Annotated in this window: 52 protein-coding genes and 1 pseudogene (2 of these 53 only partly in view); 29 read left to right on the top strand and 24 right to left on the bottom strand. The window is 45.8% G+C overall.

Translation table 11 applies throughout. The features are described from left to right. From PRUB_RS26150 to PRUB_RS26135, 4 genes are all read right to left on the bottom strand, one after another. Positions 1-982: the 5' portion of a lytic polysaccharide monooxygenase gene (locus tag PRUB_RS26150; RefSeq protein WP_010381259.1), read on the bottom strand. It extends 455 nt beyond the left edge of the window; 982 of the gene's 1,437 nt are visible here — the first part of the coding sequence; the start codon lies at positions 980-982; its stop codon lies beyond the left edge, outside the window. 52 nt (positions 983-1,034) lie between these two features. Then, a complete protein-coding gene (locus PRUB_RS26145) occupies positions 1,035-4,160 on the bottom strand; it encodes a glycosyl hydrolase family 18 protein (RefSeq protein WP_010381257.1) in 3,126 nt (1,041 codons plus the stop codon). Between the two features lie 511 nt (positions 4,161-4,671). Next, positions 4,672-5,640, bottom strand: a complete 969-nt coding sequence (locus tag PRUB_RS26140; protein WP_010381255.1) for a sensor histidine kinase — start codon at positions 5,638-5,640, stop codon at positions 4,672-4,674. A gap of 96 nt (positions 5,641-5,736) precedes the next feature. Further along, positions 5,737-6,279: a heme NO-binding domain-containing protein gene (locus PRUB_RS26135; RefSeq protein WP_010381253.1), complete on the bottom strand. Its 543-nt coding sequence runs from the start codon at positions 6,277-6,279 to the stop codon at positions 5,737-5,739. 109 nt (positions 6,280-6,388) lie between these two features. On the opposite strand from PRUB_RS26135, the gene nosR reads away from it, so the two are divergent. After that, positions 6,389-7,723, top strand: a complete 1,335-nt coding sequence (gene nosR, locus PRUB_RS26130) for a response regulator c-di-GMP phosphodiesterase, NosR family (RefSeq protein ID WP_081694325.1) — start codon at positions 6,389-6,391, stop codon at positions 7,721-7,723. Here nosR and PRUB_RS26125 read toward each other — a convergent pair. After that, positions 7,720-9,270: a methyl-accepting chemotaxis protein gene (locus tag PRUB_RS26125; RefSeq protein WP_010381248.1), complete on the bottom strand. Its 1,551-nt coding sequence runs from the start codon at positions 9,268-9,270 to the stop codon at positions 7,720-7,722. The genes nosR and PRUB_RS26125 overlap by 4 nt on opposite strands. A 219-nt stretch (positions 9,271-9,489) precedes the next feature. On the opposite strand from PRUB_RS26125, the gene hemH reads away from it, so the two are divergent. Beyond that, the gene (gene hemH, locus PRUB_RS26120; RefSeq protein ID WP_010381246.1) at positions 9,490-10,512 is read left to right on the top strand and encodes a ferrochelatase; all 1,023 of its coding nucleotides are present in this window, start codon (positions 9,490-9,492) and stop codon (positions 10,510-10,512) included. Between the two features lie 41 nt (positions 10,513-10,553). Here hemH and PRUB_RS26115 read toward each other — a convergent pair whose 3' ends face one another. The 3 genes from PRUB_RS26115 to PRUB_RS26105 all read right to left on the bottom strand — a co-directional run bounded on the left by PRUB_RS26115 (position 10,554) and on the right by PRUB_RS26105 (position 15,001). Then, positions 10,554-13,124: a putative bifunctional diguanylate cyclase/phosphodiesterase gene (locus tag PRUB_RS26115; protein WP_010381244.1), complete on the bottom strand. Its 2,571-nt coding sequence runs from the start codon at positions 13,122-13,124 to the stop codon at positions 10,554-10,556. 273 nt (positions 13,125-13,397) lie between these two features. After that, positions 13,398-13,907 carry a GGDEF domain-containing protein gene (locus PRUB_RS26110; protein ID WP_010381242.1) on the bottom strand — a complete coding sequence of 170 codons (510 nt, stop codon included), beginning with the start codon at positions 13,905-13,907 and terminating at the stop codon, positions 13,398-13,400. 131 nt (positions 13,908-14,038) lie between these two features. Beyond that, a complete protein-coding gene (locus PRUB_RS26105; RefSeq protein WP_010381241.1) occupies positions 14,039-15,001 on the bottom strand; it encodes a cache domain-containing protein in 963 nt (320 codons plus the stop codon). Positions 15,002-15,306: 305 nt separating this feature from the next. On the opposite strand from PRUB_RS26105, the gene PRUB_RS26100 reads away from it, so the two are divergent. Both PRUB_RS26100 and PRUB_RS26095 read left to right on the top strand, forming a co-directional pair. Beyond that, a complete protein-coding gene (locus tag PRUB_RS26100) occupies positions 15,307-15,504 on the top strand; it encodes a hypothetical protein (RefSeq protein WP_010381240.1) in 198 nt (65 codons plus the stop codon). A gap of 80 nt (positions 15,505-15,584) precedes the next feature. Next, positions 15,585-16,043, top strand: a complete 459-nt coding sequence (locus PRUB_RS26095) for a nuclear transport factor 2 family protein (RefSeq protein ID WP_010381239.1) — start codon at positions 15,585-15,587, stop codon at positions 16,041-16,043. A gap of 7 nt (positions 16,044-16,050) precedes the next feature. Here the strand turns inward: PRUB_RS26095 and PRUB_RS26090 are convergent, their stop codons facing one another. Next, complete coding sequence (locus PRUB_RS26090) at positions 16,051-16,593, bottom strand: MarR family winged helix-turn-helix transcriptional regulator (RefSeq protein ID WP_242065338.1); 543 nt, start codon at positions 16,591-16,593, stop codon at positions 16,051-16,053. 120 nt (positions 16,594-16,713) lie between these two features. Here PRUB_RS26090 and PRUB_RS26085 point away from each other — a divergent pair, with 120 nt between their 5' ends. The 4 genes and pseudogenes from PRUB_RS26085 to PRUB_RS26070 all read left to right on the top strand — a co-directional run bounded on the left by PRUB_RS26085 (position 16,714) and on the right by PRUB_RS26070 (position 20,480). Next, positions 16,714-17,304: a carboxymuconolactone decarboxylase family protein gene (locus PRUB_RS26085; protein WP_010381235.1), complete on the top strand. Its 591-nt coding sequence runs from the start codon at positions 16,714-16,716 to the stop codon at positions 17,302-17,304. A gap of 170 nt (positions 17,305-17,474) precedes the next feature. Continuing rightward, a pseudogene (locus PRUB_RS26080) lies at positions 17,475-18,019 on the top strand (GbsR/MarR family transcriptional regulator). Between the two features lie 126 nt (positions 18,020-18,145). Continuing rightward, a complete protein-coding gene (locus PRUB_RS26075; RefSeq protein WP_010381233.1) occupies positions 18,146-19,489 on the top strand; it encodes a cytochrome ubiquinol oxidase subunit I in 1,344 nt (447 codons plus the stop codon). Beyond that, positions 19,482-20,480: a cytochrome d ubiquinol oxidase subunit II gene (locus PRUB_RS26070; RefSeq protein ID WP_010381231.1), complete on the top strand. Its 999-nt coding sequence runs from the start codon at positions 19,482-19,484 to the stop codon at positions 20,478-20,480. Before PRUB_RS26075 ends, PRUB_RS26070 begins: the two co-directional genes overlap by 8 nt. 74 nt (positions 20,481-20,554) lie before the next feature. Here PRUB_RS26070 and PRUB_RS26065 read toward each other — a convergent pair whose 3' ends face one another. Together PRUB_RS26065 and PRUB_RS26060 are read right to left on the bottom strand one after the other, a co-directional pair. Beyond that, on the bottom strand, positions 20,555-21,574 hold the full coding sequence (locus PRUB_RS26065; protein WP_010381226.1) for a lytic murein transglycosylase: 1,020 nt from the start codon (positions 21,572-21,574) through the stop codon (positions 20,555-20,557). Continuing rightward, a complete protein-coding gene (locus PRUB_RS26060; protein ID WP_010381223.1) occupies positions 21,567-21,848 on the bottom strand; it encodes a YcgL domain-containing protein in 282 nt (93 codons plus the stop codon). The genes PRUB_RS26065 and PRUB_RS26060 overlap by 8 nt, the downstream gene beginning before the upstream one ends. A gap of 143 nt (positions 21,849-21,991) precedes the next feature. Between PRUB_RS26060 and minC the strand changes: the two genes are divergently transcribed. From minC to minE, 3 genes are read left to right on the top strand one after another with little or no spacing between them, the layout of a single operon-like run. Continuing rightward, complete coding sequence (gene minC, locus PRUB_RS26055) at positions 21,992-22,693, top strand: septum site-determining protein MinC (protein WP_010381220.1); 702 nt, start codon at positions 21,992-21,994, stop codon at positions 22,691-22,693. A 5-nt stretch (positions 22,694-22,698) separates the two neighbouring features. Continuing rightward, on the top strand, positions 22,699-23,508 hold the full coding sequence (gene minD, locus PRUB_RS26050) for a septum site-determining protein MinD (protein WP_010381217.1): 810 nt from the start codon (positions 22,699-22,701) through the stop codon (positions 23,506-23,508). 1 nt (position 23,509) lies between these two features. Further along, entirely contained in the window at positions 23,510-23,773 is a 264-nt protein-coding gene (minE, locus tag PRUB_RS26045; RefSeq protein ID WP_010381216.1) for a cell division topological specificity factor MinE, read from the top strand. 51 nt (positions 23,774-23,824) lie between these two features. Here minE and rnd read toward each other — a convergent pair whose 3' ends face one another. The 3 genes from rnd to PRUB_RS26030 form a co-directional block, all read right to left on the bottom strand. Further along, positions 23,825-24,958, bottom strand: coding sequence for a ribonuclease D (gene rnd / locus PRUB_RS26040; RefSeq protein ID WP_010381214.1), 1,134 nt, complete (start codon positions 24,956-24,958; stop codon positions 23,825-23,827). Between the two features lie 40 nt (positions 24,959-24,998). Continuing rightward, positions 24,999-26,648, bottom strand: a complete 1,650-nt coding sequence (gene fadD, locus PRUB_RS26035; RefSeq protein ID WP_010381213.1) for a long-chain-fatty-acid--CoA ligase FadD — start codon at positions 26,646-26,648, stop codon at positions 24,999-25,001. Positions 26,649-26,770: 122 nt separating this feature from the next. Then, the gene (locus PRUB_RS26030) at positions 26,771-27,655 is read right to left on the bottom strand and encodes an alpha/beta fold hydrolase (RefSeq protein ID WP_010381208.1); all 885 of its coding nucleotides are present in this window, start codon (positions 27,653-27,655) and stop codon (positions 26,771-26,773) included. Positions 27,656-27,792: 137 nt separating this feature from the next. On the opposite strand from PRUB_RS26030, the gene PRUB_RS26025 reads away from it, so the two are divergent. After that, positions 27,793-29,094 carry an alkaline phosphatase gene (locus PRUB_RS26025; protein ID WP_010381205.1) on the top strand — a complete coding sequence of 434 codons (1,302 nt, stop codon included), beginning with the start codon at positions 27,793-27,795 and terminating at the stop codon, positions 29,092-29,094. A 42-nt stretch (positions 29,095-29,136) separates the two neighbouring features. On the opposite strand, the gene PRUB_RS26020 is transcribed toward PRUB_RS26025, so the two are convergent. The 7 genes from PRUB_RS26020 to PRUB_RS25990 all read right to left on the bottom strand — a co-directional run bounded on the left by PRUB_RS26020 (position 29,137) and on the right by PRUB_RS25990 (position 35,801). Next, positions 29,137-31,182, bottom strand: coding sequence for an EAL domain-containing protein (locus PRUB_RS26020; RefSeq protein ID WP_242065336.1), 2,046 nt, complete (start codon positions 31,180-31,182; stop codon positions 29,137-29,139). A gap of 162 nt (positions 31,183-31,344) precedes the next feature. Next, entirely contained in the window at positions 31,345-31,632 is a 288-nt protein-coding gene (locus tag PRUB_RS26015; RefSeq protein ID WP_010381201.1) for a hypothetical protein, read from the bottom strand. Between the two features lie 47 nt (positions 31,633-31,679). Beyond that, positions 31,680-32,366 carry a tRNA (adenosine(37)-N6)-threonylcarbamoyltransferase complex dimerization subunit type 1 TsaB gene (gene tsaB, locus PRUB_RS26010; protein ID WP_010381198.1) on the bottom strand — a complete coding sequence of 229 codons (687 nt, stop codon included), beginning with the start codon at positions 32,364-32,366 and terminating at the stop codon, positions 31,680-31,682. After that, on the bottom strand, positions 32,356-34,278 hold the full coding sequence (locus PRUB_RS26005) for a DNA repair helicase YoaA (protein ID WP_010381197.1): 1,923 nt from the start codon (positions 34,276-34,278) through the stop codon (positions 32,356-32,358). The genes tsaB and PRUB_RS26005 overlap by 11 nt, the downstream gene beginning before the upstream one ends. A 473-nt stretch (positions 34,279-34,751) precedes the next feature. Beyond that, complete coding sequence (locus PRUB_RS26000) at positions 34,752-35,177, bottom strand: hypothetical protein (protein WP_010381196.1); 426 nt, start codon at positions 35,175-35,177, stop codon at positions 34,752-34,754. A gap of 55 nt (positions 35,178-35,232) precedes the next feature. Beyond that, positions 35,233-35,526: a hypothetical protein gene (locus PRUB_RS25995; RefSeq protein ID WP_010381194.1), complete on the bottom strand. Its 294-nt coding sequence runs from the start codon at positions 35,524-35,526 to the stop codon at positions 35,233-35,235. 71 nt (positions 35,527-35,597) lie between these two features. Next, positions 35,598-35,801: a DUF1289 domain-containing protein gene (locus PRUB_RS25990; RefSeq protein ID WP_010381193.1), complete on the bottom strand. Its 204-nt coding sequence runs from the start codon at positions 35,799-35,801 to the stop codon at positions 35,598-35,600. A 207-nt stretch (positions 35,802-36,008) separates the two neighbouring features. Between PRUB_RS25990 and PRUB_RS25985 the strand changes: the two genes are divergently transcribed. Beyond that, positions 36,009-36,683, top strand: a complete 675-nt coding sequence (locus tag PRUB_RS25985; protein WP_010381192.1) for a 2OG-Fe(II) oxygenase — start codon at positions 36,009-36,011, stop codon at positions 36,681-36,683. A gap of 50 nt (positions 36,684-36,733) precedes the next feature. Here the strand turns inward: PRUB_RS25985 and PRUB_RS25980 are convergent, their stop codons facing one another. Beyond that, positions 36,734-36,961: a hypothetical protein gene (locus PRUB_RS25980; RefSeq protein ID WP_010381190.1), complete on the bottom strand. Its 228-nt coding sequence runs from the start codon at positions 36,959-36,961 to the stop codon at positions 36,734-36,736. Between the two features lie 348 nt (positions 36,962-37,309). Here PRUB_RS25980 and hisG point away from each other — a divergent pair, with 348 nt between their 5' ends. The 10 genes from hisG (at position 37,310) to PRUB_RS25930 (ending at position 45,678) form a co-directional block, all read left to right on the top strand. Then, positions 37,310-38,209 (top strand): ATP phosphoribosyltransferase, encoded by a 900-nt coding sequence (gene hisG / locus PRUB_RS25975; RefSeq protein WP_010381188.1) that lies wholly within the window; start codon positions 37,310-37,312, stop codon positions 38,207-38,209. Between the two features lie 6 nt (positions 38,210-38,215). Next, a complete protein-coding gene (gene hisD, locus PRUB_RS25970) occupies positions 38,216-39,508 on the top strand; it encodes a histidinol dehydrogenase (protein WP_010381186.1) in 1,293 nt (430 codons plus the stop codon). Next, positions 39,505-40,563: a histidinol-phosphate transaminase gene (gene hisC, locus PRUB_RS25965; RefSeq protein ID WP_010381182.1), complete on the top strand. Its 1,059-nt coding sequence runs from the start codon at positions 39,505-39,507 to the stop codon at positions 40,561-40,563. The genes hisD and hisC overlap by 4 nt, the downstream gene beginning before the upstream one ends. Positions 40,564-40,565: 2 nt before the next feature. Next, the gene (gene hisB, locus PRUB_RS25960; protein WP_010381180.1) at positions 40,566-41,627 is read left to right on the top strand and encodes a bifunctional histidinol-phosphatase/imidazoleglycerol-phosphate dehydratase HisB; all 1,062 of its coding nucleotides are present in this window, start codon (positions 40,566-40,568) and stop codon (positions 41,625-41,627) included. Beyond that, positions 41,624-42,214, top strand: a complete 591-nt coding sequence (gene hisH, locus PRUB_RS25955) for an imidazole glycerol phosphate synthase subunit HisH (protein ID WP_010381179.1) — start codon at positions 41,624-41,626, stop codon at positions 42,212-42,214. The genes hisB and hisH overlap by 4 nt, the downstream gene beginning before the upstream one ends. Before the next feature lie 10 nt (positions 42,215-42,224). Next, positions 42,225-42,959, top strand: a complete 735-nt coding sequence (gene hisA / locus PRUB_RS25950) for a 1-(5-phosphoribosyl)-5-[(5-phosphoribosylamino)methylideneamino]imidazole-4-carboxamide isomerase (RefSeq protein ID WP_010381178.1) — start codon at positions 42,225-42,227, stop codon at positions 42,957-42,959. Continuing rightward, the gene (gene hisF, locus PRUB_RS25945) at positions 42,941-43,714 is read left to right on the top strand and encodes an imidazole glycerol phosphate synthase subunit HisF (protein WP_010381176.1); all 774 of its coding nucleotides are present in this window, start codon (positions 42,941-42,943) and stop codon (positions 43,712-43,714) included. The genes hisA and hisF overlap by 19 nt, the downstream gene beginning before the upstream one ends. Continuing rightward, positions 43,711-44,322, top strand: coding sequence for a bifunctional phosphoribosyl-AMP cyclohydrolase/phosphoribosyl-ATP diphosphatase HisIE (hisIE, locus tag PRUB_RS25940; RefSeq protein ID WP_010381175.1), 612 nt, complete (start codon positions 43,711-43,713; stop codon positions 44,320-44,322). Before hisF ends, hisIE begins: the two co-directional genes overlap by 4 nt. Before the next feature lie 103 nt (positions 44,323-44,425). Then, positions 44,426-44,914 (top strand): hypothetical protein, encoded by a 489-nt coding sequence (locus tag PRUB_RS25935; protein ID WP_010381174.1) that lies wholly within the window; start codon positions 44,426-44,428, stop codon positions 44,912-44,914. 212 nt (positions 44,915-45,126) lie between these two features. After that, on the top strand, positions 45,127-45,678 hold the full coding sequence (locus PRUB_RS25930; protein WP_010381172.1) for a YkvA family protein: 552 nt from the start codon (positions 45,127-45,129) through the stop codon (positions 45,676-45,678). Positions 45,679-45,740: 62 nt separating this feature from the next. Here PRUB_RS25930 and PRUB_RS25925 read toward each other — a convergent pair whose 3' ends face one another. Beyond that, entirely contained in the window at positions 45,741-47,516 is a 1,776-nt protein-coding gene (locus tag PRUB_RS25925; protein WP_010381171.1) for a M61 family metallopeptidase, read from the bottom strand. Between the two features lie 182 nt (positions 47,517-47,698). On the opposite strand from PRUB_RS25925, the gene PRUB_RS25920 reads away from it, so the two are divergent. The 6 genes from PRUB_RS25920 (at position 47,699) to PRUB_RS25895 (ending at position 54,772) form a co-directional block, all read left to right on the top strand. After that, positions 47,699-49,231 carry a GGDEF domain-containing protein gene (locus PRUB_RS25920; RefSeq protein WP_010381169.1) on the top strand — a complete coding sequence of 511 codons (1,533 nt, stop codon included), beginning with the start codon at positions 47,699-47,701 and terminating at the stop codon, positions 49,229-49,231. A 14-nt stretch (positions 49,232-49,245) separates the two neighbouring features. Then, positions 49,246-50,589 carry a nucleotide 5'-monophosphate nucleosidase PpnN gene (ppnN, locus tag PRUB_RS25915; protein ID WP_010381167.1) on the top strand — a complete coding sequence of 448 codons (1,344 nt, stop codon included), beginning with the start codon at positions 49,246-49,248 and terminating at the stop codon, positions 50,587-50,589. A 69-nt stretch (positions 50,590-50,658) separates the two neighbouring features. Beyond that, complete coding sequence (gene xni / locus PRUB_RS25910; protein ID WP_010381165.1) at positions 50,659-51,438, top strand: flap endonuclease Xni; 780 nt, start codon at positions 50,659-50,661, stop codon at positions 51,436-51,438. Between the two features lie 57 nt (positions 51,439-51,495). Then, positions 51,496-51,882: a DUF3192 domain-containing protein gene (locus PRUB_RS25905; RefSeq protein ID WP_021032825.1), complete on the top strand. Its 387-nt coding sequence runs from the start codon at positions 51,496-51,498 to the stop codon at positions 51,880-51,882. Continuing rightward, on the top strand, positions 51,879-53,564 hold the full coding sequence (locus PRUB_RS25900) for a hypothetical protein (protein ID WP_010381162.1): 1,686 nt from the start codon (positions 51,879-51,881) through the stop codon (positions 53,562-53,564). The genes PRUB_RS25905 and PRUB_RS25900 overlap by 4 nt, the downstream gene beginning before the upstream one ends. Positions 53,565-53,764: 200 nt before the next feature. Further along, positions 53,765-54,772: an isocitrate dehydrogenase gene (locus PRUB_RS25895; protein ID WP_010381161.1), complete on the top strand. Its 1,008-nt coding sequence runs from the start codon at positions 53,765-53,767 to the stop codon at positions 54,770-54,772. 32 nt (positions 54,773-54,804) lie between these two features. Here PRUB_RS25895 and PRUB_RS25890 read toward each other — a convergent pair whose 3' ends face one another. Continuing rightward, positions 54,805-57,671, bottom strand: partial view of an immune inhibitor A domain-containing protein gene (locus PRUB_RS25890; protein WP_010381160.1) — the 3' portion only. 82 nt of this gene lie beyond the right edge of the window; the window shows 2,867 of its 2,949 coding nt (coding positions 83-2,949); its start codon lies beyond the right edge, outside the window — the gene reads right to left on this strand; the stop codon is at positions 54,805-54,807.

The following is a 57,671-nucleotide window of genomic DNA, read 5'->3' as shown; positions in this document are numbered from 1 at the left end:
CATCTGTTACGAACACTTGGTTACTGAGCAAATTCGCGTCATCAAACACCACGTCGCCATTGGTTTGTTTGACTCCCACCTGAACATCATTGGCATAGGTTGCATTCAGCTGCCCTGCCAGCACACTCGCCCAGTTGGCCTGGTTTTGTGCCGTTACCGCTAAGGAATGTTTGACAATTTCCTGGCCGTTTTGGTCAAAAACGCGCGCCCAGACAAGGTCGCCAGCGTTAGCCGTCTGACCCCGGCTGACAAAATAGCCAGCTGCGTACCAATCGGTAGGCTGCGAATCAGAAACTATATTGATGTCGCTACAGTTGTAAAAGCCTTCTCCAACTACATCATTGCGCTGCCAGCGCGTATACAAAATTGCGTCACCACTGCGGCCTTGAGGAATCTGAATGGTCATTTCGTAAATACGTTTACCATCCGGATCTTTTACGAAATCCACGTTGCCGATCTCTGTGATCAGGTCAATACTGCCCCAGGTCATGACATCTGTCGCCGGGTTAAACCCTGGCTTGGTCAGATAGAACTTCCAGAAGCTGGGGTTGTGCGGCGTTGTCGCATGAAAGCGAATTGCCAGCTCACCATTTGCATTTGGACGAACATCTGTCTTTTGCCAATCGGCTGACGGTAAGTTCATACCGCGCTTTTCATGCGAACCTGCCGCACAGAGCGTGCCGTCTGGTATGTTCTTCTCTACAGCCTGTTGGTTGTTGTAATCAGGCGTATTGACGGCGAATTCGTGTTCCTGAATAAACTGTACATAGCCAGATTCCAGGTAAGCAGCCCGACAGGCAGCATTGGGGATATTGGAACCATCTTCTGGCCACCAGTACCCGCCCTGGTCTTCACAAATAGCCTGCCTTGCCAGCGGAAAATCCATGTAACCATGGCTTGCGGCCAGGTCGCTGTAGCACAGAGCTGACAATACCAATGCACTGATTGCGCTCTGTTGTGTTAATAATTTTAACATTTTCATAGTTTGCCTCTATCATAGGGGCCGAAGCCCCTGTCCTTTGAAATTCGGTCGGTTACAAACTACAAACCTTGGTGTAATCCGAACTTACTGATGGCTGTTTGTTGCTCCACCACTTCGCTTTGTAAACACCATTTCCATCGATGATTAAGTCGCCCTGAGCAGCATGAGTTCCCTTTGGAAACTCTGGGTATACTTTAATCTGAGAGATAGGCACACCTTCACAGCTTGTGATTGGACCACCGTTACCATCACCTGGTTTTGCATCTGGTAATTTCGGATACTCGAACTTAAATGCGTAACGTTTACCGTCTTTCTCGGCAACAAAGTTAACCGGACCTGTGATAGGCATGTAGTACATTACCTGTGCATTGACCGTTTCACCCGGCGCGAACGACTTCGGAATGTTGCCCCACTCGTCTACCAGGGTGATTGAGAAACGGTGGAACTCATTCTCAAATCCGCCAATGTTGTTGCCAGCAGCGTTAGAGGCATTCGCTTCAACCGCCATACCCAGTTTCTCTTGCGCATTCCAGTTCGACTTAAAGATTGCCGATGTTGCGACTGGAACATCAAAGGTGATCTTCGCACCTGACAAGTCAATTGCTGAGTTATTGGTAAACGCAAACGTTGGTGCAATTGGATAGTTATCATCACCCAGTGGGAAATCTTTGGCAGTAAAGGTAACATCAACGGATTCCGCAGGAACCTGGAAGTTCACATTCCCCGGATGAATATCGTAAGGCGCACCAGACTGGTTAAACTTGTTGTATGCAAGCGTTGTCAGGCTCGACCCCATGAAGTACTCACCTTTAGCGGCATCGTAGTCAAAGTCACCAGCAAGTTCCCAGAACATAATGCCGCCCAGGCCATTGTTGATAACATAGTCAACTTTGGTGCCCATCGACTCCTCGTCTTCAATAGACAAGAACACTTTTTTCTCTGCGTTCCACAACCAAGGCGCCACAGCAACAGAGTCATAATGACGTGCATATGTACCAGTCAATGCATCTTCTGGGTCTGTAACCGGGTTCAGACCATAGTCAGCAAGGTAGCTTCCTAAAACGCCAGACTGCAGGTTCTTAACATGCCACAACGGGTTAGAACCGGCGGGTACTTCCAGGCCTACGTCATTCTTGTCATGCCAAAGGTTATCAATACCCACAGCGCCATTACCGCACTTATTCTTCTCGCCTTTACCGGTGCCCGGAGGACAGTTTGCCTGATCAGGGAAGGCTGCCTGACCCCACAGTCCATTAGTACCACCCTGAACATCCTTGAAACCACGCGTGTAGTAAGGAATACCAATGTTAATACGACCGCCCGATAGTGCACCACGGAAGTACTTAACAGCCCAGTCTGTATTCAGGTAACCGATGCCTTCAAACTCAGCAGTGCCGTATACGTTCCATGCTTTAAGTTCTGAATCTTCACCGGTATCAAACAAAGAAGCATTGTGGCCTACGTGTTGGTTCCAAGCACCATGCAGGTCATAAGACATAATGTTCACGTAATCCAGATATTTAGTAACCTGGAAGGTCTCCATACCACGCAGCAGATAACCAGAAGAAGGTGACGCAATGGTTAACATATAGTGTTTGCCATCCTGCTGACCGGCTTTGTCTAACTCTTCACGTAAACGCTTCATCAATACCTGATAAGAAGCATTCAGCCCTGCACGTAGGGCATTAGAAATTGGGAAGTCATCTGGGTGACCTGCGTCGTTCATTGAAGTCGGGTATTCATAGTCAATGTCGACACCATCGAAGCCATAGGTGCGAATGAACTCGACCGCACTTGCCGCGAACGCATCGATACCAGCCTGATTAACACTGCCATCAGAATTAGTCGTCATAGTGTAGAAGCCACCACTGTTAACGCGCTTACCATCGCTGCCAAAGTAGCCACCGGTTTCTGCCCAACCACCTACAGAGATGAGTGTTTTAACATCCGGATGTTGTTTCTTATATTTGTTAAGTAAGTTGAAGTGACCTTTATAAGGTAAGGCAGGGTCCATCTCAGCACCCGCTTCGCCTGGCCATTCCATATTTGTAGCTGGGTTGCCTGGTGCGGCTGGGTCACCAATTGAAACCTTGTTGTTCGCGTCGACATGAGCGAAGGCGTAATTGATATGGGTAATTTTGTCCCATGGAATATCATTCACCAGGTAAGAAGGCTGGCCATTGGCACCGTTTCTCCAGCTCGTGAAGTAACCGATAACCCGACGAGGGTGATCTGTACCCATTTTTTCACGACCATCGACATCATAGATAGTACAGTAAGGTGTGTTCACACCAGGTGTTTGAAACAAGCCTTCAGGTTTACAGTCGTCGCGTCCCCCCTGGCCCTGCTCAACAACGGTCAGAGATTGAGAAACACTTGCCGTAGCCCCTTTATCGTCTGTCACAGTCAAAGTAAATGAAACCGGACCCAGTTGCTGCGCTGTCCATGTGTGGTCCGTTGCACTGCCATTGGTAGTTACAACATCAACACCATCTACCGTAAACGTCAACTTGGTCACCTGACCGTCTATATCGCTGCCAGACAAGCCAAATACGACCTGAGAACCCACTGTCAATTCCGCTGGCTGACTCTTAATAACAAGCTGTGCTTCCGGTGCTTTGTTACCAGTATCTGCTGGTTTTACAACCACCTGACTGGTCAGTACGTTAGATGCTGCACCTTTGTCATCATAAGCTGTTGCGCTGATATCATGCGTACCCACACTAGCGTTCCATTGCGCGTCAAACATATCTGCGGTGCCGCTTACGTCAGTGGCAATCAGACTGCCGTCTACGAAAAACTCAACCTTGCTCACAGTACCATCCGAATCTACCGCTTTAACGCTGATGGCAACGCTGTCATTTGCAACGAACTCAGTGCCGGAAACTGGCTGTAAGTTACTGGCCACTGGCGGTTTATTTTCGACAGCGCTGTCACACAAACCCAGCCAAGTCCATTCCTGCCAGTCACCAGAGTTGGTTGCAGGCTCAGAGCGTGTCCACCAGTTAGCTTCATAAGCATTGTTATTTTGCTCGACCTGCTGACCACCGGTATAGGCATTACCAGATTGCCATGGATTTAGACCAGTACAGTCATACGCATTTGCATGTGTTGAGCCTATAGCAATAGCGATTGCGCTGAGCTGCAGTGCCATCTTGAATTTGTTTCTCGTTTTCATACTTTCTTCAACCTTTACTGTTTTAGTGATTAACATTTTTAAAGTAAAGCTAACATAGAAATGAAGTACGTCAACGTAAGCGTGACTACTTTTTAATCAACAAAACCACTTAAACCATCCTTTTTACCTATCAATTATTCAAATGAATGGACTTTTTCTCATTTTGACCCTACCTCCATTAAATGAGTTAAATTCATATATTACAGTTCGTATATTCGATGCTATTGCATAAAGAACAATCAGTTAGAAATAAATTAGAAACATTAAAAAGAAAAACTTATGTGTTCGGATAAGTTTTTCTTATCTTTGGGGTGCAAATATGAAGATCACGTTTAAACATAACTTATAACCAATAGTTATATAAGAAACTACCCAGGTCAGACCAATAACATCACGTTAACGTTAACGTTAACGCAGTAACAAAGACATGATTTAGCCCTTAATAAGGTACATAGAAGTGTTCAGAACGCATTTGAGGGGATAGAAATCGTATTTAAGACTATGTGTGTGATTAACTGGCGATGATGACTGGCAGTGTTAGCGTGACTTTGGCGCCTTCATTACGCTTACTCTCAATCTTAATGGTGCCTTTGTGCTCTGAAATAATCCCATACGCAACAGCCAGACCCATACCAGTTCCCTGTCCGACAGGCTTAGTAGTAAAGAAGGGTTCGAAGATATGCGGTAATTTGTCATCTTCTATACCGGTACCGTTATCAATAATTTCGATCAGGATCTGATCTGTCGCAGGCCTGACGACCAATTTGATTTGAGGGCTGGGACAGTTACCCTGCGCTTTCCCTTGCTCACACGCGTATTTGGCATTCATCAATAAATTGATGATCGCCTGATTTAACGCGGCAAGATTGCAATAGCTAAGTGGAATATCCACTTTTTCTACAATAAGTTCGATATGCTTAAGCTGATTGGCAAGCAGGCCCAGCGCACTGTCAATCGCTTCTGTCATATCAGCCATCACAAATTCGTTGTTTTTGGGCCGGGCGAAATCTAATAAACTTGCGACGATAGTCGCGATACGCCGACAACCGTCCTGGCAATCTTCAATGAGATCCTCTGCATCTTCAGCAAAGAAACCCAGCTGATATTGTGCTTCCAGGTTCTTAAACGCCTCTTTGAACGCCTCCTGGTCAATGGCATTGTCTGAAAATTGCTGGCTTGTATTAATCAATTCCGCAACGCCTTTAGCAACCTGCCCCAGTGTAGCCACATTACTGTTAACATAAGCCAGAGGGTTATTTATTTCATGTGCCACGCCCGCAGACATCACACCGAGCGTCGCCATCTTCTCACTCTGCAAAATAGCGGCATGCTGTCGTTTTAGCTGCGTCAGGTTAGCCTCGAGCTCTTGGTTGGCAAGATATAGAGAACGCGTTTTGTCCTCTAATAGCGTTTCAAGCTCATCACGAGCCTGCTTTTCTCTGCAGTACGCCTTGTAATATTCATTGTCACCCTGCGACATATTCACCTCTTGCACTCAACCTTGGGAGCTCCCGGCATCACTTTTAGTGATGGATAAGACACATCAGCCCCATAAACCGCACCATACCGTTAGCACTCACGCCAAAATTTTCACCTTAAACTGGGTATGTTCACCGCTTTGTGTAACAGAGCGATTATGCGATATTTCTATTTGCTTGTTAAAGTAATCGGCTGCACCATAAATCAGCCCTTCGGCACAGAATCCGAGCTTTCGGGGTGAACGGTAATCAACTAATATCTCTGTATCGTTGACAATCGTCGCTTCAATCTTTGGCAAATTCGGCTCATCATATAGCTTAGCCACCTCAACATGGATCACGCTGTCTATTGCCATGATCAGTTTCTCAAATGTATCTAATTCGGCAAGCACCGAGGTATGTTTAGCTGCCAATGAGCCAAACAAAAAGCGCCCGAATACACTTAATACATCAGGTAACGGTAAGGCCATTTTTTCTGCAACACCATTTGCCAGCGCATACAGTTCTTCATCCGGATAAGAGACAGCAGAAACATAACTGCGATGTGCCGGACTATGCTCATCCAATAGTGCATTCCATGCACTCATGCCCAGGTTTTCGATGACCAGTTCTTCTAAACTACGGAATATTATGCCTTTCATTGTTCACTCCTTACACCACATAAATTAGCACCAAACTCGCTGCGGTAATTGTTATAAAACAAAGTTTAGACTAATTTTTATATTACCTATTGCTTTACGTCATTGATTTATGATGGAACACAGCCAAAAACCTGAAATTGCTACGCCTCCGTCCGGTCCTATTCGAGTATTGTGCCTGGATGATGAACCGGGCGTACTTAAAGTACTCAGAAGAACACTGGGTATGGCAGGTATGCAGGTGGCCATATATGAATGTGGAGAACTTGCGCTTAAAGCGCTTGATGATAATGATTTTGAAGTGATCATCTCAGATATGAGAATGCCAGAAATGGATGGTGTTGAGTTCCTGACCAAAGCGAGGCAAGTCTCACCCGAATCACAACGCATCTTGCTGTCTGGCTACGCTGATATGGATTCGACGATTGCAGCCATTAATGAAGGCGGGATCCATAACTTTCTTCAAAAGCCCTGGCAGAATGAAGCCCTTATCCACGTCATTAAAGATGCCGCCGAAAAATACCGCCTTAAACAATACAATCAGGCACTTCAGGAAGAGGTTAGCAAACAAAATGACCAGCTGAAGGTGCTCAATGGCAATCTCGAAGAGTTGGTGGAAAAGCGTACTGCACAGATCAGAACAGTACTTCGCCAACTTGAAACGGCGAACAAACGAGAACAAGATGAGCATAAAGCAACCGTAGAACTGCTGTACAATTTTATTAATGCTAACCCCTACATCAATGCGGATCTGGCAAAACACATTGCACACCTTTGTGGTCTGGTGGCCCATAAACTTGGGCTCAGTGAAAAAGTCATACAACTGACTAAGATGGCTGGTTACTTGGCGCAGGTAGGCCTGCTGGCAATGGATCCAGCCCTTTATAATCAGCCTGTCGAACAGTTAAGTCCCCAGCAACGAAAATTATTCTTTACACACCCAGCGACCGCGCAGCTGATGCTCATGCCGGCACAGCATCTAAGTGATGTTGGCGAAGCTATCTATCATCAATATGAAAAGTATAACGGGCAAGGCATCCCGAAAGGCTTAAAGGGCAAGGAAATCCCCATCGGCGCGCACATTCTTGCGGCAGTCAGGGATTACGTAGAACACCTGCTAAAAACCAGGAACCCGGAAAAAGAACAGCGCGCTCATGCATTGGAAATGATAAAAATGTACAGCGGCTCCTTTTACCACCCTAAGGTAGTCGCTGCATTAGAGCAATCTGTTCAAACTGACGCAGCAGGCACAGAGCAGGTAGGGTCAATGAATATCATTGATGCACAAAAACTCAAGCCAGGCATGGAGCTGGGCCTGGCTATCCATAGCCACAAAGGCATAATGCTGTTACCTAAGGGGCATGTTTTTACCGCTGCAACGGTCGCTAAACTACAACAGCTTGAATCACAAAAACCAACCCCATTTAGAATTCTGATTAAAACCTAGCGTTTAAATCTGACAACGAGTTCATACATATCATTTGCCACTGTGGTCAGCTCTTCGCTGATCACATGCATTTCATTTGAACTATTCGCGCTTGTGTTCGCGAGTGTTGCAATGCTCACTACCTGCTGATTAATATCTTCAGATACGGTTGCTTGCTCTTCCACCGCAGTGGCAATTTGCATACTGCTGGCGCTGATTTTTTCAATCAGTTGATAAATCCCCTCTAATTTTTGAGAAGAGTGTGAAAGCTGCTCAATGCCCTGGCGGGATTCATCTTCTCCCCGCTTTGCAATGAATTCGGCGTTTTGTGTGCTTTGTGTCAACTGTTCTATGATTGCATGGATTTCTTTAGTCGACTCCTGCGTTCTCTGTGCTAAATGACGCACTTCATCGGCAACTACAGCAAAGCCTCTACCTTGCTCCCCGGCTCTTGCCGCCTCGATTGCAGCGTTCAGAGCAAGCAGATTAGTTTGTTCAGCGATTTGCTCAATGATCTGTGCCGCTTCTGCAATTTTAGATGTTTGTTTTGCTACACCTAACACTGAGTCCTTGATATCAACAACGGTTGCTCCCAAACTTTCTATTGAGGCGCGGGTCTCCTCAGAGCTACGTGCACTTTCCTGGGCTAATACGAGTACCCCTTTAGCATCTTCTGAACTTGCCTGGACACTATGCGAGACTTCATTGATGGTGGTTGCCATTTCATTCATCGCAGTTGCTACCAGCTCAGTTTCGAGTTGTTGCTTTGTCAGGCATTGAGAGGTTTCAATACTTTTACTGTTACTCTCTTTGGCACCACCAGCGACTCCCTTAGCTGCAAACTCAATTCGCGTAATGATAGTATCCAGATGCGCACGCTCGCTAAGCAGCTTGACGTGTAGTTGAGCCATCTTACCACTCCAGGGAGAATAAACCTGCGTGGCAATATCATCACAGAAACTGTGCGACATCACTTTATCTATCCTGCCCAGCTGCTCGTTATCGCGATACGTGTTATAGGCAAACAAAGCCAGGGTGTTGGCTACCAACCAACCAAATCCAAGCATTTCATTCACTGATAAATATAAAAAGAGTGCAGTGAGCACAGCCAGTGATGGCCAAATTGCACGCAGCTTCGGTAGTTTTACTTTATCGCGTTGACCTGATTTAACTCGTTTGTAGAGCGCTTCTGCTCTCGTGACAGATTCACGATCCGGGCAGCTACGGACAGATTCGTAGCCGATAATTTTTCCACCTTCCGTCATTGGCGTGACATACGCATTCACCCAGTAATGGTCGCCATTCTTACAGCGGTTCTTAACTAATCCCATCCAGGGTTTACCCGCCTTTAATTGATCCCACATGGTCTTAAATGCGATTTCAGGCATATCCGGGTGGCGGACCAAGTTATGTGGCTGGCCAATTAGTTCATCTTTGGCATACCCACTGACTTCAACAAAATGTTCGTTGCAGTCTAGTATTGTGCCTTTCAGATCGGTTACTGAAATTAGTCGGGTGTCAGCGGAAAAGCGTTTTTCCTGATTGGTGACGGGGTGATTTAATCGCATCTTTAAACTCGAATTCTATGCTATTAATTGCTTCTGCGAAGCGAGAAAATACGACTAATGCGCTGTTTTTGCAACAACAAATCTATATTTCGCCGTTTTTTTAAGACAAAATAACTAGATCCAATACAACGCCAAGTACGTACAACCGAAAATCGTTTTTTCACTCTAGCCTTTTATGTAGAATAGCAAGGCTAACAGAACACACCAAAGGAGCCGTGAGTGCCAAAGCTTTCTGCCATTACTGATAATCCACACGAGAACAGATTTAATGAAAAAATCGGCGTTCTGGTAACCAATTTGGGCAGCCCGGATGCCCCAAATGCACCTGCTCTAAGAAATTATCTTCGTGAGTTTTTGTCTGATCCTCGTATCGTCGAGCTGCCCAGAGCACTTTGGTGGTTAATACTGCACGGCGTTATCTTAAGAGTCAGACCCAGCAGATCCGCCAAGGCCTATGCCAGTATCTGGACTGAAGAGGGATCACCTCTGGTACAAATTACGCAAGATCAGTGTAATAAACTGAGCGCACTACTAAAAGAGCAAAACTACGAAAACGTCGAGGTGGTCATGGCAATGCGCTATGGTAACCCGTCTATTCAGAGCGGTCTTGAAGCACTGCGTTCAAAAGGGATCACTAACATCGTGGTATTCCCACTTTACCCACAGTACAGCAGTGCAACAACAGGCTCAACGTTTGACGCGGTTGCAAACGTACTGAAAACCTGGCGCTGGGTGCCAAGTCTGAGCTTTATCAATGGCTATCACAAACAACCAAGTTATATCACCGCCCTGGCGAACTCAGTACAAGAACATATAGACAAACATGGTCTGCCAGAAAAGCTACTTTTTTCTTATCACGGTACACCGAAACGTTTCCTCGATAATGGCGACCCTTACCATTGCTTTTGTCAACAAACCACCCGACTTGTGTGCGAGCAGCTCAAGTTAGACAAAGACAAAGTAATGACGACTTTCCAAAGCCGGTTTGGCCGAGAGGAATGGCTACAACCCTATACAGACGTGACACTGAAAGAGCTGGCTTCTCAGGGGATCAAAGAAATTGCTATTCTCAGTCCTGCATTTAGCGCGGACTGCCTGGAAACACTTGAAGAACTTGAAGAAGAAAACCGCGAGTACTTCATCGAAGCAGGTGGTGAAACTTACCACTATATTCCAGCACTGAATGACAGAGACGATCACTTAGCGGCTTTGTTCGATATCCTGAAACCGTATATCAGATAGTGTGATACATAAAATAAGGGGCCGATATGGCCCCTTATTTTTTAGTGTTGTTGTGATGATTTGCTTATATAAATAAGCTCGTCATTGAATACCTGACCTGAGTTGAATTCCTGTAACAGGCGCAAACACGCAGATAATGGCTGAGCTGGACTGTAATAAAAGCCCTGGATGTGGTTACACCCTAACTGTTCCAGCATTGCAAGCTGGCTCTGAGACTCAACGCCCTCCGCAATAACTTTGATGCCTAACTCCTGCGCCAAATTCAGCAAACAACTGATCATCACTTTCTTGTTTCTATCTGCCATCAGGCTGTCGACAAAAGACTTGTCGATTTTCAGATAATCAACCTGATTCTCTACCAGATGGCTCAGCGACGAGTAGCCGGTACAAAAATCATCTAACGCGATTTTGACGCCTTGCGCTCTCAGTTTCGATAACAGTTCCCAGGTATAACGATTCGTCGCCATAGACTCTGTCACTTCCAGTGTCACTTTGTCATAGGGTACTTGCGCTTTTTCAATCGCTTCTGTCACCAACTTAAACTGATCGTTACTGGTTTTGAACTCATTGACAGAGCGGTTAATAGAAATGCTTACTTCGTCGTAGCCATGCGAATGTATTGCTTTCAAATCCTGGCAGGCTTGATCTAGCACAAACTGGCCTATCAGGTGTATCAAACCGAACTCTTCAGCAATCGGAATAAAGGTCCCCGGTGAAACCATACCCTGCTCGTCATCAAACCACCTGACAAGCGCTTCAAATTTGACAATTTTACCTCGTTGCACATCAACAATGGGTTGGTAATACACAGTTAGCAAATTGGCTTTAAGCGCCGCTTTCAGTTTGTCTTTGAGTTTAATTTTATTCAGATAAGCATTTTGAATTGCAGCATTGTGAAGTGCTACGTGCCCGCGATGTGTTTTCTTGGCACTTTCCAGTGCATGAGCAGCATTGCGAATAAACTTAGCTGCCGTGATCCGACCACGGTTTTCCAACTGCGCTATGCCTGTGCTCGCACTAAGCTCTACCGTCAAGTCATTGAAGACATAAGGCTGTTTTATTTTATCGCTGAGCTTTTTGGCAACCTGTAATGCACTTTTAACGTCAGTGTTATCGAGCAAAATAGCAAACTCGTCTCCGCCGTAGCGAGAAATCGTGTCATTTTCTCTGATCCCATTTCGTAGCCTTTTTGCTACCGACACCAGCACTTTATCGCCAATTTCCGGGCCATAGATATCATTCACTTCTTTAAAATGATCCAGACCGATAAACAACAAAGAACAGGGGGTGTGCAAGCTACGACTGGCGGAAATTTTCTCTTCAACAATATCAATAAAACAGCGACGATTGAGCAGCGCTGTTAAAGGCTCGTGATTTGCGTAAAACATGAGTTGTGCTTCGTTGCGCTTCCACTCGGTAATATCGCGGAAAATCGCAACATAATTGACTATCTCTCCTTGCTCATCTTTCACCAGGCTAAGTGTCAACTCTTCAGGAAAAATCTGACCGTTTTTGCGGCGGTTAAATATCTCGCCCTTCCAGCAGCCCGCACTCATCAGGCTATTCCACATCTGATGATAGAAGTCGTCACCATGTTGGCCGGAGGACAGTACTGAAGGATCACGTCCCATCAACTCATGACCGGTATATCCGGTCAGACGCTCAAAGGCACGGTTAACCATTATAATTTTGTTTTCGCCGTCAGTGATCATGATGGCTTCAGTGGCGTGTTCAAATACCACGTTGGTCAGTTCAAGCTGCTTATTCAGTGAATAGATATAGGAAACGTCCTGAACCGTTGCGCTAAATACACGCTCATCGCGTTGCTCATCACACTGCTCAACACGACCGATAATGCGATACAGCCCACGTAAATTAGTGCGCTTCTTGTGCGCTACATTAACGTCTATGTAATCGAGATGCCCGGTCCTGAGCTTTTGTATAATGACTCTCAGTCGCTTTTGATCGGCCTCTGTTAAGCAGTTCGTAAAGTCATCAAGGGTTAGTGTTTCTTCCCGATGCTGCAAAAGGCGACGCATTTCATGGCTGAATATGTGCTTATCCCGGCTAATATTCCAGCTCCATGAGCTGAGCTTAGCGATCCGCTCGCCCTTTGCCAGTTGTTTAACGAGTATTTGTTGGGCCGCAATTTCAAGGTTGTGATTTAACTCAGCCCCGACCAGCAAGCTGAGCTCACGAAACCAATGCTTATCTTCGTCGCAGACGGTCACTTTTTCGTCGAAAAGACAAACCATAATACCTATCGGCTTATGATCCAGTGCCCGCAATGTGACGCCGAGATAGCCATCAATATTAAAAATCTTAAGGATTTCGTCTTCTGCGTACATTTGCTGCAGGTTGCAGCTGATAGAACAAACCCCCTGACTGGTTTTTGCGTCATTACAGGGCGTTCCTTCGAGGTCATAGATAATATCGTTTGAGCGATTACCATCAACAGAATAGGCAACCGTTTTGACCCGAGTATCGGCATCAATGAATTTGCCAATCAAACAATGAGCCGGCTTGAACTTCTCATAGATCAAATCGAGCGCCAATTCATAGCGCGCCTCACTACTACACAAATTGTAAAATGTACTAAATGAAAAAGTCATTGTTCGGCTAAGTTCTTATATTTTATTGTTTTCAATATCAACAGGTATTTTAACAAATTGCAATGATAGAATTAAAAGCAAGACTTGTTCTCGATACAGATCAATAAATCGAACTTATTTCTTAGCATCGTCAATCCCTGTGCTCTACAAAGTCAAATAAGGATTAGTGGTAAACCTAGTCTGACCAGCTGTATGATATTATTCATACCACAACACGAGATCAGGTTCAAACACTCCTTTGTAAAACCGAATAATGTTTACAAAAATTAAGCGCTAAACGGCGTGGCGCGCCACATCATGATTCGCGGCATGTGGTGTGAGCTTGGCCTGACAAGTTTGATTTCGGCCTTTGTGTTTAGCCTGATAAAGTGCTTGATCTGCCATTTTAAGTGTTTCATCTATGCTTTTACTGTGCGCTGGCCAACAGGCAATGCCAATCGACACCGTCACTGGTCTGGACAAAGGCATGGCGTGTTCGCTTATCGCAATGCGTAACCGTTCTGCTATGCTAAATGCGCGATTCGCATCAACAAATGGCATGAAAATCAGAAACTCTTCCCCCCCACTTCGACACACAAAATCATGACTACGCGCGTTTTTTTTCATAACACCCGCCAAAGCACGCAAAACCTCGTCTCCAACAGCATGGCCAAACTCATCATTAATTAACTTAAAATGATCAACGTCCAGTGCCATAACTGAGAACTGATAATGCATGCTTTTGACATTATCCAACCATAATTGCATTGCCAGTCGGTTATTGAGTTTAGTGAGCGGGTCCATTTTCCTGTCTTCTTCCAACTCCCTGATCTCCTGCCCCAGCAGCTCAGAGCTATTCAGGATTGCTGATTTTAGATTTTCTGCCTCAAAGTACCAGGCTGGTGTTTCATCGATACAACGCAGATTTCCGGGACTCAGTAGCTAACATTTTGTGCAAGTTGCGCCAAAGGCCTGGCTATCAGGAACCCGGCACACAAAGTCGCCACAAAAATAGCCAGCGCAAATGGCAAAGTAGAATACAATACGTTGGTATGCGTCAAATCTAACTCAGCGACGATACTGGTAAGGGCACGTTGGCTTATTATTCCCCACCCAGTGGTGGATACGGGTGCAAACCCAGCGAGCATGTCGACACCTTGACTATTAAGTACCTCAACAGCGCCTGATTGACCACTTAATACCGCATTAATCGCGACATTACCCGGAATATGCTCCCCCACTCGATGATTATCTTTGTGATAGATCAGCCTTTTACTTTTATCTACCACATAAACATAGGAGTGTTCAGAAGCATGATGAGTACCCAATAATTGATTTAAAATGGTATCACCTTGCAGATAGATCCCACCTGCGATAAAACCAAGATAGGTACCGTCAGGGGTAAAAATCGGAAATGTCGGGCTCACCAACAAATTACCAGCAGGCGAGACGAATGGGTCAAGGATATGGGGTTGCTGTAGCTCAATCGGCAAAGACAGCGAAGGGTCTAATGTTAACCCTTTGAGCGCCAGGCTCGATGGCTGAGCCGAAATGATCTTACGCTGAGCATCAATGACAACCAGGGAATCAAAACTGTTAGTTTGGGTAAGCAAGCGTGCCAGCTCTACATCGATAGCTTGACTATCGTCAAAATGATTAGCAATGTGGCCAGCACTAACGCGCAACTGACTATTCAGTGACTGCAAAAACAACTCTGTAACGGCAGCCAGCTTTTGCGCATATGCCTGATTCGCAGCAAGCGTGTCTTTAATAAATGCTCGTTCGTGCACTCGATAGCTAGCCATTAAGGCACTATATACAGCTAACACGATACCGGCACTGACCAGCAATAATATGAGCTGCTTCAGGTCCAACTTCCAGCGACGGATGATTTTCACTATTCCCTCCTACATCAGCACGAACACGGCTACTTATGCCATTGTAAAATATTGCCAGAGCAAGAACTTATTCTGGGTCAAACTCTCTGTGCCTAAACCACTTACACATGCTTTTGATCGCAACAAACACACAGGGTACATAAACAGAGATCGCTCAAAGGATGAGAAACAAACTAACAAACAGCACTTTTTAACTACAACAGGAAATAAAAAACGTAAATTACTATCATGTTTAAGCGCTGTGTTTTATAATATGTTCGATATTTAACCAAGCTAGTTTTACCGTAATGAAAAAGAAAACCCGAATGAACCCACTCGTCACACACTTTACTTTCGCAAGTATTGCGTTAGCTATGCTGTGGATGTTTGTTCAGGATAAAGACACCCTGCTTACCGGCAGTGCCCTGGTGCTTGCCTATATTGCATGCGCACTCGGGTATCGTATGATTGCAGCACGCGAAGCATTGAAAAATACCAGCAAAGCTGCTCACAAAAAACATTAACCCGCTATATGCCCCAACACTTGGCGTCTGAATAAAACTGTGTAATCATCCAGTCACAATTTTATAACAGGACCCTGCACATGTATCGTCGCTCACTGCTATTATTTTTTTTGTTGGGTGGATGCACCTCTTATGAGCAACCCACCCACGTAAAAAACTGCCAGGATCTCGTTTATAGCTACCCGGAAGTACGCGATAAAGGAAACGAGGATCAATATGCTGCACTATTCACAGATAATGCACGCTTTACCGTCGAGAAACTTAATATTTCACTCAATAACAAGACCGAGATTGTCGACCGTTTCAATAAAGCGCGCAATAACACACAAACCGTTCATATGATGACTTCGTCTCGCCAGTTCCGTAAAAACGATGCACTTGCTGGCGAATCTCACTTTATTTTACTACTGAAAAATAATGCACAACCGACGACGACAAAAATCATCAGCGGTCGTTACTTAGACACCTTTGATTACGATACAAGTCAATGTCGCTTTAGCAGCCGAAAAGTCGAAATCGATCGTATGGATGCCCTATAGCAATAAACTAGCTCTGCCTGGTGCGTTTATACCAGCGCTGCATTTCCTTATGATCACGCGTCACTGCCTGTCCCTGAGCTTCCATTTCGGTGACTTCATTGGCGAGTATTTCTTCTGCGGTTAGTTCTAACTTCATCAGTAAGGCACTTAATTGTGCCTTTTCGTCTTCGGACATATGCTCGGTCAGCATTGCTTCTCTTTTTTGCACATGAACTGTGACTTCCCGGTATATTTTCTCTCCCGCTTCAGTCAGTGCCACAGGTTTGCTTTTGCCTGTTAATTCCTTTGCACTTACCAATTCAAGTTTCAGCAAAGTATTAACGGCACGCGTGACTGAATAGGGATCCAGCCTTGACTGATAGCTCACTTCGGCTGCCGTAATAGGCCCATAAGAACCAACATTCAACAGTACTCGCAACTCTCTGGTATTTAGCTCAGTCAGAGAACGGATCACCGGGTCTCTATCGAGTGACAAGAGGTTACTAACTACCGCCACCTGAAATGGCACATGCTCTGCCAGATCAAGTGCTTCTTTATGTGGATTTGTCACTGCTAACGCGCGCCTTCTGTTAGCAATGGCATTTTTCATATCATTGTCACTGGACAATTTGTACCTCTACACATATAGTTGTTGCATATGCAACACAATAAACATTTACAGGAAACCAGTATGCCTTTAGTTAAGCCTTTGTCACAAGAGCATGATCAGGAAGTGGCAGAATTAGCCAAATTTTTCAACGAAACGCTTGGCTTTTGCCCTAACAGCGTGTTAACCATGCAAATTCGCCCGGCAATTGCCCGTGCATTCATTAACCTGAATAAAGCCGTCATGGAAAACCATGGTCGGGTTACCTCGGAATTAAAAAGACTGATTGGCTATATCACCAGCGCCAATACCGGATGCCGTTACTGCGAAGCCCATACTATCTTAGCGGCACAACGCTACGGTGGCAGCGATGAAAGGCTGGCTCAGATTTGGCAATTCAGGGAAAGTGACGTGTTTAATGACGCTGAAAAAGCCGCTTTTGAGTTTGCACTGGCTGCCTCCAGTGTACCAAATGCAGTCGATGAGACCATTGAAACTGCGATGCAGGCACACTGGGATGATGGTGAAATCGTCGAGATATTAGGTGTTATCGCCCTATTTGGTTATCTCAATCGTTGGAATGATTCCATGGCGACTACGCTGGAGGCCGGTGCCATTGATGCCGGAGAAACGCTGCTTAATGACCGCTGGGAAACAGGCAAACACGTCAAATAACCCTCCAATTCAGGATTAAAACGAACATCCTTCAACCGATGGGAAAGCAGTACATGTCTGCTTCCCATTTTTACCTGCCTCTGATGCAATTAAATTAGTTGAATATTTGGGTTGATCCAAATCAAAACGCACTATATATTAAAGTTTCAATAATTACTGAAACTTTAAAAATGCAGCTATCACCTAAAATCGAAAACTTCGTTCTCCACTGCGGAGAGATGGGAAGCCGCTGGGGCTTCAATCGTACCATAGGCCAAATGGTTGGCTTGTTGGTTATTAATGAAAAGCCTCTGACTGCAAATGAAATTGCTGAAGCGCTCAAAATTTCCCGTGGTAATGTCAGTATGGGTATCAAAGAGCTGCAATCATGGCAATTGGTAAAGTCCATCATATCCCGGGAGATCGAAAAGAGTATTACTCGCCTAACGGCAGTATCTGGGACCTGGCTAACCGGGTTTTCGAAGAGCGCCGCAAGCGCGAGATTGACCCTACCCTGACCTTATTGCGTGACCAGATCCTGGACAGTGCAAATTCACCAGAAGAAAAATATGCTCAAGAACAGATGCAGTCGATTCATGACCTGCTAGAGACAGTGACAAAGTGGTCAGCCGAATTGCAACGACTTACACCTGAACAACTGCAATCCTTAATGAAACTGGGTTCATCTGTTAGCAAAGTGATTGATTTGAAGGATAAACTGCTCAGAAAATCCTAACTGAGTGGCTTTGAAAAGGATTTCTTTACAATGCGCGGCTCGTGGCCGCGCAACACAGTCGTGTCAGCCAGGCTGCTATGCCTAACCCGGGTGCAGCGTGTGCTGATATAATATGCGAGGTGCGTCATGCTTGATACCCTACTGTTGTCGCGTATTCAGTTTGCGGCAAATATTAGCTTTCATATTCTTTTTCCAACCATAACCATAGCCTTAGCCTGGTTCCTGGTTTTCTTCAAATTCCGTTACGACCAAACCGGCGAACAGGTGTGGCTCAGAGCCTATCGATTTTGGGTTAAAATATTTGCACTCACTTTCGCGCTGGGCGTAGTAAGCGGCATTACGATGTCTTTTCAGTTTGGCACTAACTGGCCCGGATTTATGGAGCGCGTAGGCAATATAGCCGGACCTTTACTCGGCTACGAAGTGCTCACCGCCTTTTTTATGGAAGCCACCTTTCTGGGTATTATGCTATTTGGTATGAAACGCGTAAGCCCACGCCTGCACACTTTTGCTACTCTCATTGTGGCGGTGGGCACCACCCTGTCGGCATTCTGGATACTCTCTTTGAACAGCTGGTTGCAAACCCCCACGGGCTACACACTTGTAGATGGCGTGTTCTACCCTCAGAACTGGTTTGAGATCATCTTTAACCCATCATTTGGTTATCGCTTTTCTCATATGCTCCTGGCCAGCGGACTCACAGCCTCCTTTCTGGTCGCAGGAATTAGTGCCTATAGGCTGCTAAAAAACGATCACAAACATGCACCCAAACTGACATTGAAGGTTGCACTAAGCGTTGCTGCACTGCTGGCACCACTACAGATGTTTGTTGGTGACCTTCATGGCCTAAACACCTTTGAGCATCAGCCCCAAAAAGTTGCCGCAATGGAGGGGGTCTGGGACACTGAGCAAGGCGCGCCCTTGCTGCTATTCGCAATACCAGATGAAACTACCCGAACGAACCATTTCGAAGTCGCTATTCCTAACTTGGCGAGTTTAATTCTGACTCATGAGCTGGATGGAGAGATCAAAGGTCTCAATGAATTTAAAGGTGAACACCCGCCGGTTAAGCCTGTCTTTTTTGGATTTCGGATAATGGTAGGGATCGGTGTACTCATGATCCTCGTCGCAGCCGTTGCCCGTTACACATTGTGGCGACGTTCAACGCTGCCACATTGGCAACTAAAAATGCTAGTAGCTATGACGTTCTCCGGCTGGATTGCAACTTTAGCAGGCTGGTACGTCACAGAAATAGGACGCCAACCCTTTATGGTCAATGGACTGGTAAAAATTGAAGAACTAGTCACCAGTGTCCCGGGAGAGCATGTGCTGCTTACATTAGTGGGTTACCTCACTGTCTATGCTGTGCTACTCACAGCGTATATTAAAACCTTGTTCTATACAGCACGCAATGCCGTGGAAGTTGAAGAGTACCAGACAACACCAGTTCAGGAGGGTCAATATGTATAGTGCTGACTATCTCGCTTTGTTTTACAGCGCACTCATGGCCCTTGCCATCATAGTGTACGCTGTGCTCGACGGTTATGATTTGGGCGTTGGTATATTGTTACCGGGTAAAAATAAACCCGCTGCTGATACGATGATCGCCTCTATTGGCCCTTTTTGGGACGCCAACGAAACCTGGCTAGTACTGGCTGTCGGCCTGGCGCTCATCGCCTTCCCCACCGCACATTCAATCATACTGCAGGCACTGTATCTGCCTATTGCTTTTATGTTGCTGGGTTTGATTTTAAGGGGCGTTGCGTTCGACTTTCGTGCCAAGGCCAAAACACGCTACCGTGAAACCTGGGATCGCTGCTTCAAACTGGGCAGCCTGATCACCGCATTTTCACAGGGATACATGCTGGGTCTGTATGTGATGTCGTTTGAACACAGTCTGGCAAGCCATCTATTTGCAGCACTTAGCGGGGTTGGTGTCATAGCAGCTTATACCTTAATAGGTGCAGCCTGGTTGATTATGAAATGCGAAGGTGAGATACAAGACTCGGCTATCCGGTGGTGTCGGGTGAGCAATCTCATTGCTTTGCTGGGCGTTTTAGCTGTTTCTGTAGTAAACCCACTTATTAACACTTACGTTCAGACGCGCTGGTTTGGCACCGAGATAAGCCTGTTACTATTGCCACTGCCCCTTATCTGCATGGTACTTTTTGTGCTACAAGACAGGGTACTGGTCAAGCTCAAACATACACCAAACCAAGGTTGCTGGTTACCCTTTGCTATCACTGTGGTGATATTTTTACTGTGCTTTTTTGGTCTTATTTATAGCTTCTTCCCGTATGTCGTCCCGGGCACATTAACCATATATGAGGCACTTGCGGACCCATCTGCACTCACCTTTATGCTATACGGCGTCGTACTGGTGGTACCGGCGATAATTGGCTACACACTATTCTCTTATCGGGTTTTCTGGGGAAAAACACAGGACCTGAGCTACTACTGATTTTCACTTGCATTAGCCCAACCAAAAAGGCAGCCCGCACGCTGCCTTTTTTATTTGGTTAGTTTAATTAAAAACTAAATTTTCGGATAGCCAATGCGGTCAGACAAATACCCGACACTGGTGGCAAAATAATAGCTGCGATTCCAGTTCATCAGCGCTTTGTAATTATTATAAGCCAGATACATACGGCCATTCATGTCATCAGGCATCACCAAAGCAGCACTAATATTCACTTTTGGCAAATCTGTGCCATCAGCGCGTCTTACGCCCAGACTTTGCCACTCTTGTAGTGAGCGTTCAGAGTCTCGCCAAAACTCAAGCCACTGCTTGTGATTTTTTGAACCGCGCTTCAGGACATACTGGCTGGGGAAGTCATCAGGCAATTTTACCTGACGGCCCCACGTCAGGCTGTCATTCCAACCAACACTTTTCAGATAATTGGCGATAGATGCCAGGGCATCTTCTTTGCTGGTCCAGATGTCTTTCTTGCCATCTTTGTTGTAATCAACGGCATAAGAATTGAAGGAGGTTGGCATAAACTGCGATTGCCCCATTGCGCCAGCCCAGGAGCCTTTGAAACTGTCAACATTCACATGGCCATCTTTAAGAATGTCCAGTGCAGCCCATAACTGACGTTTATACAGAGCTTCCCGGCGACCATCAAATGCCAATGTCACCAGTGAGCTGATCACCGGATAGCCGCCCTGAACCCGGCCAAAGCTACTTTCCAGTCCCCACAATGCAACGATAAAGCGACCCTGCACACCAAAGTCTTTGCTGATCCTGTCCAGTAGCTCTTTATTTTCTTTATACAGCTTACGTGCACGCTGAACTTTCCAATCTGGTACACGTTTAGGCAGATAAGTTTCCAAGGTCTCGACGATCTCTGGCTGATTCTTATCTTGTTTAATGACTTTCTTTTTAAATTTGACTGTGCTGAACGCCTTTTCTATCAGCGCGGGTGTGTAGCCACGCTCAAGCGCTTCAGCCTTTAAAACTTCTACATAACTGTCAAAACGCGCCTGATCATCCGCTTTAACGGTTTGCGATGCCAGACATAAAGATACTAATAATGCGGATAGTGTTTTAGTCACTTTTTACTCCGTTTTGTCTTTTTAATTCGTCCAGAAGATTTTCTTGTGGAGGTGGCAACTGCAAATAAAACCCATCATCGATTAATTTCTGCTTAACGTTACTTAAATCAGCAGTACCGAGTTTGTTGCGTTTTGCTAAATCCACAATGATTACAAATATTGGCGTACCAAAAGTAGCCATTAAAGGGTCAGGGACTTTGCTAAAATCGTCTCGTTTTTCAATAAAAAGATAGGTATCGGCTTTTTTACTACTTTTATATACTGCGGCTAGCATTATAACCCTATAAAATCTTGCTAATCTGAGAGCAGCACTATACCATGACCTATATAATATTTGGAAAGTTTTGCGACTCTCAAACGTACAGAGTACGGGGTCAGAACAATATTAATCAGAGTTCGCACTGGTATTGAGCGCTTATGTCTACACAGTCTTTTGAATTGAAGGGAAACCTGTTTACTCTCTCAGTTTTACACCTCTTCGATGCCGACCTTGGTAATGTAAAACAGCAACTGAGTGATAAAATTTCCCAAGCTCCTAAGTTTTTTAAAGGAGCACCCATCGTAATCAATCTTGCAGACGTCCAGGAGCAGAGCATTGTGCTCAGCGATTTGAAACGTATTCTTGCGGCGTTGGCATTAAACCCGGTTGGTATTTGTAACGGTACAGAACAGCATAATGCTGAAGCTAAAGAAATTGGCTTATCTGTATTAAACTATACTAAAGATGTTAAGCCTGTTACCCAGGATAGCCAAGACACACAAATAGTCGAAAAAGAAGTCTACCTTGGTGCCCAGGTCATTAATGGCACTGTACGCTCCGGGCAACAAATTTACGCGAAGGACCGGGATCTCATTGTACTTGGCGCAGTCAGCCACGGTGCAGAGGTCATTGCCGATGGCAATATTCACATCTATGGCACGCTCAGAGGCCGTGCTATCGCTGGTGCGCAAGGAAATCATGAGGCGAGTATCTACTGTCAGAAACTTGAAGCAGAGCTTGTTTCAGTGGGCGGCAGTTATTGGATCAGTGACTCTCTTCAGGGTGAGCACTGGGGCAAGGCCTGCCAGATTTCACAAAATAACGAATCATTAGAATTAACAGCATTGGTCAAAGGATAATTCAGATGGCAAAGATTATTGTCGTAACTTCAGGTAAAGGTGGTGTAGGTAAAACCACATCAAGTGCAGCGATCGGCACAGGTCTTGCGCTTAAAGGATACAAAACAGCCATTATCGACTTTGATATTGGCCTGCGTAACTTAGATCTCATCATGGGCTGCGAACGCCGCGTCGTCTATGATTTTGTCAACGTCATAAATGGTGAGGCAAACCTTAATCAGGCGCTGATTAAAGATAAACGCGTTGAAAAACTCTATATCTTACCTGCGTCACAAACTCGCGACAAAGATGCCCTGACAAAAGAAGGCGTTGAACGTGTATTAAAAGAAATGTCGGAAGACTTTGATTTTATTATCTGCGACTCCCCTGCTGGCATCGAAGCCGGTGCGATGATGGCGCTGTACTTTGCTGATGAAGCGATTGTGACAACTAACCCAGAAGTTTCTTCCGTACGAGACTCTGATCGCATTCTTGGGATTTTACAAAGCAAATCAAAACGCGCGGAAGATGGTCTGGAGCCAGTAAAAGAGCACCTACTACTTACCCGCTATAATCCAGAGCGTGTTGAAAGCGGCGACATGCTGTCGGTGGAAGATGTTCAGGAGATCCTGGCAATCGACTTACTCGGTGTGATCCCAGAGTCTAAAGCCGTGTTAAATGCATCTAACTCGGGGCAGCCTGTGATCCTGGATACAGAATCAGATGCAGGACAGGCATACAGCGATGCTATCAATCGCTTATTGGGTGAAATCATCGACTTCAGATTTTTGAATGTTGAAAAGAAAGGACTGCTAAAGCGGATTTTTGGAGGTTAATGTGTCTTTACTTGATTATTTTCGATCCGAGAAAAAGTCCAGCGCTTCGCTGGCTAAAGAGCGGCTACAAATAATCGTTGCCCATGAACGCTCCAAGCGTGGCACCCCCGATTATCTGCCTCAGTTAAAGCAAGACATCCTCGAAGTTATCCGTAAGTATGTCAAAGTTGACTCGGACGCAGTCAATGTTCAATTTGAACAAAACGAAGACGATTTAGCCGTACTGGAGCTGAATGTAACGCTTCCGGATGACGAACAAAAGTAACACGCAAACAAAAACGCCGCACAATGTGCGGCGTTTTTGTTTCATAAAACTCTACTCAACCAGCCATTTAGAAAGTGCACCTTTCAACTGACTATGACGCCAGCCCAAAAACAAATCTGGCTTCATAAACTTATTTCTTTGCGCATCATCTAGTTTCCAGTTCCACCCTATCACCTGATTAATTTGCTTCTTAGAAGCAAATACATCCAGCGGGATACCCTGTTGTTTAGCAACTTCTGCTATCGATTGTTTTATTTCTTTAGCAGCCCCTTTATAACCAGGGAAATCAATCAATCGTTGCACTCGTTTCGGTAACTCAGCCTCTGGTACAGCTTTCCCAGCTTCAATACATGCCAGAATTTCCTTACCAGAGCGGTTCACTTCCATTTGTTCCACGCCAGGCACATTACGAAGGCTGTTCAGCGAACTTGGCCGACGTTTTGCAATTTCAACCATGTTTTGTTCTTTGAGTACAAAATTAAGTGCCAGGTTTTTCTTTTCCGCCTTACTTTGTCTCCAACTCGCAAGCTCACGTAATACAGCCAAATCCCGAGGTTTTAATTGCCAGACATTTTTAACACTCAGATATAAATAAGCGTCCGGCGTTCTGAAAGCACGTTTTTGCGCTATCAATTGAGATTCTGAGATCACGATATCCGACAAGCCTTTCTCTGCGATCTTTTTGCTGAGACTTTCATAGCAAGGGAGCAGATAAAATACATCCGCCGCAGCATACTCAAGCTGGCTTGCCTGTAATGGACGTTTGAGCCAGTCAGTTCTGGACATACTCTTATCAAGCTCAACATCCAGCATCATTTTCACCATATTGGCGAATCCGACGCAATTACCCTCTCCAAGCAACTGCAACGCAAACTGCGTATCAAACAATGGTGCAGGTACAAATCCTGCAAATTTCTGGAATACCTCGATATCTTCAGAGGGAGAGTGAAGTACTTTTACGATTTGCTCATCCCGAAGTAAATGCCATAACCCTGAAAAATCGAGCTCACTTAATGGATCTATCAGGGCCAGATGCTCACCGTTATAAACCTGGATCAACGCGATTTCTGGATACAAAGTTCTGCGGCGCATAAACTCTGTGTCTATCGCAAGCACATCGCTATCTGCCAGTTTCGCTGTAAAAGCATCAAGCTCAGTTTGGTGTTGGATAAATTGATACTGCACATTTACTCCCTATAAAAAACCGGCTTTCGCCGGTTTCTCTTTACTTTAATGCCCTACGCAATATTTTGCCGACATTGGTCTTAGGTAATTCATCTCTGAATTCGACCAATTTAGGGACTTTATAATTGGTTAGCTTGTCGCGACAATGACTTATTATATCTTTTTCTGTCAAAGATGGATCCTTTCTCACAACAAAAACTTTAACCTGTTCGCCACTGACTTCGTGCGGTACACCGACAGCAGCTACTTCCAACACACCCTCGTGCATTGCAACGACTTCTTCAATCTCATTAGGAAACACATTAAAACCAGAGACCAAAATCATGTCTTTTTTACGATCTACGATGTAAAAGAACCCTTCTTCATCGTAAATAGCAATATCACCCGTTGCGAACCAGCCATCCTGCAAACATTCAGCAGTTGCATCCGGACGATTATAGTAGCCAGCCATGACTTGAGGACCTTTAACACAAAGCTCGCCAGGCTCGCCCAGCGGCATCTCTTCACCCTGATCATTAATGATTTTCAGATCCGTACTGGGTGCCGGTAATCCGATTGAACCGTTATAACCATCAATGTCCCATGGGCAAATTGTGACCAAAGGCGCGCACTCTGTCAGGCCATAGCCTTCCATCAGCTTGCTCTTTGTCACATTTTGCCACCGCTCAGCAACTGGTCGCTGTACAGCCATACCACCACCAAGCGACACCTTCAGTGTTGAAAAGTCCAGGTCGGAAAACCCTGGCGTGTTAAGTAAGCCGTTAAACAAAGTATTTACACCAGTCATGACGGTGAAGGGGTATTTTGATAGCTCTTTAACAAAACCCGGCATATCCCTTGGGTTGGTGATCAATAGGTTGTGGCCACCGTACTTCATGAAGGTAAGGCAGTTCGCTGTCAGTGCGAAAATATGATAAAGCGGTAGCGCAGTAACGACCACTTCGCGACCCTTATCTAGTACTTTATCAAGACAACCAGAAACCTGCTCCAAATTCGCAACCATATTACCATGAGTCAGCATTGCACCTTTGGAAACACCGGTCGTACCACCTGTATACTGAAGAAATGCCAGATCTGTCAGTGCCACCTCAGGTACTTTATATTGGCTGGGATCGGCGCTTATCGCCTGGGCAAAAGGCTTTACATCAGGCAAGTCGTAATCAGGCACCATTTTCTTAAACTTTTTAACCACAAAATTGACTAAATGCTTTTTGATACCACCTAGCATGTCGCCAATTTGTGTCACAACTATGTGTTTAACGCCCGTCGTTGGTAGTGCCTTTTCGAGTGTATGTGCAAAGTTTGCCAATATGAAGATTGCTTTTGTTTCTGAGTCATTAAGCTGATGCTCAAGCTCTCGCACTGTGTACAAGGGGTTTACATTGACCACCGTACATCCTGCTCGCAACACGCCTAAAATGGTGATGGGTGTTTGCAGCAGGTTTGGCATCATCACTGCTACTTTATCCCCTTTACCTAATTTAAGGGTATTTTGAATATAACTGGCAACTGCCTTGGTAGCCTCATCAACTTGTTGGTAAGTCATTGTTTTGCCCATGTTACTGTAAGCTGGTAACTGGGCAAACTCTCTAAAACTTTTGTCGAATAGTTCAAGCAGCGAGTTGTAGTGTTCTGGGTCGATTGTTTCCGGCACCCCTTCTGGGTAGCGCTTTAACCAGATTTTTTCCACTCTAAGCTCCTGTGTTCTCGTTATTTTTTATATTGGTCTTACCTTAATACAATTAAGGCACACAAACAATTGAGTAAATACTCTAAAGCTGAGATAGTCCCACATTTGACACAATTATACAATCAGGAAACGCCGGGATGTTTTATATGTGTTAAAACCTGCTCTAACACTTGTTCCGGATTTTCCATGTGGCAGTGGTGTCCACCTGCAACCTCTATACATGTAAGCGCTTCAAAGCATTCAGAAAACTGCCCTAAGCTATGTTTCATTTGTGCGTACCCAGACTCGCCCATAATTGCCAAAGCGGGCGTTTTAACACCTTGCAACAACGATAGCGCCTGAGCACGTGAAAAACGCGTCGTAGAAGGTAGCTTCAATTTGGGGTCCGTGGTTAGACGCGCGCCCTCATCAAGCTCTTCGATGTTTCGCTCCATTAATATAGCAGCTATTTCTTCATTGAAATCGCTAACTTTCAGTCGTGCTTTGATGATAGCCTGTTTGTCGGCAAACAGGCGCAAACTTGTCTCGTTAGCTTGCTCAACTAGCTGCCGTGCAGCAAATGCATCAAGCAACTGCTGCTTAGCATTCTTATCACTTTGATATAATAGCCCAATACCATCTATCAGTGTCAGTGTATTTACTTTTTCAGCATAGAGGCTGGTGAACAAACCACCAACCAAAGCACCCATCGAATGCCCGACGATATGGCAACGTGCAATATGTTTAGCACGGAGAAAAGTCAGAACATCATAAACATATTCTACAAAATAGTATTGCGCATCGGCACTTCGCCAGTCCGAGTTGCCATGGCCTGGGAAATCCAACGCGATAAACTTGAACGCCTCAAGCACATCATCTGGTAGGTTATGTAATAAAGGTAAAAAGCTGTTGCTGTTATCCTGCCAGCCATGCAGCATCAGGACAACCTGCGCCCCCTCTCCCATTTCCTGGTAGGCAAATCCGCTCACGCACCCTTGTTTTATCTTGTTTTTATCAGTAATCAACATAAATTCATATTCTTATTGAACGTATTACATTAATATTCTACGCATTATAGCTCGCGTGCAAAGTACTAATCATTGTTCTGAAAATGGTTAGCTCTTTATTAAAGCGAACAAAAACACGGGAACATTAAGGATCATCTATGACACGCAAAATTAGCGCTCTGGCGTTTGCTCTGGGCTGCACCTTGTCAAACTCAGTATTTGCTGCACCTAAAAATATCATCTATATGATTGGAGATGGTATGGGGCCAGCCTTCACTACAGCCTATCGTTACATGCAAGACGATAAAGCAACCAAAGTCGTTGAGCCTACTGTGTTCGACTCCATCCTGGTGGGTATGGCGCATACCTATCCAGACGACGACACCGTAGTCACAGACAGTGCCGCTGGGGCAACAGCACTCAGCACAGCAGCAAAAAGCTACAATGGAGCAATTGCGGTAGATACACATAAACAATCTCTCAAAACAATGCTGGAAATTGCCAAAGAGCAAGGAATGACAACAGCACTCGTGGCCACATCCCAGATAAACCACGCCACACCTGCCAGTTTCGCAGCACACAATGAATCCAGACGTAACTATGACGAAATTGCCGACGATTACATCGACAACAAGATTGCCGGTAAACTCCCTGTTGATTTACTGCTAGGTGGCGGTACCAAGTACTTTATTCGTGATGACAGAAACCTGGTCAATGAGTTTAAAGAAGCCGGTTACCAGTATGCAGACGCATTTGACAAGCTAGATTCACTCAGCCGCCTTCCTGCGCTGGGCTTATTCGCAGAAGTTGCTTTTCCGCATGCAATAGACAGTAAAGAGCCTAAGCGACTGACTAGTATGACAAATAAAGCACTGGGTTTGTTAGACAATCACAACGAAAAAGGCTTCTTTGTCATGATTGAAGGCAGCCAGATCGACTGGTGCGGACATGCAAACGACATCGCTTGTGCGATGAAAGAAATGGACGATTTCGCTGGCGCAATCACCGCCGCTAAGGCCTATATCGACAAAAACCCGGACACAGTATTGGTTGTTACTGCTGATCACTCTACCGGCGGCCTTACTCTGGGGAGCAATGGCGTATATCAATGGAAGACAGATGTTGTTGCAAAAGCGAAAGCCTCAGTGAAGGAGCTTACCAATACGCTTTCAGAGGCAAAGCCTAAGCAAATGGCCAAGACCTGGACTCAACTGACCGGTTTACCCTTTGACGAAGACACCAAGAAGGCGCTTATCAATGCACAAAAGGACTCAAAAGAGGCCTTATATAAAGCAGCGAATAAAATCATCAATGATGCCAGCTATACGGGCTGGACAACCAAAGGGCACACTGCAATCGATGTACAGGTATTTGCCTATGGTGAAGGACGTGATGCGTTCATTGGCTCTCTAAACAACACGCAAATTGCCGATAAGCTGATCTCTTACATAGAGAAATAACCAGCATACAACCAGGCGGATCAGCACAGCTGATCCGCTTACTCAGGTTGTGGGATCACGGACCGTTTCATGTTTATTACTGTTAGCCTGGGTCTGTAGCAACCCCATAGCATCTTCTATAGGCATGGCTTTGTAATATAAAAACCCCTGCACGCAGTCCACCTGGGACTGTTTAACCAGATTTTCCTCTTCTTTTGTCTCAACGCCTTCTGCCACCAATCGGAAACCGAGTTTAGCGATCATCTCTGAAAGATTGGTATATAAAGATACAGACTTACAGTTATAGCTCTCGGGCAACAAACTTCGGTCTAGTTTAATGGTATCTATATTGAGTTTTGATAAAACGGATAGGCAAGAGTAGCCCGTACCAAAATCATCCATAGCACAGGCTATCTGATGCTCACGGAGTAAGTTAACCACATCAACCGTCCGATTAAAGTCTTCGATGTAACTGGATTCAAGTAATTCGACTTCAATCTGGCCGGGATAATCTGCAAACGCCTTCACGATGCGTTTATACCCGCCGGTTAACAGATTTTGCGGTGAGATGTTAAAACTAACTTTGGGCCTGAAGCCTGCTCTGGCAAACTGCTCGAGGTCTACTTCAAGCTGATCGATGACAAAGTTATCTATGATATGTAGCAACGAGTGTTGCTCCAGCGTTGCTAAGAACCAGGGGCCCTGAACCTGTCCATCCGCCTCTTTTAACCTCAACAAGGCTTCAAAGCCAACAACTTCCTTCGTGTACGGGTTTATTTTTGGCTGATAGAACAACATCAGTTCACCCCGATTAAGTGCGTCCGTGACTTCCTTCAAGCTATGTACATTGATTTGCTCTTCACGTTGAGAGCGAGTGTATAAGCTTTCCGCCCCTGCCTCTATCAATCTGCCAGTCGTAAATCGCTTAAGTAAGACATCCAACGCCTTACCGGACAAATTGTGATCCCGATTAAATTTTAAAAATGGGTAATACAAAGCTGCATTAAGTGCAATTAACAGGATTTGCAATACAACCCCACTGATACTTTGCGTCAATAACCAGCCACTGATAAACACCGGCGTGAACCAGGGAATATCCATTGCTGGTGCCAGTGTGATAACGCCGGTTGAAATACATACATAGGAGATGAGTGCATTTAATAAAGGGCTCAGCAAAAATGGGATCAACAGGTAGGGGTTGAAAACTATAGGCAACGCATAGAGCATCACTTCACTGATATTGAACAACGCAAGCGGCGATGCAATCATTGCGATGCTTCGCTCATGACGTGCATTTTTGAGTAACAAAGACGCGATGATCAGGCCCCAGATGCAGCCCGTACCGCCAATAATGACGAAGCAAGTGTAGAAGTCATAGCTCGAAAGCTGAGGTAACACCAGATAATCGGTCAGCTCGCCCGACACCAACAGGTGGTACGTGTTATCGCCATGAACACCAATAAACCACAGTAAATGTGAAAAAATCAGCTGCGCCGAAATCTTCTCGAATACACTCCAGGTGGGGTTAAGGAGTTTTAAAGTGCTATGAATTTGTCCGGTGAAATGATCGAATAGGGGGATAACTAACAAAATAATCGCGGTGACTAGAATATAAGGAATGATCAAATTAAGGTGTTTGCGCAAAAACAGACTAATCGAGCTAATGCCCACCAATCTCAGCCAGCGGATCCGCTCAATGTAAGCCAACAGGTAACAACACAGGACCGGCATAAGCAAAGAATATAGCATGCCATTACGGTGCACTATATTCAGCGCTCCCTGGCTGATTTCAATGTAACCCGTAGTCGCAGTGAAACAAGCCAACACTAAGACCGGCCCGGCAATGGTGTGTATTTTAAGGTTCTTTGACAGATAGTAACTGAAAGAAATGAGGGTAAGTAACGGGAAAATCCCCCACACTAAGGTGTTAAAGTCACCAAGCGCTTGATACTTTAATTTGCTCAGATCATCTCCAAGCCACTGGTTTAGGAGAGTAATTACTGAAGCAACAATGAAAAATGGGATGAGCGCGATATAACCTTCCCGCAACGACAAAACAACCGTATTTGAAGAAAGCTTGAGTGCAAACTGGTTAAATCTGTTCAGCAAACGCGTGACCATAAATTGTTATTTTCTTTTAACATTACTCCAAAAGCAGATTAAAACAAATGAATTGACTAAATTTTTGCTGAAAAATATTCAAGCCGAATGACAAGGCTCTGGGAGACGCTTATTAAGATAAAGGGTGATTAAAACCGATTAGAAAAAATGTCAGGCGTAAATGCTGACACCTAGTAGTGACTGAACTTCGCTTCGCCGTTCTTGATTTTGAATTGCACTATAAGATTGGATAGCAACACTGGTTTTAAAATTAGGCTGGTCGTAAATGACATCTCTTTTATCATCAGAATACTGCTGTGCCAGTGCGACACCGGCATCTGAGTATTTTAGTTTGGCAGCTTGCTGAACTGGCGCTTGGGTGTCACTCGCAGCAGGTTTAACAACCGACTGTCTCAGTTGATAAGTATCCTGATTTTGAACAAGCTGGTTGATTTTCATCAGTCTATATCACCAAAAACCCAATGCACCAGTATAAGATTAGCCCGTTACTCGCGTCCGGGCAACTTCTTCCACGTTACAGTATCTCTTACATACTGAGGCTGAGCGTCAGCAGCATTAACAACCTCTCCGGCTTCAAACTGCGCAATGCCAGTAGCTAACATGTATTCAGCATGCGGCAACGTAATATCGCTATGTACTTCGAGCCCCAGCTTTTGAGCAACATCCGAATACGTCTGCCAGCCAGTGCCGACTGCAAGTACGCCTTTAAAATCACCCTCAATTAACTCAGGTTTGATCACACTTTCTGCGCCGGAGGCAATCGCCTGATTATTATCTGAACGGGTATAATGACAAAGATAAACCTCACCCATCCGCGCATCAATCGCGACCAAAACTTGCTTTGCCTGGGTTTGCGCAAATGCCTGTTGTGCCATTGCCTGAAGCGTTGAAACACCTGCCAGTTGCAAATTTCCTGAATAAGCTAACCCCTGGGCAACAGCAACGCCGATACGTACCCCGGTAAAACTGCCCGGTCCGCGGCCAAACACCAGGCCATCCAGATCTTTGAGCTGACAACCAGCTTCAGTAAACAGTTGCTCGACTAACGGCAATATTTTCTGACTATGTTGCTGAGGGCACTCTTCAAAGTGGCGATAAAGGTTGCCGTTGTACGACAACGCCAGGCTCAGAGCTTCCGTTGAAGCATCCAGAGCAAGCAAATTATATTTCATGCTGGTCAATATTCTCTAAAAATGACAACGCCTTATCCAAATCACGAGTACGTGACATGGGAGGCAAACTTTTAATAAAGGTTTCACCGTATTTTCGCGTAACCAGACGATTATCGCAAATAATTAGTACACCTTTGTCTTTCTTATCACGGATCAGGCGCCCAACCCCCTGCTTTAAAGCAATGACAGCCAGTGGCAGCTGAATTTCATCAAACGGTTCTTTATCCTGCAACTGGGCATCTTTCATCCGAGCCTGTAATAACGGGTCATCCGGCGAAGTAAACGGCAGCTTGTCTATTAACACACAACTCAGCGTATCGCCGCGTACATCAACCCCTTCCCAAAAAGACGCAGTGCCCATTAAAACCGCATTACCATGGCGCACAAATTGCTCCAGAATAATCCGTTTTGATGCTTGCCCTTGCATAAACACCGGGTATTCTGTCGCAGTACTTAGTCCCTCATAAACCAGGTGCATCACACGGTAACTTGTGAAAAGCAGAAATGTTCGACCCTGCGCTGCATTGATCACTTGCTTGGCTATTTTTACCAAGGCGTGTGGCATCATTTCATCTTTGGTTTCGGGCAGATATCGGGGCAAACAAAGCATGGCCTGCGATTCATAGTCAAACGGGCTGTCGACAATGGCCTGATGATCTGGTGCCAGACCCAAACTGGCGTTAAAGTGCGCGAGGCTGTTGTCCACCGATAAAGTTGCTGAAGTAAACACAAAGCTCGCTTCACTCTTAGCCATCATATCTTTAAATCGATTAGATACATCCAGCGGCGTAATATGAATCGTCAGGAAGCGACGGGTGGTTTCGAACCAATAACTAAAGCCAGACTGACTAACATCAAAGGCCCGGTCGAGCTGCCCTTTAAACGCCAAAACCCGCTCCAGTGGATGTTCTATCTTATCAGAGCGGTCGAGGCACAATTTGAGCACCTGATATAAAAAATCCAGATTGCTGATCACTCTGTGTAGCGCATCGCAGATCACTTTATCCTGCAACTTTTCTCGCCAGTCTCCCCGTGCACCATCGCCCCCAAACACAAGTCGCAGATCAGCAACACTGGTCTCCAACTTATTCAACGTTTTGCCCAGTTGCAACATGTCCGGAATATCACTTCGGTAAATTAGCCGCAAATCATTAATAAGCGCCTGAAGTTGCTTAGTACTAATTGACTCACCAAAGTAATCAGATGCGATTTCACCAAGCTGATGCGCTTCATCAAAAATATAGGTATCTGCGGTTGGCATTAACTCCGCAAACCCAGACTCTTTCACCGACATGTCGGCAAAAAACAGATGGTGATTAATCACAACCAGATCGGCCTCCGCGGCTTTCAACCTGGCTTTACGTATATAGCAGTCGGCAAAATCTGGACATTCCTTACCTAAGCAGTTATCCGCGGTCGAGTTAACATAAGGCAGTACTTTGGCGTCTTCTTCAATACCCACACAGTCTGCCAGGTCACCGCTTTGCGTTTCAGTTGCAAACTTGGCCACCATGGCCAGCTGGTGCATAACGTCAGGGTCGTCACTGGGCACATGGGCCACATGTTCATTCAGTCGATAAGTACACAGATAGTTGGCACGCCCCTTTAACAAAGCAACCTTGCGACCTTTACCAAGCGCTTTAAGTAGCTCTGGTAAATCCCTGTGATAAAGCTGCTCCTGCAACGCCTTAGAACCGGTTGATATGATCACCTTTTTATCGTTTAACAGCGCCGGAACCAGATAAGCAAATGTTTTGCCTGTACCTGTGCCTGCTTCTACCACACATTGTCCACCCTCTTTCACCACTTTATCTATGGCTTCGGCCATATCAATTTGAGGTTGTCTTGGCTGATAACCGTTAAAGTGGTGTGCCAGGGGACCATTTTCTGAAAAATACTGAGTGATAGACAAAATTAATGCGCTGCTTAGTGACTGGGCGAGGCAATTCTATGGCATGTAAAGGGTAAGCGCAAATCGGTATGGCTTAGTCAAGTCAGTGTGGCTCTGTATAGCGGTACATCAGCACCTTTTCAACTTTCTTTGGTACGCAGGGAGTGTTGTTATACCCCATTACACATACTTCAAGAAAAGAGGTACCTGGCTTTGCAGCCCTGGTTCAGCTGGGTCCTGTCAATATAACGCGCTAATTCATCTAATGACCCGGGCGGCGTTTTGCTTGTGAGACAGCCAAGCTTTACATCAGGTTGGAGCAAAGCCTAATTCCTCAAAAGAAGAGCTTTACCAGGCGAGCTTAATATCTCAGATTAGGAATCTAATGATTTTGACGTAAAAAAGTCAGCTATTGCCGGCTTTAAGTAACAATTATCCGAAATTTTAATTAGGATGTAGTGCCAGATAAAAGAACAAATCAAACGTTATAAGTTTCATTTAGAATTAGCCCAACCAATTACAACTTCTTTTAGCAAGACATTCGATTCAATAATGATGGTGTCATAACTTTTTCCTAATTCAGCATTTTTAGGATACTTCAGTGATAAATCCATTGAATTTTTACTTGTCGAATAACCCAAATTCCTCAGCGTTATCTTATCTCCAGCACTACTCTCAATTAGGTGAACGACAATACTGCCTTTAGGGAACTTTTCAGACAAAATATCCAACTCTTCTACAACACCAGTTCCTAAAAATTCACCCACCATTGCTGTCACATCAATATTGAGCCTCGCATTGTAATTTAAAGCCTCAATAGACTCTGTTAAGCTAAATTTATGCTGATCATTAATAGTAATAGGTTCAGGTGTTAGCAGCACAAACTTAGACAAGAAAAGTATCTTTAAAAACTCAATCATTGCTTGCACTCTCCTCTCTGACGCATCATGCTTAATTTAAGCAGATTGACACCACTTATCGATTTCCAAATACCTTTTTATACCAATATGACTGTCGGTTGTGCTTAAACCATATTTTGTTGCCTTCACACAGAAACGCCCTAAGCTGTTTCATATTAACGCCATAGCGATAAAACAGGGCGATGATCTCTTTGAGTTCTTCATCATCAAGTGACTTGTCTGTATCAATGACTACCGAAAAGCCTTGTCCAAAGACATTATTAACACCTGATAACGCATTTAATCGATCAAAAAAGCTCTGCTCATCTGACGGTGATAAAAACTTAACACTCTTTGCTTCTAACTTCATGTATTTTCTATTTTTTATGGCACATAGATATGAAAGGCCGTTTGCAGTCAACAGGTAAGCTCATACACACATCAGCGCGCTTTTCTCTTCTCGCAGTCCTGTAAAACAACTTTTTTTTGCTCATTGCTGGATGACTGCCAGTTCATAATTTCATTTAGCGTTCTATAACACCCGACACAAATATCGTTATCGTCGAGACAACAATGGCGGATACAAGGCGATGGCACCTGTACCGCGTCTTCAGGCGTCGAACTTGGTTCTTTGTTTCCGCTCATCATTCTACTCCGTAACACTGTACCAGGCATTATACCCCATTAGACCCGAGCTGAAATATTTTGCTTGCCAGCGGATAAAAAATAACTATTACGCGCGCAGCAAAGCAGGCAGCAAGCCATAAAGCCCAGAGCCATGAGGTTAAGACTACTTCTTCTCTTTTGCTTTAATGACACACTTTTTGATACGACTAAATATAGGAAATCAGGTTGGCCGCTTTAGCCCATTTTCGTGTCGAACACGACAACTCACCAACAGATGAAACACTGTTTTCACTCATAGCCAATGACCTAATAAGCCAGGGTTATAGTATTCGCCCGGGTGCGATGCCTTGCGATCTGGTGGACGATTTACTGGCCTATCAGCACAGCATAAGTACACAAAAATATGAACAAGCTGGCATAGGCCGGGGCGATGACTTTTTACGCAATGACTTTGTACGAACAGACGAAATTTGTTGGATAAACGGCGAGTCTGAGCCCGGCAAGCGGTGGCTGGACTGGACCAGTCAGTTGCAACAGTTCCTGAACCGTCGTCTATTCATGGGACTGTTTTCGTTTGAAAGTCATTTTGCCCATTACGCCAGCGGCAGTTATTACAAACGCCATTACGACGCATTTAAAGGTGAAACGAACCGAGTGCTGTCACTGGTTACTTATCTTAACCCTGGCTGGGGCCCTGATGATGGTGGAGAAATGGTGCTATATCGGAACGATAATGACCTTGAAGGGATCAAGGTGGTTCCATTGCATTGCACTCTGGTGCTGTTTCTAAGTGAAGAGTTTCCCCATGAAGTGCTCCCGGCAAGCCGAGACAGATATTCTGTCGCGGGATGGTTCAGGGTAAACACCTCCATTGCAGGAAAAATAGACCCTCCAAGATAAAAACGTGCTCTAAGCCCGGCAGAAACACCTTAACCGGGCCTTAAATATTGTTAGGCCCAAGTATCTAAATGCTGCTCTTCGTCGTCGATCTCACTTGGATCTTCGTCTTTATTGCGTGCACCTTCTTCTTTGTGCTTCTGCCTCTCCATCTCAACCAAATGCTTCTTACGTTTAATTCTTTCAGCCCGATTGTCGAGTACGCCCGCAATTTTAAAGGGGCCATCGTGGCTCACCTGCAACCTGACAATCGGTGCCAGAAATGGTTTAAGTGCATCCATAACCCACCTCTTTATGTGGTATTTCATGCCTTTATTATCGACAGTTATAATTTATTCTTTAATTTATGCAAAAAAGTACTTGCGTGCAATTCGTCACCTGTGTTTATCTATAAATACATTTTGAGCGCACAACGCGCATCACGTTTTATACAAACAGTAAGAGAATTTGACATGCCATTTACACTGACAGCTATCCATCATCACCATCATACACCGGGATAACCTGTCAGGTATTTCGCTGGTGGGTTATTCCTTCAAGGAACCTCCGGCGAACAAGCACTCAACATAATTTATTTTCGCCCTGAGGTTCCCTCGGGGCTTTTAGTTTTTAAACTTAGGAAATAAATTATGAACACCAACAACCGTTTACGAATTGCAATTCAAAAATCTGGCCGCCTTTCTAAGGATTGCCAGTCACTGCTCAAACAGCTTGGAATTAAATTAAATCTGCGCGAACAGCGCCTGATCGCCCACTCTACCAATATGCCAATCGATGTCCTGAGAGTCCGTGATGACGATATTCCGGGTTTGGTCATGGACGGAGTCTGTGATTTGGGTATTGTCGGTGAAAACGTGCTGGTAGAAACTCAGGCTGAGCGCCAGCGTAACCAGCAACCCAGCGAAGTGACTAAACTGGCAAAACTCGACTTTGGCTATTGTCGCCTCGCATTAGCATGGCCTCAGGAACTGGGCATGCAAGACAAAGATTGGTTCAAAGGCAAACGCATCGCCACCACCTATCCCGAAATTCTTAAGCAGTACCTGGAAAAAGAGCAAATTGAAGCCAGCGTAGTGATGCTGACAGGGTCAGTAGAGGTTGCACCACGTGCAGGCCTGGCAGACGCCATTTGCGACCTGGTCTCTACCGGTGCCACTCTGGAGGCCAACGGCCTGATGCAGGGAGACACCATTTTGGAGTCAAATGCCTGCCTGATCCAAAACGCTAATCTTAATGACGATGACAAACTGTCGCTGATCAACAAACTCATGCCTCGCCTACGCGGTGTAAAGCAGGCTAAGGAAAGCAAATATATCATGCTACACGCACCAAAAGTGCGCCTGGATGAAATTTGTGCTTTGCTGCCTGGTACAGGTCAGCCAACTCTGTTAGCACTCGCCGGCAGCGAGGACTACGTTGCCCTGCACATGGTCAGCAGTGAAACTCTGTTTTGGGAGACCATGGAAGAGCTTAAATCCCTGGGTGCCAACTCCATTCTTGTTATGCCAATCGAAAAAATGATGGAGTAACAACACATGTTGATCTGGAATGAGGCTAACCGGGCGCAGCAGCAGGCAGCACTCGCCCGCCCGGCAGTGACAATCAGTGACGAACTTCAGCAAGTGGTAACCGAAATCATTGCAGATGTCGAACAAAACGGGGATGAAGCATTGCTTGAATATGCCCGCAAGTTCGATAAACGCACGCAGCCCAGGTTGCTGGTCTCAGCTGAAGCAATACAATCCAGTGAAGAGGCTATTTCACCGGAACTAAAGCTGGCAATCGATCAGGCATACAGCAATATTCGTGCATTTCACGCATTGCAAGTGCCAACAGAAAAGCGCCTCGAAACACAGCCAGGCGTCATTTGTGAGCTGAAGTATCAGCCTATCGAGGCAGTTGGTTTATATGTGCCGGGAGGCAGCGCACCACTGCCCTCTTCTGTACTGATGCAAGGTGTGTGTGCCCAACTGGCAGGTGCACAAACTATTGTGCTGTGTACCCCGGTCAACGGTGATCAACAAATTGACCCGGCAATTTTATATGCGGCTAAAAAATGCGGGATCAGCACAATCGTCGAAAGCGGTGGTGCCGGAGCTGTTGCGGCGATGGCACTGGGCACCTTGAGTGTACCAAAGGTAGATAAAGTGTTTGGCCCGGGAAATGCTTTTGTCACTATGGCAAAACAATTGCTATCACAGTCTTTACCCGGGTTTGCAATTGATATGCCGGCAGGTCCGTCAGAGGTACTGGTTATCGCCGATGAGCGCGCAAATCCGGCCTATGTTGCTGCTGATCTGTTATCACAAGCCGAGCACGGGCCCGACTCACAGGTGATCCTGCTCAGCAACAGTGAAAAACTCATTAGTGAAGTACAGGGCGAGCTTGACAGACAGTTATCTTTGCTCAGCCGTGCTGATATCGCAAAACAGGCACTGGAGAACAGTACCCTGATTTTAGTCGCAGATATGGCACAAGCATTTGCAGTAAGTGCTGAATATGGTCCTGAGCACCTTATCTTGCAACTCGGCGAGCCTGAACCTTATCTACCGTTAGTCAAAAATGCAGGCTCAGTATTTGTCGGAGATTATACACCAGAGTCTGCGGGTGATTATGCATCGGGCACTAACCATGTATTACCGACTTATGGCTACAGTCGTTGCTACTCAAGCCTTAACCTGCTCGACTTTTATCGTACTTATACGCAACAGACAATCAGTAAAGGGGGTTTACAAAGGCTGAGTAAAGCTATTTTACCCCTGGCGCAGGCCGAGGGCCTGGATGCCCACGCCAATGCCGTAAAAATCAGGCTGGAGAATAACGCATGAGTCCAATTGAATTACCAGAGAATATTGCTTCGCTGAATGCATATAGTTCGGCAAAGAGTGAAAAGCTCACCGGGACAACCTGGCTAAATGCCAACGAAAGCCCGTATTCACGACGCGTGAGCCTCAACTTTGATGCGCTTAACCGTTATCCGGACCCACAACCAGAAGCCGTGATCAACGCTTATGCTAACTATTGTGGGCTGAATCCGGAACAAGTGCTGATGACACGTGGCGCCGATGAAGGTATCGAGTTGCTAATCCGCACTTATTGCACACCGGGGCAAGACTCCATAGCCTTATTCTTGCCCACTTATGGGATGTACAAGGTAACGGCGGATACACACAATGTCGGCATTACTGCACTTGAGCAAACCCTTTTGCAACAAGGTGGCGCCGAAGAGATTGCAGACGCTGTCGGTAATGCAAAACTGGTTTTCATCTGCAATCCCAATAACCCGACAGGCGCAACAATAGGCACAGATAAGATCGCTGCAATTGCAGCGGCTTTAAAAAATCGAGCGCTGGTTGTGGTAGATGAAGCATATATCGAGTTTTGTGAGCAGTTAACTGCCGCGAGTCTGTTATCTGATTTCGATAACCTGGTGGTACTGCGTACCTTGTCAAAAGCATTTGCCTTGGCCGGGCTCAGAACTGGGTTTACACTTGCTTCACCCGCAGTGCTCGCACCTGTTCGCAAGGTTATCGCGCCTTATCCGGTGTCGGCTGTTGTCGCGCAAATCGCACAAGAAGCACTAACCCCAGATGCAATTACCCAGATGCGACGCCAGGTGAGTATTCTCAATAAGGCCAAAGAAAAACTCACAGAAATCCTTGGGGGATCGGACAAAATTGCCAAAGTGATGATTGGCGAAGGCAATTTCATCACCGTTCAGGTTCGTCAAACAACCGATATTGAACAAGCGATGCAATCGGGTTTGATCATGCGCCCTTTTACCCTTTTCGAAGAAAATAATTGGCTACGTATTTCAATTGGTAGCGAGCAGGAATTAGAACAAGTCAGACGCTGGCTGACACAACCACAGGCAGAACAATAACAATGAGTACTCCATATTTATTCATCGACCGAGACGGCACCCTAATTGAGGAGCCGGTTACTGATAAGCAGGTAGACAGCCTGGAAAAGCTGGCACTGCTGCCAAACGTCATCCCGGCTCTACTCTCACTTCAGGCTGCCGGTTATAAGCTGGTCATGGTCTCAAATCAGGATGGACTGGGTACAGAGAGTTTCCCTGAGGAAGATTTCGCCCTGCCGCACAATCAAATGATGGCGATTTTTACCAGTCAGGGGATCCGCTTCGACGAGGTTTTAATTTGTCCGCACTTTGACGAAGACAACTGTGAATGCCGAAAGCCTAAAACAGGGTTGTTAACCAATCTGATGCGCTCTGGCAAAGTTGATTTGGCCAACTCCTATGTGATTGGTGACAGACAAACTGACATTCAACTGGCCAATAACCTGTGTATAGAAGGCATTCTGTACGACGATAACTGGCCAGAAATTGTCACCCGTCTGACGACACAGAACCGTCAGGCAACGGTGCAGCGCAACACCAAAGAAACACAGATCAGCCTGGCGCTTAACCTTGATCAAAACAGTAACGGCTCTATCAGTACAGGCCTTGGCTTTTTTGACCACATGTTGGATCAGATCCGTACTCACGCAAATATAGGCCTGACTATATCAGCAAGTGGTGATCTACACATCGATGAGCACCACCTGGTAGAAGATATCGGCATTGCGCTAGGACAGGCACTCAAACAAGCGCTGGGCACTAAATCGCAAATTGCGCGCTATGGATTCGCGCTGCCAATGGATGAATGCAAAGCCGAGTGTCAGCTTGACTTGTCTGGTCGAGCTTCATTCGTGCTGAATGCCGAATTTAGCCGTGAAAAAGTCGGCGACCTGGATGTACAAATGGTCGAGCATTTCTTTAAATCACTCGCCGATAATGCCAACATCAGCCTGATCCTGTCAGTGAGCGAAGGAAATTGTCACCACCAGGTCGAAGGCTTGTTTAAGGTTTTTGCACGCGCGCTGCGCATGGCCATCGCAAAAGATACCAGTCAGCAAACCGCCAGCTCTAAGGGGTGCTTATGATTGCCATTATCAACACCGGGTGTGCCAATATTAACTCGGTCCGATTTGCCTTTGAACGGCTCGGTGTCAACCCGGAAGTGATCCGCGATCCGGCACAATTAGTGCAATTTGAGCGTGCAATCTTACCCGGTGTCGGACACGCCTCTATCGCAATGAAACGCTTAAGAGATCAAGGCTGGGATCAGGCTATCGCTGACTACCAAAAGCCACTTATGGGGATTTGCCTTGGTATGCAGCTGCTGTGCGATCAAACCGAAGAAGGCCAAGTTGAGTGCCTGGGCCGTATTCCTGGGGAAGTACGTCATCTCGAAACCGGACAATTAACCAGTCCTCATATGGGCTGGAATACTTTGTCCGCGGTCAAGTCACACCCATTAACACAAGGCCTCACCCCGGACGATCAAGTCTATTTTGTGCATAGCTTTGCGCATAGTTGCAATGCCAATACGCTGGTTGCAAGTGAATATGGTACGCGCTTCTCCGCTGTCGTTGCCAAAGATAATTATGCTGGCATGCAGTTTCACCCGGAAAAAAGTGCCAAAGTGGGTGCTAAATTACTCAATAACTTCCTGAACTGGCAATTATAAGGATAAGACAATGATCATTCCTGCATTAGATGTATTACAAAACCAAATTGTACGCCTGTATCAGGGCAAGTATGACACCGCACAGTTCTATCCGTTTGAGTTGGCTGAGCGTTTAAAAGAATACCAGGACGCAGGCGCTGCTAAACTTCACCTCGTGGACCTGGAAGGTGCCCGCGATCCGCAAAAGAAACAATGGCAACAGATCCAGCAGGCCACAGCTGCATTATCCGCTCCTTACCAGGTCGGCGGTGGGATACGCCGTTATGATGATGTAAAGCAATGGCTTAAAGCCGGTGCACAACAGGTCGTGATTGGCTCCATGGCAGTCGATAGCAAAGAGGAAGTTGCAGCCTGGATTGAAGAGTTTGGGGCAGAGCGCTTTGTCATTGCGCTTGACGTTAAACGCAGCGCTTCGGGTTGGGCTGTTGCCACCCACGGCTGGCTTGAAGAATCTCAAATGAGCCTGTTTGAGCTCATTGATTTCTACCTGGCGCTGGGTGTATACGACTTTCTATGCACGGACATCAGTAAAGATGGCACGATGACAGGCCCGTCTTTTACACTTTATAAAGAGATAGTCGCTCATAGCCCAAGTGTCAGGGTTCAGGCATCTGGCGGGGTCAGTAGTCTTGAAGATATTCGTCAACTCATTGAGCTGGGCGTGAGTGGGATCATCTTAGGCAAATCTCTGCTGGATGGTGCATTTACTGTTGAGGAGGCAATCGCATGCTATCAAAGCGCATAATTCCGTGCCTCGATGTAAAAAATGGTCAGGTCGTCAAAGGCGTTAAATTCAAACAGCACGAAATAGTAGGCGAAATTCTGGAGCTTGCGGCGCTGTATAGTCAGGCCGGCGCCGATGAACTGGTGTTTTATGAGATCAGTGCCAGCGTTGAAAAGCGCTTACTGGATGTGAACTGGGTTCGAGACATTGCGCGCCACATCGACATTCCTTTTTGCGTTGCAGGTGGCATTAAGTCTGTGGAAGATGCAGCTAAAGTGCTCGAGCAAGGCGCTGATAAAGTCTCCATCAACAGCCCGGCAATCGCCAGGCCTGAGCTAATCAGAGAGCTGCACGATGAGTTTGGCAAGCAGTGCGTAGTGGTTGGTATAGATAGCTTCTACGATGTCAGTTCAGGAGAGTATCTAGTTTATCAGTTAACGGGCGATCCCAACAGCGCCAGCCAGACTCGATATAAAACCAGTGAGTGGGTGCAGCGTGTGCAGGAACTGGGCGCAGGAGAAATAGTGCTGAATTGCATGAATCAGGATGGGGTCAGAAAAGGCTATGACATTGAGCAGCTGAGTAATATTCGCAAGCAATGTGATGTACCTTTGATTGCATCTGGCGGTGCTGGGTCAATGCAGGATTTCGTTGATGTTTTTCAACAGGCGAATGTAGACGGGGCACTGGCAGCCAGCGTTTTTCACAAGCAACTCATTGAAATTGATACTCTTAAACAATATTTGGTAGATAACAAGGTAGCGAGCAGACTATGAAACTCACTCCAGATAACTTAAATAAATTAGACTTCGACAAAATGTCGCTAATTCCGGCCATTGTCCAGGACGCACAGAGCGGCGTTATTCTAATGCAGGGCTTTATGGATCAGACGGCGCTCAGTACAACCTTCGAAAAAGGTCTGGTTACCTTTTATTCCCGCTCCAAACAGCGCTTATGGACCAAAGGTGAAGAGTCCGGCAATGTTTTAAAACTGGTCTCAGCGTATACCGACTGCGACCGCGACAGCTTGCTGTTGCTTGCTGATCCTGCCGGGCCAACATGCCACCTGGGCACACAAAGCTGCTTTGATGAGGCCCGCCCCGCTATCGCTTTCCTTTCTGAGCTTGAACGCGTCATTTGCGAACGAAAGGACGCTGACCCTGCGCAAAGTTACACAGCAGCTTTGTTCTCGAAAGATCTCAGCCGAAGCTGTCAAAAAGTCGGTGAAGAAGGGGTTGAAGTGGCATTGGCTGCAATGAAACAAGATCAGAATGAATTACGTAATGAATCTGCTGATTTGCTCTATCACCTGATAGTGTTATTACAACGCAGCGGCTTATCACTTGAGCAGGTTGTAGAAACACTGAACGAACGTCATAAATAAAGCTGAGTTTTGCTCGACCTGCTATGAGTTCATGGTATGCTCAAGCCAGCTGATACACTTTTTTGTTTCAGCTGGCTCGAAAATCAAAATGAAGGACATAGCCATGGTCAATCGCCATCTTATTCTCCCTGTCGCACTACTTTCACTTGCTGCATGCCAGCAACTTCCTGATGACGTTCAGCACCGCGTTGACACCATGAATGAATGTGAGAAAGTACTTGCTTTAACACAAGGCACTCAGGACGATTTTGCTCAGCTAAAAGGCAGCAAAGTCAACTCATCCTTTATGAGCGCATGGCAACCCAAGGCACATTTAATCGCCAACAGCTGCCAGATAAACCAGTACAACAGCGGCAATGTCGCCTACGAATGCACTAAGTTGTTCAGTACTGAAGCTAATGCTGCAACATTATTTGATGACGTAGCACAGCAGTTAAACACCTGCCTGGGCGCGTCATGGCAAAATACCAAGGGAAAGAACAATACTCTTCGCTATACCAGCGACGCCTCTGAAGCAACAATCACGCTCAGTCGCGGGAAAGGCCTGGACCGCAAAACCCCCTGGGTTATCGCATTGAAAATCTCCAGGTAGCAACACATGAGGCAGGTGTTTATCATCTGCCCAGATATTGTCTAATTTGACAACAAACACGCCTCATTCTTTAATAATTCTTTGCTCAGCTCTTAATTATTAGTACCTAAAGTGGCATAGTGTTGTTAGCAGTTCAGGTGAGTTGACAACTTAGTAATAAGCACCTAACTTCAGACATCACAATAAAAATCAAAACCCTCAGGGAGAATCCAGTGTCAATTGAAATCAACTTTGAATTATCCGATGCCGACTTGGCGCACTTTCGTAGCATGATGCATGCGACCATCGAAAAGAGCCAAGGTTTAAGCGACGAAGAAATCATCAGCAAGGCCAAAGACTTGGTCAACAACATGGAAAAATCGAAACTACCTGAGTTTGTGCGCACGCGTATGATGTCACTTGCCGCACTAATTGACGCAGTGCAAGACGAAGAATGGCAAATGCCCGAAGATGAAAAGCGCGAAATCATGTTGTCTTTGGCTTACTTCAGCGAACCTGAAGACATAGTGCCGGACAATGTACCAGTACTTGGATACATCGACGATGCCATCATGATCGAGCTGGTTTTACAGGAACTGTCTTTGGATTTGAGCGCTTATCGCCAATTCTGTGGTTTCCGTGCGACAGAAGAAGCACGCCGGGGCGACGCCGCTAAAGTTGACCGCGAAAGCTGGTTAGCTGGTACCCGCTCTCAAATTCGTTCTTCAATGCGCCGTAATCGCTCAAACACTAAGAAGTCACGCTTCTTTTCTCGTATCATGTGATTATAGCGAAACAAAAAAGGGAGCACATGCTCCCTTTTTTGTAACTAATCAAACTAGATCAACTACTGCGCGTTAGGGTGCGGTACCCCCATCCAGGCCAAATATAGCTGCTGTTGACGTTTGGTCGGCTGCAATACCGCAGCAACCCGTTTTGGTTTCGATTGAGCCGCACTGAGCGTAACTTCTGTCGACATCAGTTTGTGACGGCGTATAAAATGAACGGTGACTTTCTCTTTGGGCGCAAACAGCGCTAATGTGTTATCTAATGTATCTCGTACCTGGTGTTTGTTAAACGCCACCAGCTTATCACCGCTGGTTAATCCTGCCTGCCAGGCATTACCACTGCTGGCAACATGCTGCAATTCGAGTAGTTGACCTTTAGATACAGCATGAGCATCAAAACCGGCCACTTCCTCACTGGAAACAGGGTGACGATAAGTCAGCCCAACTTTGTCAAACAGCGCGTCCACTTCCAGCACAAATGGCGTGTCGACGTTTTGTTTCCACCACGCACTATAATCCTGACCACTGATCTCATTGAGAATATTGATCACATCCTGGCTGACAAATGACTTCGGCAACTCATGACGTTGAGCCAGTAAAGTGTGAACATCACGGTAACTCACCTTCCCATTACTGTCATCCAGCAACTTAATATCCAGCATCATGGAAATTAACGCACCTTCCGAGTAGATATTGGTACTGAAGTTTTTACCGTGATCGCCGCCCTGATTAATCCACTTGTCGAAGCTGGTTTGAGCAACGCTCTGTATCTTTCTGCCCGGCGTGTTCAGGTGACGATTAATACGCTTGGTCAGCCCTTTATAATACTCTTCATGGGTAATGATCCCGGCACTTAGCAGTAGAAAATCTTCGAGGTAACTGGTCGACCCTTCTGCCAGCCAGAGTAAATCACTGTAATTAGGATTCACATAGTCGTAAGGTACCAAGCCGGCCGGGCGATAATTTTTAACATTCCAGGTATGAATAAATTCGTGTGCCGCGGTCGAAATAAATCCAATGTAATCATCTCGTTTGGCAAATGCATCTCTGTGGCGTTGAATAATAGTCGAGTTCAGATGCTCAGTTGCACCGCGTGCACCACTGGTCGCATGCACCATAAAGACGTAACGCTCATACGGATAATCCTGCCAGATCAGGGTACCCGTTTTCACTAACTTTTTCAGATCGCTGAGCATCAGGTCAACATCATAATTGCCCTCCCCCCAGATAACCAGTTCATAGTCGCGGCCGTCTACCTGGAATTTGTGCAGCTGGTTAATGCCTGACTCTATTGGCGAATCCACCAGCACATCAAAGTTGGCAGCTTTAAAACGGTGCTTGTTGCCCGCGAAATCCATACCCGACACAGAGCGCCATTGGTCCGGCACCTTCATCTCAACGGTCACAGGTTCATGACGGAATGACTCGCTGAACATAAAAAAGCCGGACGCATCAACAAAGGCATGACTGTCATCAATATGCCTCGCTCTGAGCCCGAGTTCATTTGCATATACCTGATAATTCACAGTCACTTGTGTTGGGCTGTCAAGATGCACTCGCCAGGTGCTTTTATCTACTTTATGCCATTCCAGTTCGCGCCCTTGCGAATCAGTCGCATCAAATGCACGGATCCCATTCGCCAAATTTAAGATTTGATACCGCCCTGTCCGCCAGTCCGCTAACTTAATATCCATATGTGCCTGGGCACTTTTAGGAAAAGTAACTTCTACTTCACCAAGGTGATGCTCTGGCTGAGTTATTTTCAGCGTGTATTCAACATCAGCGAAGGCTGGTAAGGTGCTCAAGGCAATGAGCAGGGAACAGGTTTTTTTCATAATGATTCAATAAAATGACTAATAGGGTGTAAAACTAACAAATAAGTCTGATATCAGGCCATCAAAAACGATGAGTCAACAGCCAAAATAGGTGGATCTATGGCCTAAAATCTTCCACATTTATCAGTAATTTGATGTAAACTTGCTAATGAGTAGGTTAAAACAAAAGATATTAGGTTTCTGTGACTGATAAAACTGCGCGATTAGAGAAAAAACTATCACAAGCGATTGAAGCTAGAAAGGCGTTGGAAGAAGCGAGAAAGCAACAGGTCGATACCCTGTCAGAATTTGCATCCAAACTGACACTTGGCTGTAAAGGACAGGATGTGTCTCTCGACAACTTGCTGGCAAAATATCGCAGTGCGTTGGCAAAGGGTATGGACTTTGAGCATCTGGCCCCACTCATTGAAAATACCAGTGCACAATTAAAACAGCTTGATAGCACCAACTCTGCCAATCACCGCAATTTAGTAACCCATATACAAAACGCAGGAAAGCAGTTACAAAAACTGCGTGGTTTGCCAGAAGACACTCGCAGAAAACTGCGCGGTTTGCTTGATAATGAGTTGGGTGATATTGATGCTATCCCAGAATTCGTGCCCTTGCTTGATAAGTTACTGCAGTTTTACCTTCAAGTCTTCGATGCTAAATATGACATTGATACCTCGACACAACATAATGACCCGGAATTGGCGACGGAATTGTTAGGCCTGACCAACGAATTAGTGTTTGAAGACGATGTAGCCGATGAAGTTAAAGCGATAAAACAACGTATTTCAACAGATTCGAGCATAGATGCTTTACTTGAAAACGCCATTGCGGTGATCCGCATTTTTGCTAAGTCAATCGCGCGGGAAAGACAATCAGCGCAGGGATTTTTGGTCTCGCTAAACCAAACACTGGAAGAGCTGCACAAGTCAATTGTTGACACCACCAGTCATTCCAAGTCGATCAATAAAGAACTCAATGCATTAAACGAACGCATCGAGTCGAAGATAAAACGCCTTACCGAAAACACCCAAAAAGCGTCCTCTATTTCTGAACTTAAGGGGTTAGTCGATGACGAGCTTGCCCAAATAAGCAAAGATTTGGTGGAAAGAGAAACCATTGAGCGGCGTGATAAGCAAGCCTTGCTGGAGAGCTTTGATGCCATTAATAGCCGCATCAATGTACTCGAAAACAAAGTAAACACTTATAAAAAGCGACTGAATGAACAGAGATTCAAAAGCTTGTTAGACGGACTGACCAAGCTCCCTAATCGCTCGGCTTTTGACGATCGCTACAGCCAGGAGTTTCATTTATTTGAAATCCAGGGCAACGACGTTACTTTGGTTGTAGTGGATGTCGATCACTTTAAATCGATTAATGATAAATACGGCCACAGTGCAGGAGATAAAACACTTCAGGTTATCGCCAGAGCACTGAAAAAATCCATTCGAAAGACCGATTTCATTGCGCGCTACGGTGGCGAGGAGTTTGTTATCCTGATGCCAGGAATGCCAATTGAAGCGGCTTATGCGCCGCTTGAGAAGATACGCGCAACCGTTAAATCGATCCCATTTCGCTTTAAAGATAAAGAAGTGAGGATCACTATCTCGTTAGGGGCAACCCAGCTGAAAGAAGGTGACTCAAAACTGACCGCCTTTGATCGTGCCGATGAAGCTCTGTATGAGGCCAAAAACAGCGGCAGAGACAAACTTTGCTTGCGTGAATAACAAGGAGATTGCCTATGCATGTACAGTTAAATCCAACAGGTGTACTTAATTTACTCTCGAAACTGGAAGTTGACCTGCTTCAACAGTCATCGACCATAGAAAGATACCGACTATTTAGAAATTGTGTATTAGCAGTACTTAATGTAGGCAGTCATACCGACTCAAGCTATGAAATTTATAACAAGTATCAGGATTTTGATATCAAGCTACTTGCCCGGGAACGTGGGATAAAGATAGAACTAACAAACCCACCGGAATCTGCATTTGTTGACGGAAAAATTATTGCCGGGATACATGAACATATTTTTTCGGTTATCCGGGACATTCTGTTCATCTACCAGCGTCATGAAGAACAGATCACAGACCCCAGAGCCATTACACATATGGTGTTTGACATTCTGCGTAACGCAGACGCACTTGAGGTGAATACAGACCCGAATATGGTGGTGTGTTGGGGCGGACATTCAATCAATGAAGAAGAATACAAATACACCAAAGAAGTCGGTTACCAATTGGGCTTACGAGGCTTAAATATATGTACAGGGTGTGGGCCTGGAGCCATGAAAGGCCCAATGAAAGGTGCCACAATAGGACACGCTAAACAGCGGATCACCAGTAACCGCTATCTCGGCCTGACGGAGCCCAGTATTATTGCCGCAGAGCCGCCTAACCCGATAGTCAATGAATTGGTGATCCTGCCGGATATTGAAAAGCGTTTGGAAGCATTTATCAGAAGCGCCCATGCTATCATTATATTTCCAGGTGGCGCAGGAACAGCCGAGGAGCTGCTGTATTTACTTGGCATTTTGCTTCACCCAGACAATGCTAAGCAGCAGCTACCGGTCATTTTAACCGGCCCAAGCTCTTCCAAAGCATATTTTGACGAGTTATGTGATTTTATTGAAAAAATTCTGGGCAAAGAAGCGCTGAGTAAATTCGAAGTGCTGGTAGATCAACCCGAACTGGTTGCGCAGAAGCTAAGCCAGAGTATGGAAAAAGTCCGCGACTACCGCAAAAACGAAGGCGATGCCTATTATTTTAACTGGACTCTGAAAATTGAAGACCAGTTCCAGCAGCCATTCGAACCAACGCACGAAAATATGGCGAATTTAGATCTTCATCTGGATCAGCCAAAGCAGAACCTGGCTGCCAACTTGCGCAGAGCGTTTTCTGGTATTGTAGCAGGTAACGTCAAAGAGCAAGGTATAACAGCGATTAAGCAACAAGGCCCTTATATCTTGAGCGGCGATGCCTCTTTGATGACGGACATGGACAAACTACTACGCGCATTTGTTGCACAAGGCAGAATGAAATTACCCGGCAGTGCCTATGTGCCCTGCTATGAAATCAAAGCTTAACTAACAGGGTAAGGTGCAGCCTTACCCTACCGCTCTCTTAACCTCTATGAAATACCACTAACAACACTCATGGCAAAATTACTTCTTATTGATGCGCTAAACCTAATCCGTCGAATTTATGCAGTTGATGTCGATCAACAGGGCGTAAGTGAAAAGCAAGTCATGCAATCATGCAAGGCGCGCGTCCATAACGCCTGTAAAAAGCTCATCAAACGCATTGAGCCAACCCACGCAATTGCGGTTTTTGATGGTGAGCGCAGCTGGCGCTATCATTATTATGCAAATTACAAGCACAGCAGAAAACCCATGCCAGAGCCACTTAAACAAAACCTTGCTCTGATTGCTGAGGGGTTTAAAGAGTGCGGTGTCACCGCTTTTTTCCCCGAGCAGGATGAAGCAGATGACATCATTGCCACTTTAGCGAGCAAGGCCAGTCACAACAAGGTGCATTCTGTTATTGTGTCGACAGATAAAGGCTTTCTCCCTCTGAGTTCGGAAAAGATAGAAATTTATAACTACTTTTCAAAATCTTACTTTGATCACAATGAGATCTTAGAGAAATTCTCTGTTCCGTATAACGCATTGACCGAACTGTGGGCATTAATGGGCGATAAAACCAATGATATCCCCGGCGTAAAAGGGATCGGGAAGAAGACGGCCATAGAACTAATCTCAGAGTTTGGTCAGGTTGAACATGCACTCAATGCCCCAACGCTTGCACCTGCGACACGACGCAAACTGGAACAGGATTTGGATAACTTTATTTTAAGCAAAACGCTCGTTTCACTACAAACTGACATCAATCTCGGCTTTAATTTAAGTCAACTCCGGGTTATTGAGCGCAAATAGCTTGTTGTGTTGCAACGCTTCCGTTACGCTAGCTTTGGGAGTTTTTGGTGTATTTCAATGATTAAAAAGGTTTTACAATACGTTTTTCTTGGCCTCGCCGTATACGGGGTCATAGTGTACCTGGTCATTAATTTCTATAAAGATGACCCGCAAGCCATGATCTGGCAGGATCGGGAAGCCTTTAACAAACGTTATATCAGCAAGCTAAAACCCGACATGATTGTCGATCTCGACGAGGTATTAGAAACTCTCGGCAGCCCTGACCTGACTTATGTAAAGTCAGAAGGTGAACGAGTGGTGCAGATAGTGTTTTACAGAACGCAGTTGGTAAAACCGGATGGGATCACCACGCAAGACGAATGTACTGGCCTGCTGTTTGAAAATGGTAAACTAACGCTCTGGGGAGCTGGCGCGATCGTAGCGTACGACAAGGCTTTTGAATGACAGTCAATGAAGACATCGCAAGACAACTTCACAAACTCCTGACTCAATCTGAGTCAGTGTTATCGCTATATTACGACAAAGACAGCTGGCCTCACATTGATGTGACCCTGACCCAGTTAGCAGAACAATACACCCGCCTGTACCGCCAGGCACCAAACGCCCTGCACGCTCACCTGCATTTAATTGCAACGCCCTATCGTCACTCGACCAACGTGCTGGTGAAACAATCTATATTACTCTGTATGCTCGGTTATGCGCACGGTTATACAGAGCAAATTATTCATGAACTTTTGTCGGCAAGCTTTGCCAGTGTGCTGTGTGCCAGCCGTGAATATGACAAAGTGGCAGCGGATAGCCCTTTATCACAAGTAGAATCAAAAAAGCTCAGGCTGCGCCATCAATTAGCAGTAAAAGTGCTCGGTACCGGTCAGCTCAAGTCGCCTCAGGTTACCCGTATCCTCGCGCGGCTCTCCAATTATGAACTATCAATTAGTCGTAAGAGCACCACGCCACTGTATGACAATGTGACTTTATTAGTTGCTATTGCAACTCAGGCTGCCGTTGCACTAATGAAAAAGAACCAGCGCGCTTCGCTACCCACTATTATTAAACAGCTATACCTAAATAATACCGATACCTTTGTGCAAACCAGCTTACAGTTGCTAGCCAGACAATTTGCTACCTACCCGGCAGGTGCCATACAACGCCATGATGACCATCAGACGCTGTTACTCAGTGAAGAAGACAAACATGCAATCCTTGCTGTTATACAGTCGGGTAAGATTACCCGTTTAATAAAAACGCAAAGACGGCACCAGCAACGCTATCATGCGTTTCGGGTATCAGATACACAATTGCTATACCGGGTGTGGTCCCGTATTCCCCCGCAGCCGCTTGCGACCGCGTCAGATCAAATGACAGAGGCGTTGCATGTGGTTGAACAGTTGGGTGGTGAGAATTTTAGCAGCTTCAGAGCAATAGAAAAAACGATAGCGCCATTTCCGGAAATTGAAACTGCTTTGTCTCAAGCCGCCAGACTGTACAACCGCGAGGCACAAAAAGGGGCTAATCTGCGTCATTGTCTTACTATGGTTGGCCTTGATGCCGCAGCACTGTTATGTCAGCGGGTGCTGGTCGAGCAATTGATTGTGCAACTCAAACACCCTTTTGCAAAAGACATCTGGCACAAGTATCAATTGTTTGCTCAGGTGCTGGCCGCACTGATCCAGCAAAACTATGGTCATCACTATGAGCACATTCTGTCACCAGTCAGCGCGGCCATTGCATTTATGCTCAAGCAACATAGTGTTGATATAAAGCGATTCGTGCATGCCAGTGAATGTAACACCAACCCCCATCCGGTTTCCCTTGCACATCTATACGGCTTTGCCGGATATGATGAAGAAGCCTTCAAGCAGTACTTTCACACTCACTTTGCCAATAGTGAAGCCCATCGCGCATTTGAGCAGTCAGAGCTTGACAAAAAATCTAAATTGAAGGGATTATCTTTGACCTTTGCTGCTGTCAAGGTGCTGACACTGAGGATCTGTGATGCCAACTTCGAAACATCAGCCTGGCAACGCCAGCTATTAGACGAGCAAGCCAAAGTACACCAATGGCCTGATTTGAACGCCTTGCTGGCGCACCTGCAATCTCTTGGTTTATATAATTTAATTGAGTGATATTTACGCGATAAATGTCATGCATTCCCACTATTCATTTAATTTATGCCTTTTATTCATTCCTGACTGGAATATAAATGAATAAATTGCTATAAAACGCGCTTAAATTTTCAAGCGAACCAACATCACGAGAACGGGTCTACTAAACTTAGTTAGATCTGTTTTGAGCAGTGATTTTACTTTTGATAAAGGAAACATAAATGGCTAAGCAAACTATCACGGTGATCCGTGGCGACGGCATCGGTCCAAGCATCATCGACTCGGCAATTGAAATTTTAAATGCAGCAGGCTGCGAATTCGACTACGAGTACGTTGACGCAGGACTTGCAGCACTGGAAAAAACGGGTGAGCTGCTGCCTCCTGAAACGCTAGACGCCATTGAGCGCAACAAAATTACGCTTAAGGGACCGCTTACAACACCAGTAGGCGAAGGGTTTACTTCTATCAATGTAACACTGCGTAAGCACTTTGGTCTGTATGCCAATGTTCGCCCGGTAAAATCATTTGAAGGCACCAAAGCTCGCTACGATGACATCGACATTATCACTGTACGTGAAAACACTCAGGGCATGTACTCAGGCCTTGGTCAGGTTGTGTCTGAAGATGGCAGCGAAGCCGAGGCAATGTCTAAAATCACTCGTGAAGGCGCTGAAAAGATTGTCACCTTTGCTTATGAGCTTGCACAACGTGAAGGCCGCAAAAAAGTTACTGCGGTTCACAAAGCCAATATCCTGAAATCAACATCAGGCTTATTCCTAAAAGTTGCACGTGAAGTAGGTGAGCGCTTCCCTGACATCGAATCAGCTGAAATGATCGTTGATGCAACCTGTATGAAACTGGTCATGACGCCTGAAGAGTTTGACGTTGTTGTAACTACCAACCTGTTTGGTGACATCATTTCTGACCTGTGTGCAGGTCTCGTTGGCGGCCTGGGCATGGCGCCAGGTGCAAACATTGGTGAAAACGCAGCGATCTTCGAAGCGGTACACGGTAGTGCACCAGACATCGCAGGTAAAAACCTGGCTAACCCGACTTCGGTTATTCTGGCTTCAATTCAAATGCTTGAATACCTTGATATGGGCGAAACTGCAGACAAAATCCGCAATGCAGTGGCTGACGTTATCAAATCTGGTGATCGTACAACACGTGACCTGGGTGGCAACCACGGCACAACTGACTTCACACAAGCAGTTATCGAGCGCCTGTAACCGCTCTGCGAAAGTAACAACCAACGCCCAGCTTAAGCAGGGCGTTTTCTTATCTGAATCACCATCATTAATAACACACTTAGCCACAACAAACTGCCCGCACCACTTTCCTGTTCTCCTTTGGTCGCAATGGAAAGCGTTGCATCTGCTGTTACCGTTATTTGTTGGCTGTCATCAAGATCCGTTACTGTCGCGCTCACCTGATAACTACCTGCATTCTGATAAGTGTGACTAATAACCCCACCTATACCTTCCTGACCATCTCCAAACGTCCAGTTCACTGAATAATTACCTGACCCACCACGGATTGAAACGCTGTAGCTGGCGGTTAAGCCACTTTGTGATACGTTAATCTCTCCAATCAGGGGGACTGTAACGCTTGTGTCTATTGATTCACTTACTATGCTGCCATTGGCATCCTCCAGCGATACCACTATCCGGTAGCGGCCTGACAGCTCATACTGATGCTGGATCTCTGCACCATTCAACAGTGTACCGTCGCCGAGATCCCAGCGAATTGCCACAGGTGATACTCCACCACGATAGGACACACTGGCCAAAATGTTTCCATTATCGTCAGTGATGTCAGTATCGAGTAGTTCCAGCGCAGCCGCCAGGGTCACTTGCTGATTAACAGAGCGGACTTCGCCAGCCGCATTTGTTTGGGTAAATACAACCGTATAGACCCCTTCGCTACTGTATTGATGCGCCGCTGTAAGGAACTGACTGCTGTTACCGTCACCAAATTGCCATTCATATGTATCTAAGGTGTCCAAAGGCAACCCGGAGACAGAAAAGTTCACTTTCAGCCCCTCTGTCCTGGCAACAATCTTAGGCTCCGTGGCGGCGGTTAATTGTAACTGTGCTTGCTGATACTGCTCACTCACTTCGAGCAATTCAATTGTTACACCATGTTCCGGTAAAACAACCCCGGAAACCGGTTGCTGTGGATGGCTATAGTCCTGGCTGTCACTAAACGCAGGGATGGCCTGCAACTGCGTGTCACCAAGCCCTGCGGGCTGATCCTGTAACCTCAGTGTTGCGTCTCTTAACTGGATCCGGGTGGCTGCTGGGCTAAAGCCATTCGCACCAGGTATGATCTGCTGATCATTATCAACGACCAGAATTTTACCTTCACCTGGGCGCAAAGAAACCGAGTTATTTTCAATATTTTCATTGGCGTACCACACAAGTACCCCTGGTGCATAGCTGGCACCTTGTAAGCCAGCATCAATCCCCAGATGAGACCTGAGTTGCAGATAATAAGCCTGCCCTAACCCTTCGCGATAGCGGCCAATTCTGTTAAAACCGTTTACAGACAACTGCTCTGATGACTCCGCATCTGCCAGCGCGATGGTGTTTTCACCATCTACGACTGAGATATCATCCAGCAATATACCAAAGCCATATTCGACACTGTCGGTTTGGTAAAGAAATTCCAGAGTTACTGTCTGACCGGCATATGCTGCGAGTGAATAACTTAATTCAATTACTTCACTGCCATCCGTGCCACCCGTTACTTGTCCGCTGTGGCCATCAATATAGTGGGTCACAGTCGGATAAATCGGATGCTGCGCTTTAGTATAATTGCCCACAAGCGGTGCCTGGTTGGCCTTTACCTGAAAGAAATCATAGCCACTCTCCATATCAAAACGAGCAAGCATTGTCAGTGACAGATCTGCTGATGCAGGTAATGTGAGCGTCATGCTGGCGGTGTTTAACTTATCGTTCCCCTGACCGGAATAATACTGATATTGTCCGGATATAGGTTCGCCAATATACTCAAAACTGGCTGGCAATATGACTTTGAGCTGATCGGTTTCACCCGTATATTCACCAACATGACTGATGCTGGCCTGGTGGCCCTGGATTAACTGTGATAGCTGTAACTGAGTTTGATTAACCCAGGTTCCGCCAAACTTTTGCTGCAACCTTTCCAGGTTACGAGGAGAGAATGAAACAGGTTGTGAGCCGCGTAACGACCCTAACCAGTTACCACTGGACATTACCGACCAATTGGCCACAGGTTCGCCAATCGCACTGCTGTTGAGGTCATACTCGTCTATGAGCCCAAGTTCATGACCAAACTCATGCACTACTACACCCATACTCGCATCAAGCGGATTAACAGTGTAGTTGTGGATGCGTATGTCGCTATTTGCAATAGCGACAGGGGTATAACCGTCTTCTGCAACCACAAAGCGATGGGACCATATGGCGTCAGTGCCCAACACTCCGCCACCCGCTTCCTCTCCAATGCTGGAGTGAAATACCATGATGTGATCAACAACGCCATCAGGCTCATTCACAATTCCATCACCATCACGATCACTTAAATCCGTTAAATCATAGTCACTGAGGTTAATGCCATAACGTTCAACTGCCGACTCAACTGCTTCTTTAATCAATTCAGCCACCCTGCTATCACGCCGGGCTCCCACTCTTTGTCCGTAATAGCTCGCATTCTTGGCTGCCGTGATCCAGCCAAAGACGTCTCCTGACAGTGCAAAACTTCCCCCGGAGGCTTGCTGATAATACTGATGGGCACTGGTTAATAGCTGTCCGTCAGGCCCACTAAACCCCTGACCTGAGAAAATGAGCTGCCTGTAATGACTACTCGGATACTGAGCGTAGAACATGTCCGAGTCACCCTGCTCCAGACGATTATCATCATTGAGCAAATCAGGAAAATCGACCAGAATAGCCAGGATTTTTGCCCCTTGTATCGATTCTGAAGATACAGCCTGATAACCACGCAAAGCCACGGATTTAGCCGATTGCTTGCCATTAAATGGGACACGCAAAACTGGGCTTTGAAATCCATCCAGATAATCCGAAATTTTTTGTCTGGCCTCATAATCAGAAAAACCTCTTCCTTCGCGCTTTTCGAGCCAAAACC

This window comes from Pseudoalteromonas rubra (assembly GCF_000238295.3).
GTDB classification, from domain to species: Bacteria; Pseudomonadota; Gammaproteobacteria; order Enterobacterales; family Alteromonadaceae; genus Pseudoalteromonas; species Pseudoalteromonas rubra.
Note: the sequence above shows the minus strand (reverse complement) of the source record. Positions and strands in the feature narration are given on the sequence as shown.

Coding starts and splice junctions, on each gene's coding strand:
- PRUB_RS26145 (WP_010381257.1), bottom strand. CDS start 4,160: ATGAAAACGAGAAACAAATTCAAGATGGCACTGCAGCTCAGCGCAATC.
- PRUB_RS26140 (WP_010381255.1), bottom strand. CDS start 5,640: ATGTCGCAGGGTGACAATGAATATTACAAGGCGTACTGCAGAGAAAAG.
- PRUB_RS26135 (WP_010381253.1), bottom strand. CDS start 6,279: ATGAAAGGCATAATATTCCGTAGTTTAGAAGAACTGGTCATCGAAAAC.
- nosR (WP_081694325.1), top strand. CDS start 6,389: ATGATGGAACACAGCCAAAAACCTGAAATTGCTACGCCTCCGTCCGGT.
- PRUB_RS26125 (WP_010381248.1), bottom strand. CDS start 9,270: ATGCGATTAAATCACCCCGTCACCAATCAGGAAAAACGCTTTTCCGCT.
- PRUB_RS26115 (WP_010381244.1), bottom strand. CDS start 13,124: ATGACTTTTTCATTTAGTACATTTTACAATTTGTGTAGTAGTGAGGCG.
- PRUB_RS26110 (WP_010381242.1), bottom strand. CDS start 13,907: ATGGACCCGCTCACTAAACTCAATAACCGACTGGCAATGCAATTATGG.
- PRUB_RS26100 (WP_010381240.1), top strand. CDS start 15,307: ATGAACCCACTCGTCACACACTTTACTTTCGCAAGTATTGCGTTAGCT.
- PRUB_RS26095 (WP_010381239.1), top strand. CDS start 15,585: ATGTATCGTCGCTCACTGCTATTATTTTTTTTGTTGGGTGGATGCACC.
- PRUB_RS26085 (WP_010381235.1), top strand. CDS start 16,714: ATGCCTTTAGTTAAGCCTTTGTCACAAGAGCATGATCAGGAAGTGGCA.
- PRUB_RS26075 (WP_010381233.1), top strand. CDS start 18,146: ATGCTTGATACCCTACTGTTGTCGCGTATTCAGTTTGCGGCAAATATT.
- PRUB_RS26070 (WP_010381231.1), top strand. CDS start 19,482: ATGTATAGTGCTGACTATCTCGCTTTGTTTTACAGCGCACTCATGGCC.
- PRUB_RS26060 (WP_010381223.1), bottom strand. CDS start 21,848: ATGCTAGCCGCAGTATATAAAAGTAGTAAAAAAGCCGATACCTATCTT.
- minC (WP_010381220.1), top strand. CDS start 21,992: ATGTCTACACAGTCTTTTGAATTGAAGGGAAACCTGTTTACTCTCTCA.
- minD (WP_010381217.1), top strand. CDS start 22,699: ATGGCAAAGATTATTGTCGTAACTTCAGGTAAAGGTGGTGTAGGTAAA.
- PRUB_RS26030 (WP_010381208.1), bottom strand. CDS start 27,655: ATGTTGATTACTGATAAAAACAAGATAAAACAAGGGTGCGTGAGCGGA.
- PRUB_RS26025 (WP_010381205.1), top strand. CDS start 27,793: ATGACACGCAAAATTAGCGCTCTGGCGTTTGCTCTGGGCTGCACCTTG.
- PRUB_RS26015 (WP_010381201.1), bottom strand. CDS start 31,632: ATGAAAATCAACCAGCTTGTTCAAAATCAGGATACTTATCAACTGAGA.
- tsaB (WP_010381198.1), bottom strand. CDS start 32,366: ATGAAATATAATTTGCTTGCTCTGGATGCTTCAACGGAAGCTCTGAGC.
- PRUB_RS26000 (WP_010381196.1), bottom strand. CDS start 35,177: ATGATTGAGTTTTTAAAGATACTTTTCTTGTCTAAGTTTGTGCTGCTA.
- PRUB_RS25995 (WP_010381194.1), bottom strand. CDS start 35,526: ATGAAGTTAGAAGCAAAGAGTGTTAAGTTTTTATCACCGTCAGATGAG.
- PRUB_RS25990 (WP_010381193.1), bottom strand. CDS start 35,801: ATGAGCGGAAACAAAGAACCAAGTTCGACGCCTGAAGACGCGGTACAG.
- PRUB_RS25980 (WP_010381190.1), bottom strand. CDS start 36,961: ATGGATGCACTTAAACCATTTCTGGCACCGATTGTCAGGTTGCAGGTG.
- hisG (WP_010381188.1), top strand. CDS start 37,310: ATGAACACCAACAACCGTTTACGAATTGCAATTCAAAAATCTGGCCGC.
- hisD (WP_010381186.1), top strand. CDS start 38,216: ATGTTGATCTGGAATGAGGCTAACCGGGCGCAGCAGCAGGCAGCACTC.
- hisC (WP_010381182.1), top strand. CDS start 39,505: ATGAGTCCAATTGAATTACCAGAGAATATTGCTTCGCTGAATGCATAT.
- hisB (WP_010381180.1), top strand. CDS start 40,566: ATGAGTACTCCATATTTATTCATCGACCGAGACGGCACCCTAATTGAG.
- hisH (WP_010381179.1), top strand. CDS start 41,624: ATGATTGCCATTATCAACACCGGGTGTGCCAATATTAACTCGGTCCGA.
- hisA (WP_010381178.1), top strand. CDS start 42,225: ATGATCATTCCTGCATTAGATGTATTACAAAACCAAATTGTACGCCTG.
- hisF (WP_010381176.1), top strand. CDS start 42,941: ATGCTATCAAAGCGCATAATTCCGTGCCTCGATGTAAAAAATGGTCAG.
- hisIE (WP_010381175.1), top strand. CDS start 43,711: ATGAAACTCACTCCAGATAACTTAAATAAATTAGACTTCGACAAAATG.
- PRUB_RS25935 (WP_010381174.1), top strand. CDS start 44,426: ATGGTCAATCGCCATCTTATTCTCCCTGTCGCACTACTTTCACTTGCT.
- PRUB_RS25925 (WP_010381171.1), bottom strand. CDS start 47,516: ATGAAAAAAACCTGTTCCCTGCTCATTGCCTTGAGCACCTTACCAGCC.
- ppnN (WP_010381167.1), top strand. CDS start 49,246: ATGCATGTACAGTTAAATCCAACAGGTGTACTTAATTTACTCTCGAAA.
- xni (WP_010381165.1), top strand. CDS start 50,659: ATGGCAAAATTACTTCTTATTGATGCGCTAAACCTAATCCGTCGAATT.
- PRUB_RS25905 (WP_021032825.1), top strand. CDS start 51,496: ATGATTAAAAAGGTTTTACAATACGTTTTTCTTGGCCTCGCCGTATAC.
- PRUB_RS25900 (WP_010381162.1), top strand. CDS start 51,879: ATGACAGTCAATGAAGACATCGCAAGACAACTTCACAAACTCCTGACT.
- PRUB_RS25895 (WP_010381161.1), top strand. CDS start 53,765: ATGGCTAAGCAAACTATCACGGTGATCCGTGGCGACGGCATCGGTCCA.